The following is a 57,671-nucleotide window of genomic DNA, read 5'->3' on the forward strand; positions in this document are numbered from 1 at the left end:
CTAAAAATTTTTTTATAAAATTAACCATAAATGACCTCTCCATTTTTTATCACATTGACAACACTTCCTTGTAATATTTTGTTAGTATATAAAGATGGGACTGTTACTTTTGTTGTAGCTTCAGGATCAAAAATAATAAAATCTGCGCTATAACCCTCTTCTATTTTTCCTACTTTCTCATCCACAAAACATCCAGGATTTGTAGCTGTAAGTTCTACAAGTTTTGAAAAAGAGATTATATTTTGCTTCACCAATCTATCGTAAAGGAGAGGAAGATAATAGCCTAATGCATCTATACCAAAACTTGCATCATCAAAGCTTACGTCTTTATTAACAAAGGATTTTGGAGAATGCAAAGAGGTCAGAAGATCAATTTTGCCCTCTTGCAGTGCTTGAATGAGTTGTTGTCTTTGCTCTTCATTCCTAAGAGGTGGTGATAATTTTGCAAAAGTGTTATATTCTTCACAAGCTTCGTCACTAAAAAGAAGATGATGAATAGAGACCTCTGCATACGCATATCTACTTTTTGCTATAAGTTCTAGTCCTCTTGGAGTTGAAACACTTTTAAAAAGTACCGGCACTTTGTAAAAGTTGGCAAATTCCAAAACTTTAGCAATCTCACTTATCTCTTCAAGCTCACTTATTCCTCCAAGTCCTAGGCGAAATGAGACTTCAGATTCATTCATCACACCAACATCGCGAAATACACTATTTTTTGGCTCTATATGTAAAACGACACCTCGCATCTTTGCATATTCAAAAACTCTCGCTAGAAGGTACTCATTGATATCAGAAGGAGTAAAAATTGATAATGCCCCCTTTTTGAGCAGAATCGCCAATTCACTCAAACTATTCTCATCTCGCAATGCCATGACAAGAGGGTAGATAGTCACTTGAACATCTTGAGATTTTACAAACTCTAGTGTTATCTCATCACTAATAGGAGGCTGGAGATCTGCTATGAGGGCAATTGTTGTTACCCCTCCTTTTTTTGCATTGCAAGAAAGCCTTACAAAATTATCACTATTAATTTTATCATCAAGAGTACGTACATGCAGGTCAATTAATCCTGGTAAGAGATACTTTCCCTCAATATCCAAAATTTCATGCCCTACAATTTCAGTGTCAATGCGGGTAATAAGTCCATCTTCCACCAATACATCAGCCATAAAAATATTATCAAAATTGACAATTTTTGCATTCTTAATGACCATAATCTGCCTTTATCTCTTTGAGTTTGTCTAAAAAGACTTTTGCTGTTGCTCCTCCTACAAGAGGTGGCTCAAATGGTTTACCATTAGGACGTAAGAAATAAAAAGTAGGAGTCCCATAAGCTTTGAATCCAAGTTTTTTCGCTTCACTCAGATCGATTTTTACTGGAATAAAATTGTACTCTACAAAATCCACAAGTTCATCATTTTCAAATGCTACATCATCCATATATTCACAGGTTGGACATCCCTTTTGGCTTATCATAATCATAATAGGTTTATTGAGCTTTTTAGCCATTGCAAGGGCTTTATTATAAGTAACCCAATCAAAATCTGCTGCTACTGCCAAGAGCACAAAAGATATAAGCAGAACAATCTTTTTCATCTATTATCCTTTAAAGCTTGATCTAAAATCTGCAAAAACTCCTCTGGACTCTTATATCCAATTATACGCAAACCTCTTTTCTCTTTTCCATTGCTATCAAAAAAGAGTATTGCTGGAGGTCCATAGAGTCCAAATTTTTTCAAAAACTCTTTATCACTTGGAGAGTTATCAGTTACATCGAGGCGTAATGTCAAAAACTGCTCCATTTTTTGCTGTACTTTTGGATCGGAAAAAGTATTATGCTCAAGCTCTTTGCAACTGGCACACCACTTAGCCGTTATATCTAAAAGCACAGGTTTTTTTGCACTTTTTACAATCTTTTCAAACTCTTGATAATCTTTTACCTCTTCAAAGAGCTCTTTTTTTTCAATATTTTGTAAAGGAGCTTTACTAGCACTTAAGTTAGCAAGGGGCTTTATTAATGATGTTGCCCCGCTAAAAGCTCCAATCATGAGTATAACACCATAAATAAAAATAATTATACCAACACTCTTTTTGAAATAGATAAACCAGTGAGCACCTGGCTCAATTCCCTCTAACGCACGCAAATAGACAGCACTTCCAATAAATAGCGCTGCCCAAAGTAGCATCGTTACTTGTGCAGGGAGAATGCGATCTAGCATCCATATTGCAACTCCAAGCATTACGACACCAAATACTCTTGAGACAGCTTCCATCCAGCCACCAGGCTTTGGCATAAATTTCCCTGCACCTGTTCCAATTAATAGCAGAGGCATCCCCATCCCAAGGCTCATGGCAAAAAGTGCTAATCCGCCAAGCACCGCATCTCCAGTTTGTCCTATATAAATAAGCGCTCCAGCAAGTGGCGGTGCCACACAAGGCCCTACAATGAGAGCAGACAAAAATCCCATGATTGCTACGCCAATAATCCCACCTTTGCTCCCTGCTTCATCGCTCGTTTTAGTAAGTTTTGTCTGCCAAGAGGCTGGCAGGCCTATTTCATAAAACCCAAACATACTCATAGCAAGTGCCACAAAGATAAGTGCAAAGAGTGTAATGACCACAGGATTTTGCAGTGCACTTTGTAAATTTGCACCAAAGAGTCCTGCTAAAACTCCTGCAACTGTATAAGTCACACTCATTGCAAGAACATAGACGAAAGAATAGAAAAAGGCTTTTTTGGTATTCATATTTTTCGCACCAACAATCAAAGAAGAGAGAATAGGAATCATAGGAAAGACGCAAGGAGTCAACGCCAAAAGAAGTCCAAATCCAAAAAAGGTTAAAAGAACGATCCCTAGTGATTCGTGTTTAAGTGTAGCAGCAATTGACTCCTCTTCAGAGAGCTTGGGTTTGGAGGTCTTTTGCGCCCTCTTACTCTTTTGGACAAACTCATACACCTTTTTTTGAGGAGGATAGCAGATTCCTATCTCATTACACCCTTGATACTCTAAAACTACTTTTTGCTTCCCGCTTTTAGGGACATCTACTATAAAGTTCAGCTGCTTTTGATAGACCTCTTCACCATGGAGCTTTTGTGCAGGAGGAAGTTTAAGATCTACTTTTTTACCATTAATAAAAAGCTTTATCTCTTTTTTATAGAGATACGTTTTTGGAGCCATTGTAATATTTACTTCAAGTATACCATTGTGAAGTGCAACAGAAGGTTTATAAGCCTTTTCTACAGGAACTATATCCACAGAACCTTGCTGCACAAAACCAAATCCAAACAGATTGAAACAAAAAAACAAAATTGCTACTAACCAACGCATCCCATAACCTCCAAACTAATTAATAAAACTTGCCATATTTTAACGAAAAAGTGTTTATTATTTGTGCAAAAGCAAAAAAGGCAAACAGATGGCAAATAGATTAGAAAAAGAGCAATCACCCTACCTCCAGCAACACAAAAATAATCCTGTAGATTGGTATCCTTGGGGAGAGGAGGCTTTTAAAAAAGCAAAAGAGGAGAATAAACCGATATTTCTCTCAATTGGTTATAGCAGCTGCCACTGGTGTCATGTGATGGAAAAAGAGGTTTTCGAAAATGAAGAGGCAGCAAAATATCTCAATGAGCATTTTGTGAGTATCAAAGTTGATAGAGAGGAGCGTCCAGATATAGATAAATACTATCAAGAGGTACATCAACTGCTCAATCAACGTCCAGGAGGTTGGCCCCTCAGTATCTTTATGACACCAGACAAAGAGCCAATCTTTGCTGCTACCTATATTCCATTGGAGCCAAAATATGGAATGCCAGGTTTTATCCAGCTTCTCAAAAATATTGTCACTGCCTTGCAAAAAGATCCCCAAGAGATAAAAAAACAGGGACGCGAACTTCTCAGCTATCTCAAACCACAAAATCCTACAAAAGCTGTTAAATTTGATGAAAAAATAGCAGATATTTTTGTAGAGGCAACAAAAAAGTTTTTTGATCCTCAACATGGAGGTTTTGGACATAAACCAAAATTTCCTCATACCTCTACAATCAACACACTGCTTGATATCTATCGTTTAAATGAAAATAAAGATGCTTTACATATGGCAGAGGTCTCACTGCAAAATATGGCAAAGGGAGGCCTACGAGATCTTGTAGATGGAGGATTTTGCAGATATAGCGTAGATGAAAAATGGCTTGTACCTCATTTTGAAAAGATGGCTTATGATAATGCACTTTTGATGGAGAGTTATCTCAAAGCCTATACTACTACAAAAAATGAACTCTACAAAGACATAGCCTTTGAAATAGCCGATTTTATTAGCGAATATATGAGCCAAAAGGGACTCTTTTATAGTGCAAGTGATGCAGATAGTGAAGGAGAAGAGGGGAAATATTTCGTTTATGATTATGATGAAGTAGTCAAAAAACTCGAAATTGATGGCTTTAGCCCAGAAGAGATCCAAACAGTCTTGCAAAAACTTGGCATCACAAAAGCTGGTAATTTTGAGGGGAAAAATATCGTTCGCGTTGATGATCTTCAGCTCTGTGAAACAAGTAAAAAAGCCCTCAAATCCCTCAAAGATCTGCGAAAAAGCAGATGCTATCCATTTATCGATAAAAAAATAATCACTAGCTGGAACGCAATGATGATTAAATCTCTTTACATGGCTGCAAGAATTGAAAGTAGATATTTTGAAATTGCAGAAGAGTCACTCCAACAGCTTTTGCAAAAAATGTATATAGATGAGCATCTCTACCATGCTGCATTAATTAATAAAAAACCTACTATCAAAGCATTTTTAGAAGATTATGCATATCTGGCTACAGCCCTTCTAGAAGCTTATAAAACTACACTGAATGAAGAGTACCTTGCACGGGCAAATCTGCTTGTCAATGATGCTCTTACAGAGTTTTTTGATAATGGTAGGTGGTATTTTAGTAAAGGAGAGATCTGGACTGAAGCAGAGCATACTGATACATCCTATCCAAGCAGCGCAGCAGTAATGGTAGAAGCAATGCTTACATTAGGCAGCCTTCTTGATGAGAAATATATAAAATTTAGTTTTGATACAATTGAATTTTATAGTGAAAAGATCTACAAGTACGCTACATGGAGTGCAAAATTTATTGAAGATGTTTTGCGTTTTATCTATCAAGATAAAATCATAAAAGCAGATGCACAGAACCTGGCTGCATGCAACGAAATCGATTTTGCTAAATACCCTTTTACTCTTTTAAAAAGTGAAGAGATTGAAGGGTATATGCTCTGTAATCGTAGTGCTTGTTTTTTACATACAAATGACTGTCAAGAGATTATAAAGGCTTTGAATGCGTGAAATAGCTATTTTTGGTGGTGGATGCTTTTGGTGTATGGAAGCGGTATTTCAAAGAGTAATCGGCTTAGAAAAAGTCATTAGTGGCTATGCAGGCTGTAGGCGAAAAAATCCTACATATGAGCAGGTATGTACGGGAACTACCAAATGTGCAGAGGTAGTGAAAATCGAATTTGATCCCAAAAAAATCAGCTATGAAGAGCTTTTACATATTTTCTTCGCTGTACATGATCCAACACAGCTCAATCGCCAAGGAGCCGATGTAGGAACACAATATAGAAGCGTCATTTTTCCCCAAACCTCCGAGCAAGAAGCAACCGCAAAGGAGATTATTGAAAAACTTAATCCCCAATTTAATAACAATATCGTAACAACAATTGAACATGGAGAGTTTTACGAAGCTGAGGAGTATCATCAAAATTACTACAATACCCATCCTTATCAAGGGTATTGCCAAGTAGTCATTGCTCCAAAATTGGAAAAATTCAAAAAGATGTTTCAAAAGTATCTGAATGAGTAAGTTGGCATTCCTCCTCGTTCTTCTTTTTTTAGTAACTTTATATAAACTCTATAAAGATTACGAAGGAAATAAAGTCAAATTTGCCACAGATTTTTCTCTTTTGATTGCGCTTTTGATATTTACAGGATTTACCAAGTATATGCGGGTATACTTGCCTCTCTTGGTTATGCATACTATATTGGTATTGCTAGCATGGGGGAATTACTATTTATATCTTTTTGGCAAAATGCAAAAACTTTGGTTTATTTTTGCCCCGATACTCTCCATCGGGGCATTTTTTTTACTTGGGTATACTGTCAGTTCTTTTTAATAAGGAAACTCTTCTGCTACTGTAAAAGTACACTCTGGTGTAACTTCTTCATAGCCACTTTGGATACGATATGTCTGTCCTCCTTCTTCTACCTCCTCATAAGTCGGCTCTGGATAAATACACATTCTCACTTTACCATTGCCGTCTGTTTTTTGTATAACCATTCTCCCATAATCTGTAAAAGTTACACAAGGCAAAGAGAGAGGCGTAAAATAGTAATCTCTAATTTTATCCATTTTACATTTTACTGCAAATCTTGAATATTGCAGATGTTTGTTAATCTTTTCAAAATTTATCTGTACAATCTGTGAACATGGAGAGGTGCTACATTTGAGTAGTTGTGGTTGTGCTAATTTTATACCAGTCAAAGTCCTTTTAAAACTATTTCCCTCTCTTTTTATACCTTCTCCAACATAAACTCCTATAAAAATATCTTTACCAGCAAAAAAGGTTGGATAAAAGAGTTTTATCTGCACTTGTTGATTTTTTATGATATATTTTCCATATTTATGATCAAGGAAAATGGTAGCTATAGTATCTTTAACCGGATTGAATCTTTGTTCATTTCCTATAACAAAGGAAAGTCCACTCTCATGGAAATTGTAGTATTGTCGAAGATAGAGCTTTCCACCGATCGTGTCTATAATATCCCAATTGCCAAGATAAGTGGCACTATTTTTCTTAAAATTAGGAAGTATGAGCAATCTATCATCATTTGGCACAGCGACATCTAAATCATAGCGAGAGCTTTGAAAGAATGTGTATCCAAGACTCTGGTTACCTTCCAAAATTCCACTATTTGGCTCATTATCAAGCCCATCATAATAGATAAAGGGGTTTTCTTCATCAAAATCATAAGAGAAAAAGTTTTTATAGTAATATTCATTATCTATTTTGGGATTGATCGCTGTTACATGCAAGATTTGCCCTTCGTATGATGGATCTTTAATTTTTATGGTATATGTATCGATAAAAAAGCCTGTACTTTCATTATATTCAGTTCCAGCATATTCTAAGCCTATTTTATTGTCGTATGTATAATCTACATTAGTAGAAATGAATTTTGTCAATGTTTTTCCATTCTGCAAATTTACCGTAACTTTAAAAGTTGCTAATCCTCTTTTTTTACCCATCACAAAGAAAAAGCCGTGACTTTGTATATACGAAGTTGGAACAAAGTAACTTTTCACTTCACTTCCATTCATATCAATACATACTGCATTTGGCGATGTCGCATTTATTTCAATACTTTTAATCTCTTCAGGAAGAATATAGTCGTTAGTAGAGGGTGAAAGAATAGTATAATTGAGATAATCAGCTTTATTAATTATAAGATTATCATGATCAAAAGAGAGTAACAGTTCATAACTTACATTTGGCAATTGTGAAACATTAATAAAAAATTCTCTACTTATCTCTTGTGTCTTTTCTCCATTTTTTATTGCAACTTTTATTTTTATAGGGACATTATCAGACCTTTCAAAACTTCTCAAAACTATTTTTCCATCTGCTTGTGGAGAAGATATAGTATATTCATTGTGCAACGTGCCATTAGAATCTTCTATTTTAACAACTAACCCATTATATGATTTAATAAAGAGAGATTGAAGATACTGCTCCTCTATCTCGTTACCATATTTATCAACTATTTGATAAATAATCTCTTTTTTATCATTTGTTTTCAAAAGAAAATTTCTATCTTTTGTCAAAATCAATATTTTATATAGATTTGCTAATATTTCTTCTTTTTTTTGCTCTATATTAATAGTAAATACCTCTTTTATCTCTTGTACAATACCGCTGCTATTTTTTATTTTTGCATCTATCTCAATCTTTCCATCACCTGTTCGTTCAAATGCTTGTAGTACAATCTGGCCAAATGAGCTCTTTAGACCATCTATTTCGCTTACTGTCTTTCCATCTTTCTCTAATGCAAGTATTGTCCCATCTAGTGTCCTTACTACAACCTCTTCAATACTCCTATTAGATATCTGCCCATTTCTATTTTTGATCGTATATACAAAGCTCTTCTTACCCGCTGTCACAATCGTATTGTTTCCATCTCGTGAAACAAATGTTATACTGTAACTTTCTGTTGATACTGGCTTTTTATTGAGCAAGGTTATAGATTTAATTTTTTCTTCTTTCTTTCCACTATATGTTTTTCCATTGACTGTAACTATATTTTCTATAATTTTTTTTGCTGAAAAATTTATTTGATTAACTATACACTCATTTTGTAATGTAGCAGTAAAAGAGATATTTTCCATATCGTTTATAAGTGTATTATTTTGTAATGATATTTCTTGAATATTACAATTTGGTGCTACAAGCACTATATTAGAGATATAGAAATTCTTTTTCACACTATTTGTATTTATTGATTTATTTTGTCCGATATTCACACGACACTTAATATGTGTTGGATCAATGTAGTAAAAATAATTTGTATTAATCGCTATAGAAGTATTCTCTTTTATAACATCGATATTTTGTGACATACCTTGAGGAGTGCTAATAGAGAGAATAGTAGCAAAAAACATTGATAAAGTTGCAGCAATACTTTTAAACATTTTTTCCCTTTTATGAGGAATTTATTTATTTTAGCACTATTATCGTAAAAAATCTTTTAAAATTGACCAAGCTTGAACCTTTTGCTGTAATATCATTTTACGATATGCAGGGGATGGAGAAGGAAGGTAAAAAGTAGGGATTGAAAGATGTGAAAAATATTTTGAAAAAAGCTTCTGTGCCTTTTTCCCAGTAAAAAAAATTGCCTTGATATTGGGATATTGGTGTAAAAGTTTTTCAATATCATTAACTTCAATATCTTTTAAAGATGTATCTAGGGAGTTTTCTCGTTTGCAGCTGCGAACCATATCCCATAGTGCAATATGGTGCTTTTTAAGAAAAGATATTTTCTCTTCAATAGTCTGTGGAGTTTTTTCGTCAAAAAGCGTAGCTAAAATTTTCCAAAACTGATTTTGTGGATGACCATAATAAAAGGAGTTTTCAAAAGATTTAATGCTTGGGAATGATCCTAATATAAGTACTTTAGAATTTTTATCTATGATAGGTTCAAAAGGATGTTGTAGCATTAGTAGACTAAAATGGTGAGTAAACGAGCCTTGCTCGTTTACTCTACTTCTGCATCGATGACATCTTCATCTCCGCCGCTTTTTTTCTGTTCAGCACCACCCTGTTCAGTACCACCTGCTTGGCCTTGCTCTTTTTTATACATAGCCTCAGCAAGTTTGTGGCTTACTTGGGTAAGCGCTTGAACTTTTGCTTCAATTTGCTCTTTTGTAGCATTTTCATCTTTTAGAACAGCTTTGAGATCATTAAGAGCTGCTTCAATTTGAGCTCTTTCATCAGCACTTATTACATCGCCTGCCTCTTTGAGGCTCTTTTCTGTTTGATATGCCAAAGCATCTGCTTGGTTACGAGTTTCAATAAGTTCTCTTCGTTTTCTATCCTCTTCTTTATGCGCTTCAGCTTCTTGGATCATTTTTTGGATCTCTTCTTCGCTGAGTCCACTTGAACCAGTAATTTTAATTTGTTGCTCTTTACCTGTCGCTTTATCTTTTGCACTTACTGTCAAGATACCGTTTGCGTCGATATCAAAAGTTACCTCAATTTGTGGCACTCCTCTTGGAGCTGGTGGAATACCTTCGAGTGTAAATTGACCGAGAGATTTGTTATCTTTTGCCATTTCACGTTCACCCTGCAATACATGGATTGTTACTGCAGGTTGGTTATCTTCAGCTGTACTGAAGATTTGAGTTTTCTTCACAGGAATTGTTGTACCTTTTTCGATGATTTTTGTCATTACACCACCAAGAGTTTCAATTCCAAGGCTAAGTGGTGTAACATCAAGAAGTAATACATCTTTTACATCACCTTTAAGAACTGCTCCTTGAATTGCTGCACCAACAGCTACAACCTCATCTGGGTTAACTGATTTATTTGGCTCTTTACCAAAGAATTCTTGTACTTTTTTCTGTACTAAAGGAATTCTTGTTGAACCACCAACAAGAACCACTTCGTTTACTTCACTTTTGCTTAGACCAGAGTCTTTAAGCACATTCTCAGCAATTTGAATAGTTTTATCTACAAGATCTTCAATGAGACTTTCAAATTTTGCACGTGTGAGTTTTTTCACAAGGTGTTTTGGCCCAGTCTGATCTGCTGTGATAAATGGCAAGTTGATCTCAGTCTCCATTGCTGAACTGAGTTCTTTTTTCGCATTTTCTGCTGCTTCTTTGAGTCGTTGTAATGCCATAATATCGGATTTGAGATCAATTCCAGTCTCTTTTTTGAACTCATCTACAAGCCAGTCGATGATTCTGTTATCAAAGTCATCACCACCTAAGAATGCATCACCGCCAGTTGCGAGAACTTCTACAACATTATCACCAGTCTCGAGAATTGTCACGTCAAATGTACCACCACCAAGGTCATATACAACGATCTTTTCAGACTCTTTCTTATCAAGTCCGTAAGCAAGGGCTGCTGCTGTTGGCTCGTTGATAATTCTTAATACATTCAGACCTGCAATAGTACCTGCCTCTTTTGTCGCTTTTCTTTGTGCATCATTGAAATATGCTGGTACTGTAATAACAGCTTCAGTGATCTCTTGACCAAGATAAGCTTCAGCATCTTCTTTGAGTTTCATCAAAATTTTTGCACTTATCTCTTGTGGGGTATAGACTTTACCATCTACATCCACCGCACAAGCACCATTTCTATCAACTATAGTGTAAGGAAGTCGTTTTTTAGCCTCTTGCGCTTTCTCTTCATTACACATCATACCCATAATTCTTTTAACAGAATAAATTGTTCTTTTTGGGTTTGTGATCATCTGGCGCTTAGCAGGATCCCCTACAAGTACTTCACCTTTATCTGTAAAAGCTACAACTGATGGTGTAGTATTTTTTCCCTCTTTATTTGGAATAACTTTTGCTTCTTTTCCTTCATATATTGCCATACATGAGTTTGTTGTTCCTAAATCTATTCCTAATACTTTACTCATTTTCACTCCTTTATATACATTTTTCAAAATTTTACTTTATTGGACTAAATTTTTCTGCTACTTTTGTAGCACTTATTCTTCTTGCCCTTTTGCCACACTTACTTTTGCAGGGCGAAGGATTCTCTCTTTGTATTTATAACCTTTTTGAATTACCTGTACAATTTCACCTGCCTTTTTCTCGGCATCTTCTACCTGCAACAAAGCTTCATGGAGATGTGGATTAAACTCTCCCCCTTCTTCAATCTCAATTACTTCTATTCCATGTTTATTAAAAGCTTTGATAAATTGATCTATTGTAAGCTCAATTCCCTTTTTAAGCTCCTCTACTGCTTGGGCTGCATCAAGATTGTCTCTGCTCACTGCTGCCAAAGCCATATCAAGACTATCGAGTGCTGGGAGAAGATCTTGTGCAAATTTTTCTAGTGAATACTCAATTGCTTGAATTTTTTCTCTCTCCAAACGCTTTTTCGTATTTTCAAAATCTGCATGGACACGTAGATATTTCTCTTCACACTCTTGCAATTTCTCTTCTAACTCTTTACAATCATTTTGTGATTCTTTGTTTTCTTGTTGCTCTTGCATCTTTTGTTGAGCTTCTTTATTCTTTTTCTCTTTTTCACTCATCTTTTACTCCTTCATAAGATTTTTTATACATTTATGGTAATTTCTATAGAGCCTCCCCATTAAAAGCATTTCTCCCTTGAGATTTTTTGGAAGGTCTATATAAAATTTATAGCTCAAAAACATATGAGAAAAACGTAATCCTACATCTTCTTGCAACAATTTTTGCCCACTATAGATAGCATAGAGATTAGCTTTAGCCCAAGAACTATCCTGTTGAGCCATTGCTATGATTTCACTATCATTATAGATTTTAAAATCTTCTTGGATAAACTCCTTGAGCCTCTTTCCCACTGAAACATAACCTATATTGGTAAAAAAATTAGCAATATCAAAAGCTCCCAAGCCAATCATCTTTTGTAATTGTTGCTCTACTTTTTTATTATACGGTAAAAGAAACTCACTATCTTCAAAAAGGGCTATAATATATTTATTTTTATAGTTATCAATACTTTTTAATAATGGATTGTTATAGATTCCATATTCATAAAATATCTCTTCACACTCATCAATTTTTTGTAATCTTTGTGCATCATTCACTTTAACACTTTTCTTTTGCAGCTTTTTAATCCAATACATTTTGAGTGCCATTTCGCTTGGTATACGGCCACTACTCACATGCTGTTTTAGTAGATACCCTTTTTCAGTAAGTTTTTTAAAATAGTAACGAATAGTAGCACTAGAAAGCTCTGGAATACAATGCTCATGAAGATATTTTGAACTAATTGGAACAGGATTATCTATATACTCTTCAATCAATCCTTCTAAAACATATTGACTCTTGTTTATTTTTAGCACTCTATATCTAAATTTGCTGAGCAAATCATATCATATTGAGTGGAGTATTGTCAAGTTTATTGAGATTATATATTTATATAAAGATGCTGGCAAATCAAAATGGCAATATTAATCAATAATAGTTGATTATATACGGAAGTGGAAAATAATGAATTAAATAACAAAGAGAGTATAATAAATGCAGATTTGTGATTGTAAGCAGGAAGAGGAGTTATCCTCTAATTCCTAGCTCACCAATGAGTTTTGTATACTTTTCGTAATCTTTTCTTTTAAGATAACGAAGAAGTCTTTTTCTCTGTCCAACTAACTTCAAAAGTCCAAGTCTGGAAGAGTGATCTTTTTTATGTTCTTTCAAGTGATCTGTTAAATAGCTGATTCTTTCACTTAAAAGTGCTATTTGAACTGCCGGACTTCCGGTGTCACCTTCATGCTCTGCGAATTTAGAGATAATCTCTTGTTTCTTCGCCGAATCTAAAGCCATTGTAGCCTCCTGATTGGTCTAAATTTTTGTGGAGTGACATTATAGCTAAATTTATAAGATTTGCAAATTTTTTGTATAAGTCCAATACATATGGCACTCATAATGATTTTCAAGAAGGTATTGTACCGGAGATTTAAAATTAAGAGAAGAGTGTGGTATTTTGGTATTGTAATCGATGAGCCATTTTGCTAATTTTTTATTGAATTCATCCAAATCTGTAAAGAGTAAATCTTCATAGTATTGAATAAATTGTTCTTGAATTGTTCTATTAAATCTCTCATTGTGTGCATTCATTTTAGGGCTCCTTGGATATGTCCAGTAGTGTGTAAAGCCTTTTTGTTCAAGCAGAGCATCAAACTCTTTTTTAAATTCACTGCCATTATCTGAAAGAATTGCAAGTTTACGTTTTTGTTTGATGGAAGTTATTCCATCAATTAAAGCTTCAAGAGCATATGCAGTATGTCTTGCTCTTTTGGATGGAATCGCCACTGCGAATGCAATACGTGTGAGTGGGTCAATCATAGTAAGGATATATCGTTTTATACCGTTTGATACTATTTGGATGGTATCGACTGCCCAGAGTTCAAATGGTTTAGATTTGAGGTTTTTTGGTTTTCTGTTTTTTTGTGTCTTCTTTTTTGGTTTCACTTTTCCTTTTGTATCGATGCGGTAGGGAAAAAGTCTCATTGTATCTGGTGCTTTTGCGATTATTCTTCCTATTGTGGATTCCGAGGGAGTTTTAAGTTCTTTTTCTTCACAAAAAGGTTTAAGCAGGTGGTAGAGTTTTGCTTTGCCGATGTTGGGATATGCTTTTCTTAATCGTTTTATCTCTTTAATAACTTCTATTGGAACTTTTGACTCTCTTACTCTTTTTGGTCTTCGTGATTTTGGATTTAAGGCTTTTATATCGCCATCTGCATCATTGAAACTCTTTTTCCATCGAAAGAGTGTTCTTCTGCTTACTCCAAAAGCTTCAGTTGTTGCTGCTAGTCCATATTTTTCCCAAAACTCCAATATCTTTTTTCTTCTTTTTGCCTCTTCGCTTATCATAAGCGAATTGTAGTATATCCTCTCTAATCTTTTATATCCTTTGAGCCCTGGCAACGTGTATTTGATTTGCACTCCTCACTCTCCCTCTCGGAGTGCCATATGTGTTTGAACTTATGCAGAGTGTGGTATTTTGGTATTGTAATCGATGAGCCATTTTGCTAATTTTTTATTGAATTCATCCAAATCTGTAAAGAGTAAATCTTCATAGTATTGAATAAATTGTTCTTGAATTGTTCTATTGAATCTTTCATTGTGTGCATTCATTTTAGGGCTCCTTGGATATGTCCAGTAGTGTGTAAAGCCTTTTTGTTCAAGCAGAGCATCAAACTCTTTTTTAAATTCACTGCCATTATCTGAAAGAATTGCAAGTTTACGTTTTTGTTTGATGGAGGTTATTCCATCAATTAAAGCTTCAAGAGCATATGCAGTATGTTTTGCTCTTTTAGATGGAATTGCTACTGCGAATGCAATACGTGTGAGTGGGTCAATCATAGTAAGGATATATCGTTTTATACCGTTTGATACTATTTGGATGGTATCGACTGCCCAGAGTTCAAATGGTTTGGATTTGAGGTTTTTTGGTTTTCTGTTTTTTTGTGTCTTCTTTTTTGGTTTCACTTTTCCTTTTGTATCGATGCGGTAGGGAAAAAGTCTCATTGTATCTGGTGCTTTTGCGATTATTCTTCCTATTGTGGATTCCGAGGGAGTTTTAAGTTCTTTTTCTTCACAAAAAGGTTTAAGCAGGTGGTAGAGTTTTGCTTTGCCGATGTTGGGATATGCTTTTCTTAATCGTTTTATCTCTTTAATAACTTCTATTGGAACTTTTGACTCTCTTACTCTTTTTGGTCTTCGTGATTTTGGATTTAAGGCTTTTATATCGCCATCTGCATCATTGAAACTCTTTTTCCATCGAAAGAGTGTTCTTCTGCTTACTCCAAAAGCTTCAGTTGTTGCTGCTAGTCCATATTTTTCCCAAAACTCCAATATCTTTTTTCTTCTTTTTGCCTCTTCGCTTATCATAAGCGAATTGTAGTATATCCTCTCTAATCTTTTATATCCTTTGAGCCCTGGCAACGTGTATTTGATTTGCACTCCTCACTCTCCCTCTCAGAGTGCCATATGTGTTTGAACTTATGCATTTTTTATATAAACCTATACCATATAGTATGCACTCAAACTGCAAGTATAAAATCTTGTACTAATCCTCTTTAAAAAAATTAAGTTTTTATCCCAATTTTAATTAGGAGAAATTTAGTATAATTAATCAATTAAAAGTATGGAAGAAGGTAGATTATGCTGTTTACAAGGGCGACAGAATATGCTCTTTTGGCATTGGTGATAATTGCACGAGAAAACAAGCCATTAGGAACCGATTATCTCTCGAAAAGACTCAATATATCAAGAAGCTTCTTAGCAAAAATACTCCAAGCTCTTGCTAAAAAAGATATTTTAAAATCTTACAAAGGGGCAACAGGTGGATTTATGCTCGCAAAACCTGCTGAAAAACTCTCTATCAAAGAGATTAGCCAAGCAGCAGAAGGCAGAAGAATTAATATATTTGATTGTTCAAGTGCTCAAGAGCTTTGTCCAAGCAATCAAGGAGATTTTTGTACTCTCTGGCCATTTCTCAACAAACTTCAAATAAAAGTAGATACTTTTTTAGATAATCTAACTCTTAAAGATATAATGGAGCCTTAATGGATTTTTATCATCTCTCACACACAGATCTTGATGGCTATACCTGCCAATATATCACAAAACATATTTATCATGAAGGATTTTTTGTTAATGCTAATTATGGAGAAGAGGTAACCGTACGTATAGATGAGATACTTCACAGAATAGAACGCTCTATGAAAGAGAATGTCTTCTTTCTTATCACAGATCTTAATCTGAGTGAAGATGAAGCAGCTTATCTTGATAATGAAATAAAAAGATTTAAAGAGAAAAATATCAAACTACTACTTCTCGATCACCATGCAAGTGGTATAGAAACAGCAGAAAAATTTGATTGGTATCATCTCGATGTAACAAAATCTGCTTCAAAGATCACATATGATTATTTCAATAATGGTAATAACATCTCCCATCTTGAAAAGTTTATAGATGCAGTCAATGCAGTTGATATATGGTTGCAAGAGGATCCACTCTTTGAGTTTGGAAAAGTACTCATGCGCCTTGTAGATGAAGCAAAAGAGATCAATAGATTTACTTTTAATTCTGCACATATCCGTTATAAACATACAATGCTCTCAAAAGCACTTCCCTACATTGAAAAAGAGCATAACTACATCCTTTTAGATGATGATATATGCAAAATCAAGAAGAGTTTTTTCATAAAATCAAGCAACGATACATTGGATAATCTCGTAACCAATTACATTCTTGATCTCATTGAAGCAAAAAAAGAGGAGATGACAATATATTTCCAAGGCAATAAGGGTATCCTTACTTATGGAATTCAAAACAGCTCTATTGTCGGGAATGGCTTTTTACGCCTCAATCCAGATTACCACTTCTTTATGAATGTAAGTCCACGAGGAACTTTTAGCCTCAGAGCAGATAATAAAATGGACGTATCAAAAATGGCAGAGCTCATTGCAGGCGGTGGTGGGCATCCAAATGCTAGTGGCGGTAAGCTTAAAGAGTTTAAAGAGTTCTTTATCTACGATGAGCTAAAATCTTTCATAGAAGCACTCTTGAAGGATAAAGAATGAAAAGCGATAAAGAAAAACTCGACGAAGCGGAGTTTGAAATAGAAGAGCTAGCCATGCAATTAGCAGATATGCTTGGAGCAGCACTCCACTATGCAGGAGTTCCTGATAGTAAAATGGCTCAAGCGGTAGAGGCCTATCTCAATGGAATTGATGAAGTCTTTGGTGATGACTTAGAGGGAGAGATGGGCTACGAAGAGGTCATTAAAGTAATAGAACATCTTAAAAAAACAAGACCAGAGCTTTTTAGAAAATAGTTATTTCCTCGCAAAAAATGTAGCAAAGTTAGCCCAGCGAAATATGGGCTCTACAAAACGAAATCCAGTTTGTAAAAGCATCTCTTCGTTCTCTTTGAGAGTATAAGGAATAAGTACATTTTCTAGTGCTTCTCTCTTTTGTGCTATCTCATAATCACTATATCCCTGCTCTCTTTTAAAATCGTAGTAAATATCTATGAGCTGCTTGTTGAGTCTCTTATCTTCAGTAATAATTTTTTCACTAAAAATAAACACGCCTTCATCTTCCAATTTTTCATAGATTTTTTTTACAAATTTTTCTCTTTTAAGCGGTCGAATAAATTGCAATGTATAGTTGGCTATAAAGCAGTTAGCTAGTGAAAAATCGTACTCCAATATATCAGCATAAATAAATTCAATATCGACTCCAAAAGCTTTTGCCTTATTCTTTGCTCTTTGTAGCATTGCAGCAGAGTTATCAATACCTTTAAGGTAGAGATTTTTATCACTCTTTTTTGCAATCTCTATGAGAAGTGTTCCTGTTGAGCATCCAAGATCATAAATAGTAGCATCTTCTTGAAGATTTTTTATAACAAGATCCCGCACTAAGGCTAAATTCTCTTTGTAAAAAGGGACTGAGCGTCCGATCATATCATCAAATACAGTTGCAACCTCTTCATCAAACTCAAACTGCTTGGAAATTGGCTTTTTAAAAATCTCGTCTTTCACTTCAGAGCCTTTTTACTCCATTTTCCACTACTTTTTTGCTGGAGAAGTTTTTCAATCTTCTCTTTAATAACAGCAAAATTATCACTTTCAGCAAAACATGTATCTATTTTGCAAGCTAAAAATTTTTTATCCTTACTTTTCTTTGTTAAGATATAAGGATAGCGTATAAATGCGATCTCTTTGAGATAGTTTTGAATTTTTTGCGACTTTATTACTACATCACCTATTAAGATACGTAAAAATGCCCTTGTGGCTGTTGGGTAGTAACCAGGATCGTGATATATAAGTGCAGATTTTTCATACATACTCTTTTTTGCAAATTGATAGAGTTTAAGATCTTCACTAAGCATTGCAATATCAAGCATCGCATGATAGAGTGTTGCTAAAGCACTCGAGTAGTAGCTATCACTCAAATCTGCAGGCAATTCTATATCTTCTTGACTAAAATACCAAACCCCTTTTTTGAAAAACTTCTCTTTTGCTTTTTTGAGGAGCTCTTTTGCAGTTTCTAAATACCTCTTTTTGCCACTGAGCATATATGCATCATTCAAAGCTTTTATGAGATACGCATAGTCTTCAAGTAAAGCCTCTTTTGTAGGAGGATTAGAAGACAATTTTTGATGGTAGAGATTACCGTGAATATACATTTCTTGCAAAAGTCTATCTAAAGAGGCAAGAGCTTCATTTTTATATTTCTCATCAAATATAAATGTATGCATTTTTGCATCTATATACATCGCATTCCAAGCAGTAATTATCTTTTTATCAATAAAAGGATATTTTCGTTTTTTTCGCATTTTTTGTAAAAGTTGTACAATTTTTTCATCTCTTTTTCCAACTAATCTTGGATTTGAGAGCACAGAATCAAAATTTCCATCCTCTTCAATGCCAAGATTGCTTAGAGCCTTTTGCGCACGGTTCTTTGCCACTCCCTCTTTTAATAAATAGCGCAGTGTCTCATCATAATCATAGAGAAAATAGCCACCCTCTTTACCTTCACTATCTGCATCGCTGGCGCTAAAATAGAGGCCCTCATATCCAAAACGGCTGTCAAGCTCTTTGATCGTCTCTTGCACTACTCTAGCAAAAAGAGGCTCTTTTTTAATAGTATATGCCTTGGCATATACTCCAATGAGCTCTGCATTGGTATAGAGCATCTTTTCAAAATGGGGAATTTGCCACTTCCTATCTGTGGTATAGCGAAAAAACCCTCCCTCAATTTGATCATATATGCCACCCTTTGCCATAGACTCAAGGCTTTTTTTTGCCATTTGCCACGCTTTTTCTTCATGAGTTATCAAGTAAATATCCAAAAGCAGAGCAATGGTACTTGCTTGAGGAAATTTTACTCTTTGAGAAAAGCCTCCATAAATGGAGTCGAAACTTTTTTCTATTTGCTTGAGCGCTTTGTTTGCTAGCGAGAGATCTAACTGCACTGGAACGTACCTAGCATGCAGTACCTCATTAACAAGCTTTAAAACTGCTTCACCTCTTTTTTGCAGATACTCTCTTTTTTCTTTGTAGCCTTGCGCTAAAATTGGAAGAATTGTTTTAAGTCCTTTGACACCATAACCATCTTCTGGTGGAATATACGTTGCGCTAAAAAAGGGCTTTTTATCTTCACTCATAATGATTGTAAGAGGCCACCCACCACTTCTACGATGCATTACTTGGAAAACTGTTTGATAAAACTTATCAAGATCGGGGCGCTCCTCTTTATCTACTTTAATGGGAATAAAGTTTTCATTAATAAGTTTTGCAATCTCCTCATTTTCAAAGGACTCTTTCTCCATTACATGACACCAATGGCAAGTACTATAGCCAATAGAGAGAAATATTGGTTTGTGCTCTTTTTTTGCCTTTTCAAAAGCCTCTTTGCCCCAGGGACACCAATTAACAGGATTGTGGGCATGCTGACGCAAATAGGGAGACTCTTCATGAATGAGGGCATTAGTATACTTTGCACCAAAAAGAAAGAGTGTAGTAAAAATGATGCCTAAAAACTTTTTTAGCATTGTATATCCTTTAAAATCTCCTGCGCTTTTTTTATATCATCTTCTATCTGTTTTTTAAGCTCATGTAAAGAGTCAAATTTTTTATTTTTGCGTATAAAAGCAGCAAACATTATACCTATTTCATCACTCCCTTCTGTAAATTCTTCCAAAATATATGTCTCAACTGCAAAACTCCCATCAGTCACATAGCGATGCCCTATAAATGTAACACTTCTATATTTTTTTTGAGCTATTCTTGTATATGTAGCATAAACTCCCTCTTGTGGTAAAAGAAAGCGTTCTACTTTAAGATTCATAGTTGGTACCAACTCTTTACTCCCTATCCCCTGCCCTGCAACTCTTTTGCCAACGATTTCATAGCATCTGCCAAGAAGTCTATTTACCTGAGCAATTTCGCCTTTTTTTATATACTCTTTGATAATTCGAGAATGCACTGAAACTCCATCAATTTTTACTTCATCCACAATTTCCACTTCCCCATCAAAATAGTTATGAAGATCTTGTGCTTTATACTTCCTATTTTTTCCAAAGGCAAAATCGTATCCAACGACTATCTTTTTTAGATGAGGAAAATGTTTTTTCAGTAGAGCAATAAAACCTGCAGCATCTAGATGGCGAATCTGCTGCAGTTTTAAAAAGAGGCAAGGATAGTGAGTGTACTTACAGCGTAACTCTCCAGGCGTAAGCAATGCATCCTCTTTGTCTATAACTACAATTGCACCTTTATCTCCTAGCCTTTTAAAGAGTTCTTGATGGGCTCTATGCATGCCATCAAACGCACCTATGGCAATCGCTTCAGCACTTTTCAAAGAGATAGACCCACTCAATATTTCCCTCTTTTCCTGCAATTTTCGCCTGCTCTTTACGAAGCTCTCTCCACCCTAGCTTCTTGACAGCCTCTTCAAACTTCTCTATAGCCCTTTGCACCGCTTTTGCATCTTTTACCACACCTCTTTTATCACGTTTTACATCTTTACCTACTTCAAACTGCGGTTTAAAAAGGGTTATAATATATCTTTTTGCTAGTCGATCTAAATCTTTAAGAATATGATGTAAACTAATAAAACTCACATCACAAGTTACAAGTTCAAAAGGCTTAGCTGTAAATGAGCGGATATCTGTTTGGCTTTTATCTACTACTTTTGTATGGGTTTGCAAAGTAGGATGGAGTTGACCTTTTCCAACATCAAGCGCTACCACTTTTTCAGCCCCAAATTCGAGTAACACCTGCGTAAACCCTCCTGTAGAAGCTCCTACATCCAATACTTCCATTCCGGCAGGATTAAAGCCACTGCTTTGCAAAAAAGCTTTGAGCTTATATGCAGCTCTACTCACATATAAATTTTGTAAAAGCGTAATATTCTCATCCCCAGTTACTTGCATAGCTGGCTTTGTAGCTACCTTGCCATCGACTAAAACCTTTTTTGATCGAATGATCTCTGCTGCTTTATTTCTTGAATCAACTAAGTTTTGTTTCACTAAATAGCTATCAAGCCTCAAGACCTGCCTCTTTAAGAAGTTCCCACATCTTCTCTTCAGGCAAGAGTGGTACGCCCAGTTTTTGTGCTTTTTCATATTTGCTACCAGGGTGCTCACCATAAAAAACATAATCTGTATGATGTGAAACACTATTTGTCACATGTGCCCCTGCACGCTCTAGAAGCTCTTTTATTTTACTGCGCGGTAATCGCATCTCCCCTGTGAGAACTACAGTTTTATGTGCAAGTGGTGAGTTTTTTACCTCTTCCTCTTTTTGTGGCTCAGTTGGCTGAATATATTCGATAAGCTGCTCAATTTTATCTTTGTTAACCTCTACAAACTCTTTGATAGATTTAACCATCTCCGGCCCAAACCCTTCAATTTCATAAAACTTTTCAGGATCTACTTTGTACCAATTAAGTCCAAATTTCTCACATATTTTCTTACTTGCAACTTCACCAATATGCTCTATGCCAAGGGCATTGACAAATCTCCAGCACTCTACTCCTCTTACACTTTGAATTGCATCTATGAGATTTTGCGCCTTTTTTTCTGCAAAGCCTGGAAGTTTCAATAGATCCTCTTTTTTTAGCTTAAAGAGATCCACTACATCTTTTACTAATCCTTTTTCATATAAAAGCTTTACCGTCGCTTCTCCAAGACCTGGAATATCTAAGCACTGTTTGGAAGCAAAGTAGATGATAGAATTGACAACTCTTGCTGGGCAGCTGAGATTTTGACACTTAATCAAAAGTCCCTCATCCAATACTGGTTGTCCACATACAGGACACTTTGTTGGACGCTCTACCTTTTTCTCTTTTCCGGTACGATACTGCGTAAGAACCTTTGTTACTTCTGGAATTACATCACCACTGCGGATAACTATAACCATATCGCCAATGCGTATATCTTTGCGCTCAATCTCTGCATAGTTATGCAGTGTAGCTCGCTCCACCACTACACCTTCAATCTCTACTGGCTCTAAAATCGCTACAGGCGTAATAATGCCAGTACGCCCTACTTGTGGCACAATATCGATTATTCTCGTCATCTTCTCCACTGCTGGGAATTTATACGCAACCATCCAACGAGGATACTTGACGGTATAACCTAAAACCTCATGTAGCGCAATTTCATCAACTTTTATAACCATCCCATCAAGCATAACAGGAAGAGAGTCTCGCTCTTTAGAGAAATCTTCATAGAGCTTTTGTATTTCATCCTCATTTTCACAAATTGCACGCTTAAAAGGCTTGATAAAACCTTGCTCATACACAAAATCCATCTTTTCATGCTGATAGCGAAAATTGAGTGTATTGTAGCCGATATCCCAAGGATAGAAGTAGAGTTTTCTTTGTGCTGTTACTTTTGGATCAAGTTGACGCAAGCTTCCAGCTGCTGCATTGCGAGGATTTGCAAAAGTGGGCTCACCACGCATACTTCGCTCTTCATTGAGCTTTTCAAAATCATCTTTACGAATAACTACCTCTCCACGAATCTCAATGAGGCCTTTATACTCTATGCCAAGAGGAATGGAAGGTATAGTCTTTGCATTTGCTGTTACATCCTCTCCAACCTCTCCATCACCTCTTGTAGCAGCACTCTTTAAAATACCGTTTTCATAAATAATATTGAGACTTGCACCATCAAATTTTGGCTCTATATAGAAATTAATATCCTCTCTTCCACTATTTTTATAGACTCTTTGGATCCACTCTTTAAGCTCACTCTCACTAAACACATCCTCCATCGACCACATTTTAGTAAGATGGCGCACCTTTTTAAACTCTTTTGCTGGCTCTGCACCAATACGCTGTGTAGGAGATGTAGGATCGATTTGCTCAGGATGAGCTTTTTCATACTCCTCTACTTCTCTGTAGAGTTTATCATACACCTCATCAGGAACTTCGGGATTATCTAAAACATAATAGGCATAGGCCCAGCGCTTTAGCTGTTCTACTGCTTTTTTGTACTCTTCATAGTTTGTAATCATTTCTCTATCCTTAAACATCTAAAACTTTAAAAAGTATCCCTGTAAGATAGAGCGAAAATTCATTATTGAGTATATAGGGGTGATCTACATCTTGGAAAAGATACTCAACAATCTCTACAACTTTCTTATTATCAATGCTACTTTGCATGATAACTTGCTCTAGATCTTTAAGCCCCACATGATGCGAGCAAGAAAAGAGTGCAATATAACCCTCATTGCGGATTAATTTCATTGCATTTACAGTGATATCTTTAAAGCCTTTTAATGCAGAACTCTTTTTTGATCTGCTTTTGGCAAATGATGGGGGATCAAGGATAATAACATCAAATTTCTCCTTCTGTTTGCGTAGCTCTCGCAAATAATCGAACACATTTGCTACTACAAATTTTCCTTTAACATCATTCAACATAAAATTCTCTTTTGCCAGAGCAATTGCATCTTCTGAGATATCTACTAATCGTACATCTGCATCTTTTTTTACTTTTGCATAGAGACCAAATCCACCAGCATGGCAAAAACAGTCAAGGATCTTATCTTTTTGTTTAATGTAGCGAGAGACAATTTGGCGATTGCGTCTTTGATCAAGATAGAAACCTGTCTTTTGCGCATCTATGAGATTGACCTGAAATTTTATACCATTTTCTACAAAAAAGACGCGCTCTGGTATCTCACCTATTATTTCATTAAAAGGTTCAACCTTCTCTTTACGTAAAGAGTTTTTTTCTCCTTCAATATATACTCCTTTTGGCTCATAGAGATTAAGAAGAATATCTAATATCTCCTCTTTAAAGCGCAAAATCCCAGCTGTAAGAAACTGCACACTAAGATACTCTCCATACCTATCTACTATAAGACCAGGAAGGTAGTCTCCTTCAGAGTGTATAACCCTACAAGCATTATCAAAAAGCTTTACTCTCTTTGCTGCTGCACGCAATATACGTGATTTAAAAAAACGATAATTGATTGGCTCATCTTTTAATGAAAGTATGCGAATTGTAATAGTGCTCGCAGGATTAATATATCCTACTGCCAAAAATTGTTCATTTTCATCAAATATTTTTACGAGCTCACCAGCTTCATACTCCTCTAATGGACTTATAATATCACTCTTATAGACCCATGGGAAAAATTCATGAACCTTTTTTGCTGCCTTTTTATTGATAATACATCTTTTCATATCTACCTCTTCAATGCTTGTAATATTTCAATTGCCTGCTTATGCTCTTTTACATCGTGACAGCGTACAATATTTGCTCCCTCTTGCAACGCACGCATATGTAAAACCAATGTTCCAGGCAATCTCTCTTCCACTGGAGTTGGAATTATCATATCTATCATAGATTTTCTACTTGCTCCAATTAATACTTCATAACCAAATTTACGAAACTCGCTTAAATTCTCAATTAAAGCAATATTGTCTTCTAGACGTTTGCCAAAACCGATTCCCGGATCAAGTATTATAGCATTGATTCCATAATGCTGTGCTCTTTCGATTCTTTTAGCAAAAAAATCACTCACTTCTACCACTACATCTTCATAGTATGGGTTTTGTTGCATCGTTTTAGGATTACCCTTTTTATGCATCAATACAACTGTAGCTCCAAACTCTGCTGCAATTTTTGCATTCTCTTCATTTTCAAGTGCAGTTATATCATTGAGTATCGAAAAGCCACGCTCTAAAGCATAACGTGCAACCTTTGGCCTATAGGTATCTATACTCAGTTCCACTTTAAGATTTTCTTTTTGCAATGCATCCACCAAAGGCTTAATACGTGCAAGCTCCTCTTCTTCACTTACCTCTTCACTTCCAGGTCGTGTGCTCATGCCACCAATATCTATAATATCGGCTCCCTGCACTATCATATCTTTTATTACTTCGACTGCTTTTGCACCTTGAAATCTACTTCCTGGATAGAAGCTATCATCTGTTGCATTGACAATACCCATTATTTTCGTAGGATAATCTTTAAAAGAGAGATATTTGCGCAGCTCTTTGGCAAGCTCTTTGAGTCCATAAGGTTGTGCCATCTCCTTTTTTGCCAAAAGTGCTATGTGCTTTTTTGTACCAATTAAAAGTGCATCAACCCTTTTAAATTGGCAAGTAATAGTGCCATTTGGCACAGCAAGATCTGCACCAACACTCAAAGCATCTTGCTTTAAAATATTTGCTGCACCAACATGAAGATCTCGTAAATAAAAAAGCATCACCTCAGCTTTGCGAGCCATAATCTCTATTCCAGGATGATCAACTCCCAGATTTTGCATGATGGAACACACATTAGCCTCAGATGAAATCTTCTTTATTTTCATCGTTTCTTCTTTTTGTGTGTTAATAATATAAGTCCTGCTGTAATAATGACATTTGCTGGATTTGTATTGAGATCTATAAGCTTCATAGCATCTCCAAAATAGGCTAGTTCCCTCTTTGAAAGAGCAAACCCTGATTTTAGAGCAAATTGGAGCATATTTTTGATAATTGCTTTTGTCTCATTTTTAGTAGCTCTTTTGTACTTTGTAGCGAGTGAAACCAATGTTTCAAGATCAAATGAACGAAAAATCTCTATATTTTCCTCGCTCTTTTGCATCTGCACCACAGGGAGCCTTGATAAGATAGTAGGTAGAAGAAGCGTTTTTGAGCGTACAATTATGACAAAAACAGTATTGTGTGGCGGCTCTTCAAGGATTTTAAGGAGTGCATTTTGTGCATAAATATTGTAACGCTCTGCTGCAAGGAGCATTACTTTTGGCTCTTTGGATGCAACATAGGCTTTTGCAATCACCTCTTTGGCATCTTCAACTTTAAACTCCTCCCTAAAATAAGAGTGAAGATACTCTTCACTCAAAGAGAGTGCGAACTCTGCTTTTACTTCTTCCCACTCCTGTGCTACTATAATCTGGCTCTTTAATTCAAACATCAGGTAAATTCCACATCTCCAAAAATTGCTGCATCAAGACTCTTTTCAAAAAGTCTATAGAGTTGCAATAGCTTAATATCAAGAAGTTCATCATAGGATTTGAGTGTAAAATTGTTTTGGATATCTGTATCCATAATCCATAAAAAACTGTCATCGCGATATTTAGCGATATTGACATAATGAGAAGCACTCGATCTTCCTATATACCAAATAAAATAACTTTCAAAAGAGATATCAAGCATATCAAAAAGCATATCAAGCTCTTCTTTACCCATATTTTTTTTTGTAGCAGGAATGAGAGTTTTAAGATTATAGAGAGGAATAAAGGGGCGATTTTTTGTAGATTTGTTCAAAGAAGTAACAATATAGTGTGCGTACCAATCTCTTTCATCATCTGTTAGAAGCAAAACAGTATAACCATTAACAATTCGCTGCAGTGCATCAGCTGCTAGAGGAATCCACTCATAGCGGCGCTCCTCTAGCCAGTTCATCATACTTTTATCATAGCGAATTGTCTGCAGCGTCCACTGGTCAAAACTCTTACTCATTTATCCAACTCATACGCAGCATGCAAAGCACGCACCGCTAACTCTCCATATTTTTCATCAATAATCATAGAGATTTTAATCTCACTTGTACTAATCATCTCAATATTGATATTCTCTTTAGCCATTGTCTCAAAAGCTTTGCTCGCTACACCGCTATGCGACTTCATACCGACACCAACAATACTTACTTTTGCTACATCTGGATCATACTCTACCTTCTCATACTCATCTTTGAACTGCTCCATCACTTTTTTAACAAGCTCAAGCTCATTTTGTGGAACAGTAAAATCAAGATTTGTTTTACCATCTTCACCAATTGTTTGGACTATCATATCTACATTAATATTTTCATTCGCTAATGCTTTGAAAATTTCTGCTGCTATTCCAGGTCTATCTTTGACTCCGCGCAGACTTACTCTCGCTTGATTTTTATCCAACGCTATACCGCTAACAAGTGGCTTTTCCATAATATCCTCTTCCTTTGTGATGATTGTTCCAGGATTATCATTAAAACTGCTTCTAGCTTCAATTACTACACCAAGTTTTTTGGCAAGCTCGACACTGCGATTTTGCAGTACTTTCGCACCAAGACTTGCAAGTTCAAGCATCTCATCGTAGCTAATCTTATCCAGTTTCTTTGCTTTTGGCTCGATTCTTGGATCGGTTGTATAAACTCCATCTACATCGGAGTAGATCTCACACTTATCTGCACCAAGGGCACCTGCAATAGCAACAGCTGTCAAATCGCTTCCTCCACGTCCAAGCGTCGTTACTTGGCCATCTTCTGTAATTCCTTGAAATCCAGCAACGACAATAATTTTTCCCTCTTTCAAAGCATTTTGCATAGGCTCAGGATTAATCTTTTCAATGCGAGCAACAGTGTGGGATTTATCAGTTACAATCCCAGCTTGACGCCCAGTCATAGCTACGGTAGGAAAGCCCATCTCATTAAGTGCAATAGATAAAAGTGCTGCTGTAACCCTCTCACCACTGCTTAAAAGCAGATCCATATCTCTTCTACTTGGCGTTGGACTAAAATGTTTTGCATAATCAATGAGCTTATTTGTTTCTCCACTCATTGCTGAGACAACAACTACCACATCATTTCCAGCCTCTTTTGTTTTAGCAACACGTTTTGCAACATTTTCTATCCTCTCGAGGCTCCCAACACTAGTTCCCCCATATTTTTGCACAATTAGCATCAAAAATACCCCTCTTTTTTAAAATATTCTAATACCTGCTTATAAACCGGTCTTTTAAAAAAAGTGACATAATTAAAAAGATCCTCATAAGAGACAAATTTATATTTACTAAATTCTGGCTCCTTTGTATCAAGGTCAATTTTTGCACCAGGCTTGAGTTTGACTAAAAAATATTTTTGTCTTTGCCCATCAAAAGGATACATCTTCTTTGCAATTCTTTTGGGAAAATCGTAACTGACCCACTCAGGATATTCAGCAATTATTTCGATTTTATCTGTTCCGATTTCCTCTTTAAGCTCTCGCAAAAGTGCTTCTTTAGGGCTCTCTCCCTTGTCTATTCCTCCTTGAGGAAACTGCCAGGAGTCTTCATAATCGCTCCTTGCAGCAATGAAAAACTCTACCTTACGTGGATATTCACTTGAAAGCACAATCGCTGCTACATTAGGTCTATATCTCTTATTTGTCATCTACCCTCTTTTCAAAAAGCCAGACCTAAAACGAAACTATTTCATTTTAGGTCACACTTTTTTACTTGATATAATACTGACTTACTATTTAAAAAAGGATAAAAATTGCTGTTGTATCTCCATATACCATTTTGCGACAGCAAATGCAACTACTGCGCTTTCAACTCATTTACAACTAATCATCATTTAAAATCGGAGTATATGCAAGCCGCTTTACGGCAACTCGAACATGATTTAAACACCTTTAATGTCAAAAAACTCCAAAGTGTCTATATAGGTGGTGGAACACCTTCAACTATAAAACCTCAGCTTTATGAGCCTCTTTTTGAAAAAATTCTTCCACTGATCAGTCAAAATACTGAAATCACTGTAGAGGCCAACCCAAATAGCGCAACATTATCGTGGCTTAAGGGTATGAAATCTCTTGGAGCAATACGCATAAGTTTTGGCGCACAAAGCTTCGATGATAAAAAACTTAAACTTCTTGGGAGAGCCCACTCCCCTCAAGAAGCTATTGCAGCAGTAGAGAGAGCTTTTAAAGTTGGTTTTGAGCATATAAGTATCGATCTCATTTATGAAACAGCGCTTGATAGCAAAACCCTTTTAGAACAAGAGATTACTCAAGCCCTTAAACTCCCCATCGATCATATTTCAACCTATGCTTTGATTTTAGAACCAAACACACCTTTTGAAAATAAAACCGATGTAAAAGCTAAAGATGAGAATCAAGGATATTTTATAAAAGAACTCATACCTTTTGAGCAATATGAAGTCTCTAATTATGGTAAATACCGCTCTAAACACAATCTTGGATACTGGCAACTTAAAGAGTATATTGGTATAGGATGTGGAGCTGTCGGATTTGTACAAAATAGAAGATACTACCCAAAAACTGATCTTGCATCCTATATCAAAAATCCTCTTACATACAATATAGAACATCTAAGCAAAGAGGATATCCGTTTTGAAAAGATATTTTTAGGTCTTAGAAGTATCGTCGGAGTTCATTTGACACTGGTGGATAAAGAAAAAGTTGCCATTTTAGAAAATGAGGGAAAAGTGGAAGTAAAAAATAGTAAAATGTATAATAAAAATTTCTTTTTATCAGATGAGATAGCCCTGTTTTTACATGATTTTTAGTTTATTATAAGTATAACAATATTATTATAACTTAATATCGATAATTAAAATTAAATTTACCTACATGATAACTACATGGAGGAAATATGGAGAAGTTATCAACGGGAATCAAAGGATTAGATAAGGTTTTATTTGGGGGACTTTATAAACAAAGATTCTACTTAATATCTGGAGGTCCAGGAGCTGGAAAAACCACATTTTGTCTCCATTTTCTAGAAGAAGGAGGGAAAAAAGGTGAAAATTCTCTCTTTATAAGTTTAGGAGAAAAAGAGACTCAAATACGAGAAAGCGCAAAAAATTTAGGTCTTAATTTACAACACCTGTTTTTTTTAGATCTCTCTCCTTCATCAGATTATTTTATCAATACAGAAAGTTATGATATATTTTCTCCAGCAGAGGTTGAAAAAGAACCAATCACTACCGCAATCAAAGAGGCAGTTGAGAAATATAAACCCACAAGAGTTGTAATCGATTCTTTAACACAGTTTCGTTACTTATCTACTGATATTTTCCAATTTAGAAAAGAGGTTCTCTCTTTATTAAACTATCTCTCAGAAAATGGAGCTACAACTCTATTCACCTCTGAATCGAGTCATGAAACTCCTGATGATGATTTAAGGTTTTTAAGTGATGGTGTTATTGATCTCTTTGTTACAGAAGAGTATAGATACCTCATGGTAAAAAAATTCAGAGGTTCAGAATTTATATCTGGCACACATACTTATGAAATCAAAAACAACAAAGGAATCACTGTCTATCCACGCCTCTCTTTTAAAGGGATAAAATCAAATATAGAACATTTTAAACAATTCTCTTTCGGTGTTCCAGAAATTGATGAACTTCTTTTTGGAGGAATAGAACAATCGACTATTTCTGTAATAGCAGGACCTAGCGGAACTGGCAAAACAACATTAAGTATGCAATTTTTAAAAGAGTGTGCTGGAAGAGGAGAGCGAAGTATTGTTTACTCTTTTGAAGAGCAACCCGAAAAGATCATTGAAAGGTGTGAAAAAATAAATATTCCTATAAAAGCTATGATTGAACAAGGAACTTTGGAAATTAAATATATTCCACCTAATATATACACTAACGATGCCTTTGCTGAAATAGTAAAAAATGATATAGAAGAAAAGAGAACCAAAATAGTAATGATTGACTCTACTTCTGGATATATCGAAGCAATGATTGGTAAAAATAATTTAACTTATCTATTTAATCTTTGTAAATATCTCTCTTTACATAAAATCACCGTTTTACTTCCAACTGAGGTAAAAAATATAACAGGAGATTTTTTAGTATCCAACTATGATATAAGCTATATAGCTGATAATATTATATTTTTAAGGTATTTAGAAATAAAAGGCCAATTAAGAAGAGCCATTGGTATTTTAAAGAAAAGATTGAGTAATTTTGAAAAAACTTTAAGAGAATTTGAAATTACAAAGTATGGCATCAAAGTAGGAACACCGTTATATAATTTGGAAAATATCTTAACAGGCGTACCTAAATTAGTATCTGAAAAGGACTAATAGAATGAGTACAGTTTTACTATCTAATAAAAAACGAAAGAATATAGAACTGTTGTCATCTTCTTTACATAAATATAACTTTAAGTCATATCGAGCCTACAATCCCAATACTTTGAACGAATACATTGAAACAGGCTCTTTCGATATTGTTCTCGTACCAACGCGTGCTGGAATAGGATATGAAAAAAGAGAAAATTGCTATTTTTTTTCATAATAAAAATAATGAAAAATTATTGTATAAATATCTTAGCGACAAATATGACATTCTTTTTGATGCAAAACTAAATCAAGATGAAAAAATTGATCTTATTATCATAGATGGTGTCTGCCTCAAAAAATATCAACATCAAATTGAAAAATTGAAAGAGGAAGAAAAACCTGTCTTTTTACCTATACTTCTTGTAACCACTAAAAAAGATATTCATTTTAATAAAAATGAAATCTTTCAATTAGTAAACGATGTTATTATCGTTCCTATTATCTCTATAGAGTTGCATATGCGACTCTATAATCTTCTTTACATACGAGAACTCACTTTAATTTTAGAAAAAGAATCTTCTATCGACCCTCTTACTGGTGTTTTTAATAGAAGAGCAATGAATGAAATGCTAATTGCAGAAATAGAAAAAGCTAAAAGATATAAAAGGCCATTATCTGTTATATTTTTTGACATCGACCATTTTAAAAAGATAAACGACACATATGGACATGATGTTGGAGATCTTGTTTTACAAAAACTTGCTAGTATTATTCGAAATCATTTAAGGCAAACAGATACTCTAGCAAGATTTGGTGGGGAGGAATTTCTGATAGTCTTACCTGAAATGGATCTGCAAAATACAAAAATAGTCGCTGAAAAAATTAGAAAAAGAGTGGAAACAACAGATTTTGAAGAAGTAAAAAAAATAACAATAAGTCTTGGAGTAACGCAGTTAAAAGAAGATGACACAAGGCAAGAGCTTTTAAAAAGAGTAGATGAGGCCCTATATCAAGCAAAAAACAGTGGTAGAAATAAAGTTGTAACTGTTTTATAAAAATGGTTTTCATAAAAATCTGTCATAGTTCAAAATTATAGATATAATATAATGCAATTTTATTGGAGATAATTTGATTTTAAAGTTTTTTTCATACCCTATCAGCCTCCTTCTAGCTCACGGCTATCTTGCACTTTTTATCTGGAGCATTTTAGAAGGCGAAATCGGACTCATGCTAGCAGGATGGCTTGCACATCAAGGCAAAGTTTTTACTTTTGAAAATATTATTATAGTTGCATTTATTGGCGCTCTTATAGGAGATACTTTCACTTTTAGTGTTGGAAGATTTTTTAGAAAAAGAGCTTTGGCTTGGCTTAATGCACATCCTCAAAAAAAGGATATTGCGCAGAAACTTATTAAAAAATATGGTTCATTAATTATTATTTTTGAGCGCTTTATCTATGGAACGCATATTCCAGTTATGTTGACATTAGGAATGTCAGGATATAGCTACGTAAAATTTTATATCTACGAAGTTATCGGTGTCTTTCTCTGGGCAGTAACATTTACCTCAATAGGGTTCTATTTAGGTGATACTGCAATCCAAATAGTTGTATTACTACAAAAAAAATTACTAGCTCTACTCGTTTTTATATTGTTTGTTCTATGGATTTTTAAATTGCAAAAAGAATAATTTTTCTTAATAATATAAGGAGTATTTTGTAAAATATAAAAGTGTAATTCTCATCCCCTATATTATTGCTTCTTTTATAGCAAAGTACAATAGAACGCACAAGGATTCTATGCAAATGAAAATTATTAGCGAGCAAAATACTTAAATTCTCCAAAAGACTTTTTAAAAGAGTTAGATGAGCAAAAAGAATCCAAAATTTCGCCCTTATAAAGAGGTCCTTTTCAAAAGAGGGCTATATGATGAGATTTTTGCTCTCGAAAATGAGGGAGCATAAATGGAGATAATATGCTAAATACTACTGCCCCAGCAAAACTATCACTCAAAGAGCGCATACGCAAAGATATTGAAAAGAATCGCGAGCGTATAAAAGAGCTTGGCCCAGGATTCATTACCGGCGGAGCTGGCGATGATCCAGCAGGAATTGTTACATATACGTTAGTAGGAGCTACGACTGGATTTAGTCAACTTTGGCTCTTGCTCTTAAGCACTCCTATGATGATCTCCATTCAAAATATGGTGGCACGTATTGCAATAGTCACAGGTAAAAGTCTGCCAGAGATCACAACAGCCTTTTACTCTAAAAAACTGACTATTTTTATGATCATGGTACTTGCTATAGCAAACATTCTCACTATTGGCGCTGATCTCAATGCGATTGCTGCAATATTACACATTGTAACTGGATATCCCACAATATATTTTCTCATACCTGTAACTGCCCTTATCGCTTATCTCATCACTTTTGGGCGATATAAGACAATAAAACATGTATTAGTAACTCTTACAATTATTTTAGTTGTCTATATAATCTCAGCAATAATGGCTAAACCGCCCCTTTTACAAATACTTCAAAATACATTTATACCTCATATAGAATTCTCCTCTACATGGATCTTAGCCGCTCTTGGCCTACTTGGCACTACAATCTCTCCCTATCTGCTTTTTTGGCAGGCTTCAGAAGAGAAAGAGGAGAAAAAAAGTGTGGTACAAGCAGATGAAGTGAGCTTTGATACATTAGTGGGTATGATATGGTCAAATCTTCTGTCTTATGCAATGATTATCACAGGAGCTGTAATGCTCTATGGACAGAGTGAAGCAATTGAGGATATAGGTACATTAGCTGTTGCCCTCAAACCTGCAGTAGGAGATTTTGCCTTTGCTCTTTTTGCCATTGGTGTTATTATCTCAGGCTTTTTAGCTATTCCTGTTCTTGCAGGCTCAACTGCATATGCAGTAGCCGATACCTTTGGATGGAGAGAGGGGATGGATAATAAAGTGAGTGACGCAAAGGGATTCTATTTCGTTTTTGTCGGCGCTTTGGTAATAGCAGATCTTATAGATATGATTCCAGATATTTCTGCAGTCGATGCACTCTATTACTCACAAGTGCTTGATGGTATGCTTATTCCTATACTTATAGCAATTACGCTGCTCATAGCTAATGACAAACGTATTATGGGCGAGTATCTCCCTAGCCGTTGGGGAAATCTATTTGCTATTTTTGCACTTATTGTCACTATTAGTTTAGTATGTATAACGTTTTGGCAATGGTTGCAATAAAAGATTTGAGTCCTTGAAGCAATTTCATTTAAAAAAATTTTCCTCCATATCACTTACACAGCGAAAATAGAAATGTTCACTTTTTGGCGCAGTGGCAACACTTCCTACGGCAAATCCTACCACATAGACTTCATTTTCCCCAAACTCATCATCACTAACATAGTATTTATGGCGCATGTGACCAAATATTTTTTTATTTACAGCAGGTTTTACATAGTTGTAATTTACAATAGCATAGAGCTCATCAAGACTTGGGAGTCTCCACTCTCTACCAAAGAGTTTAAGATTTTCACAATAGTGCTGTGCTTCTTCGTATGTGAGCTTCTTTTTATCGCGCCGTTTCTCAAAAGGCTCCCAATAGATGCTATTTTTATAATCTGCTACTAGGCCGTTAGAGAGTTTTTTGAAATCCTTATCAAGTTGATGTAATTTTGGATTGTTGGTACATATTACATGCGCTTTGATATTTTTAGGAGTTGGCGTAATATCTCCATCTTGCAGATAAAAGGCAAATGCTGGTATATCTTTATTTAATACAAATATCTCACTCTCATGGCGAATATTTTTCTCAATTCTTGCCTCTCCCAAAGTATTACCGCTCCAATAGAGCTTATCTTTTCCAAACCGATCCGTTTGCCCTCGTAAAGGAAAAAGCTCCCAGATTTCAGTAATACGCCACTCTTTTCCAAACTTTTGTTTACACACCTTTAAAGCCTCTAAATAGGTATATTTTCCTTCTATTTCTTTCATCTGTGCAAAGAGTAGCAGTGGTAGGAAAATAAGTATAATTCGCATTTTATTCCTTTTAAAATCTTTCGGATATGCTACTTTATCAAATTATAATATCTTTTGATGTACAATTTTTCAAATTTCCAATAAGGGACTCTTAATGTTTGGAATGGGTTTTACCGAAATTTTAATGATTGCTGTTGTTGCTATCATCTTTTTAGGACCAGAAAAACTTCCTCAGTTTCTCATAGATATTGCCAAATTTTTTAAAAGCATCAAACGTGCAGTCAATGATGCCAAAGTACAATTAGAGCAAGAGGTAAAAATTACTGAGTTAAAAGAAGAGGCAGATGAGTACAAGAAGAAATTTAAATCAGTTGCTGAAGAGATGGGAACAATTACTGCTGAGCTTGAAGAAGATCCATTAGCAGAAGTAGAAGAGATTAAAAGTGTGATGAAAGAGCAACCAAAAAGAGAGGTAGTCAAGTTTAAAAAAAAGATAGATGAAGATAAGGATAAAGTAGATGTTTGAAGAGCTTAAACCACATTTAGCAGAGCTTCGCAAAAGGCTCCTTATCAGTATAGCTACAATATTTGTGATGTTTGTAATCAGTTTTGGTTTTTGGGAGCATATACTTGATTGGATGATCATGCCTCTTAAAGAGGCACTGCCCCCTGGCAGCAATGTAATTTTCACCAAAGTAGGAGAAGCCTTCTTTACTGCGCTCAAAGTCTCTTTCTTTGCTGCACTCATATTTAGTCTGCCAGTCATCTTTTGGCAACTTTGGCTCTTTATTGCTCCAGGGCTCTATGAGCATGAGAAAAAATTTGTACTTCCATTTGTAATATCTGCTACTACTATGTTCGTACTTGGAGCACTCTTTGCTTACTATGTAGTATTTCCATTTGGTTTTAGCTACCTCATCAATTTTGGCTCACAACTCTTTACAGCTCTTCCAAGTATTGGCGAATATGTAGGATTTTTTACAAAATTGATGTTTGGATTTGGATTAGCGTTTGAGCTTCCAGTTATCACTTTTTTCCTTGCATCTTTGGGGCTTGTTACAGATGAGAGTCTCAAAAGCTTTTTTAAATATGCCATCATTATCATTTTTGCAGTTGCTGCACTGCTCACACCACCTGATGTCTTGAGCCAGCTTCTCATGGCAGGACCGCTTGTTATCCTTTATGGCGTTTCAATCATTATTGCTCGTATCATAAATCCTGCATCAAAAAATGAAGAAGAGATAGAAGAGGCAGATGAAGAGGAAGCTTGATCCTACACTCGTAAGCAGTTATGATTACGAGCTTCCTTCATCAGCCATTGCCAAATATCCAGCCAATCCACCAGATAGTGCAAAGCTTTTGGTATATGAGAGAGAAACACAAAAAATAACTCATGCTATTTTTCGCGATCTTCCACAATTTTTGCCAAAAGATGTAGCCCTTGTTTTTAACGATACAAAAGTGATTAAAGCCAGAATTTTTGGGAAAAAAGAGAGTGGCGGAAAAATAGAACTCCTTCTCAATCGCCCAGTAGCAGATAAAAGATTTAGTGTCTTTATCAAAGGACGCGTCAAAAAGGGCACAAAGCTGTTTTTTGATGAAGAGCTTGAAGCACAAGTAGTAGAACTCTTACTAGATGGATCTAGAATAGTAATTTTTTATAAAGATGGTAAGGTACTTACATTTGAAGAGTTATTGCCCATTTTAGAAAAAATAGGCCATGTCCCTCTCCCACCCTATATCGATAGAGCTGATTCAAAAGAGGATGAGATTTTCTATCAACCCCTCTTTGCTCAAAAGCCTGGAGCCGTCGCTGCACCAACTGCATCGCTTCATTTTACAAAAGAACTTTTAGCAAAGCTTCAAAAAGAACATCCTTTCTTTTCTGTTACTCTACATGTAGGAGCTGGAACTTTTAAACCTGTTGAGAGTGAAAAAATTACAGAGCATAGTATGCATAGTGAATATTATGAGATTCCCCCTGCTACTTGTGCAATGCTCGACTCCAAACAGCCTATTTTAGCAGTTGGCACTACAGTAACCCGTACAATAGAGTATTATGCTCGTACTAAAAGATGTTTTGGGGAGTGTGATCTTTTTTTACATCCAAAAAATCCCCCCATTCGCGTCAATCATCTCCTGACCAATTTTCATTTGCCAAAATCGACGCTCATCATGCTTGTAGCATCTTTTATTGGGCTGGAAAAGACACTAGAACTCTACGAAATTGCAATAAAAGAGAAGTACCGCTTTTTTAGCTATGGCGATGCAATGCTCATTATCTAACTTGATAAATTCCTTGAAATTTTCGATAATAGAAAAAAGTATCAAAAGGATTACTTATGCGTATTCTCCTTATCCGTCATGCAAAAGCATTGAGCCGCCAAGAGTGGGATGAAGATGATATATTACGCCCATTAAGTGAAGATGGAATCAAAAAAGCAAGAGAATTTTTTGCAAAGCTCCCCAAAATCTATCCCATAGAAGTAATTATAACTTCAAAAGCAATGCGCGCCATACAGACTGCCAAACTTCTCCAAGAATTCTATCCAAATAGTAAATATTTTGAAACTGCAAGACTCAATCCAGGAGCATCACCCTTGCGCTATGAAGAGGTAATTGAGAAGTTTCATTGCTATGAGAATATTGCCCTTGTAGGGCATGAGCCTGATATCTCATATGCAGTGTCACACTTTAGTGGATGTGATATGATGCAAATACATATTAAAAAGGCGAGTGTTACAGAACTCGTAGGAGAGGAGTCTTATACTCTTACTGGTCTCATTTATCCAAAAATGTTGAGAAAGTTGCACTAATGGAACTCAAAGCGGGAGATCTAAGTAAAATTTTGATTTTTGCTTTTATTCTGCTTGTAGGCCTTGTTGGTACCTATTTGGAGTTTCGCAAACCAAAAGAGAGTGAAGATAAATTTGAAGTCGATCAAAAAAGAATAAACAAAGAGATTTTAGAGGAGCTTGAAAAAAATGAAAATAGCAACATTTAATGTCAATTCTATCAATGCCAGACTTGAACTCATAAAACGCTGGCTTACAGAAAAAAATACCATAGATATTTTATGTTTTCAAGAGATAAAATGTGAAGAGAATAGATTTCCTTTCAAAGATTTTGAAGAGCTAGGATATCAGTGTGCTGTATTTGGCCAAAAAGCCTACAATGGCGTCGCAATATGCTCCAAATTCGATTTTGAAGAGATACAAAAAGGTTTTGGAGATCCTTTTTGGGATGAGCAAAAACGCTTCATGCGAGCAAAAATTAAAGGTATTCATATTTGCAATGTCTATGCACCCCATGGGGATCTCGATGGTGAAAAGCATATCTATAAACTGCAGTTTTTCAAAAATCTCAAAGAATATCTACGGCAGTTTGATCTAAAAAAAGAGGATATCATAGTAGTTGGTGATATGAATGTTGCAAGAGAGGATATTGATGTATGGGATGCTGATCTACTTCGCGGAACAATTGGCTTTATGGATGATGAGCGAGAAGCTTTTGAGGATTTTTTACATATAGGACTCATTGATCTTTTTAGGGAATGCCATCCAGATATTAAGCAGTTTACATGGTGGGATTATAAGAATGCAGCTGTTTGGAGAGACGAGGGAATGCGTATCGATTATATATTAACTTCAAATCCAGTTAAAGATAAATGTGAATCAATAGAAGTAGATATGTGGCCGAGAAGGCGAAGAAGCCCTACTCCAAGCGATCATGCGCCTGTTGTAGCAATTTTTGCAGATTAATGACACTTTGGACAGATGCCACTAAGCATTAAAGAGGTCTCTTTTGGTTTAAATCCTTCAGGGAGCTCTATATCGATAGATTTTGGCTGCTCAACATCATACACATTACCACACTTTTCGCAGACAAAGTGGCTGTGCTTATGTTTTTTTAATTCAAATTTACTCTTTTTATGCGGTACTTTAATCTCTTGAATAATACCTGCTTCAAGAAGTGTATTGATATTTTTATAGACAGTAGCTAGTGATATAGAGACAAACTCTTTTTTTATCTCACTATAGATATCCTCAATATCCGCATGGCCTTTTTGCTCTAAAATACCCAGCATCGCTACACGCTGCGGTGTTGATTTAAGCTCTTTTTCTTTGAGCATATTTGTATACTCTACATATCTCTTTTCCAATTTTTCCCCCTTTTTATCTTTTGCATTTATACACCATAACCAAAAAATTGTCAAACTTTTTTGAAAATAGTTATCAGTTTAAGTTTACTTCAAGCAAACTTAATGATTTACATTGCAATCATCAATTTTATCCCTCATAACACTTTATAGTTTCGTTTCAATTTAATATCATTAAGCTAGCATAAAGTTGAAACTGATACAATATATTAAAAGAAAAAATTTTTCTAAAAGGAGAAATTATGGCACGAAAAGGTATAAGCATCCTCAAAGGGATAGAAGCTGATGAGGTCATAGCACTTTTAAATAAAGCATACGCTGATGAGTGGCTTGCCTACTACCAATACTTTATCGAAGCAAAAGTTGTCAAAGGGATTATGAAAGATGGCGTTGTAGCAGAGCTTGAGCAACATGCAGCAGATGAGTTGAGACATGCCACAATGGTGGCGGATCGCATTTTACAGCTAGGCGGTGAACCACTCTTGCATCCAAAAGATTGGTTTAGTTATGCAAATTGTGCTTACGAAGCTCCATCAAATCCAGATGTGCTCAAAGTACTTGAGCAAGCTATCAAAGGTGAACAGTGCGCTATAGATGTATACAGTCGCTTAGCTGAAATCACACAAGGAAAAGATATAGTTACATATGATATTGTAAGCCAAATTTTAGCAGATGAAGTAGAGCATGAAGAGGATCTGCAAGCTCTCTATGAAGATATACAAGAATTTATCGATCAAATAAAAGGAAATATCCAGTGAAAAAGTTGCTTCTTTTTAGTCTCGCCATTGCACTTTTCGCTGCCGAACCCTTTATTTCGGCCAAGTGGCTAAAACAGCATTTAAACGACAAAAATCTCATCATTCTCGACGTCTCAAAGCCAAGTCTTTATAAAAAAGAGCACATCCCAGGTGCCATCAGTGCTCCTATTGAACTGTGGCGAAAAAAAGTAGAACACTATGCGCTTTTAAAAGATCCTCAAGAGCTTGAAAAAGTGATGCGTTCTCTTGGTATCAAACCAGATAGCCATGTGGTTTTGTATAGCCATAGATTTGGCAAAGACAAACTTAAAACCAGCTATATCGCTTTTGCAATGGAGGTGATGGGATTTTCAAACAGCTCCATCCTCGATGGAACCATGGAAGAGTATAGAAAAATCGGCTCTCTTACTAAAAAGATTCCCACCCATCCCTCTTCACATTTTAAAGCCTCTTTTCATCCGCAATTCATAGTCGATAAATCGATTGTCCTCACTCATATCGGCAAAACGAGAATGATTGATGCGAGAAATCCAATCTTCTATTTTGGGGCAGAAAAACAAAAGGTACTCAAACGCGCTGGTCATATACCAAAAGCAACTAACTATTTTTGGATCTTTAGCTTTCACAATGAAAAGCTTAAAGATAAAGATACTTTAAAAGCAATACTCATTGATGGATTGGGATTAAAACCAAATAAAGATGTAATAACCTATTGCACTGGCGGACTGGAGACAAGTATGAACTGGTATATACTTCATCGTCTCCTTGACTTCAAAAAAGCTAGACTCTATGATGCAAGTATGAAAGAGTGGGCAAATGAGAGTGATACACCTTTGACAAAATATTTATGGGAGTAGTAAAAAAAGCCCATGTTTTGATAAATATCTGGAAAAACTTGGAGCTATATAGTATTAAAATTTAATATCAACTCTATGATATAAAGAGGAGTTTTAAAAAGGCGGCGGCAAACAAAATAACGCCTACGCCTTGCCATACTCCTCCTAGTTCCACCAGCATAATCGCCAACAGCATCACTGCAAAACTCAGCACTATAGGGCGCAGATACTCTTTTGTCTCTTTTTTGAGCCACTCAATTTGCAATGGCGACATTTCAACTTGTAAATTTCCTTCACTAGCCTTCTTGATAGTAGTTTTAAAATCCTTCGCCACATAGGGACTCTCTTTAATCTCTTCAAGTATCATCTCAAAAAGTGAATCTTTATATCCAAGAGCCCTTGGGATATTTTTTTGCAAAATTGGTAAGATATCTTTTACGCCATTGAAGTTCTCGATATAAGTAGTACCAAGTCCTTCTATAATTGCGCTAGCACGCAAAATATAAATAGCCTCTTGAGGCAACTTAAACGGAAGATCTCGCATCGATTCTAAAAGCTCAAAGGCTAGACGCTGCATATTAATTGCACTCAAATGCTCATCACTAAAAATCTCAAACATATTCTCAACAAGCTCTGCCATTGCAGCTTTTGGAGCCTCATAAGCAATAACCCCTAGCCTCTTGGCACTAGTAATATAGAGATCATAATTTTTTTCATAGGCTGACTTTATCATCTCAATTATGGCTATACGCGTCTCATTATCTATGCGTTTGACCATACCAAAATCGAGCAGAATAAGATTCTCTTTTTTATCAACAAGGAGATTGCCAGGATGAGGATCAGCATGAAAGAGACCTACAACGAGCATCTGCTCTGCATAAAAATTGATAAGGCGCTCCAAAATGGGATGAAAATCGATACCAAGCTCTTTTAGTGCTTTTTTATCATCAAAGCGTACTCCATCCATATAGCTCATAACTAAAGCATCTTCGCTGCAATTCTCCTCATAAGGTGTTGGAAAAAGAATATTACAGTGAGCGTATGTTTTTGAAAATTTTTTTAAATTATAAAGCTCTCGTGAGAGATCTACTTCTTGGACAATCATATCTGCAAACTCATTGATAACAGCCTCAATGGAGTTTTTGGTATATTCACTAAAAAGTGGTCGAAAAATAAAATTAATAGAGCGAAGAATTTTAATATCACTTCTAATGCGTTTTTCTATGCCAAAACGGCGCAGCTTTACAGCTACCTCTTTTCCATTTTTCAGTACCGCTCTATGCACTTGCCCAATTGAGGCACTTGCGATTGGAGTTTTATCAAAATAAGCAAAAGGATTTTTCTTAAACGCTTGTGTAAAAACAGATTCAAACTCTTTCTCCTCCATGGGAGGTAACTCATCGTGAAGTCTTTTAAGCTCTTCGAGATACTCTTCATCAAAAAAATCTGCCCTTGTTGCTAAAACTTGTGCAAGTTTTATAAAACTCGCACCCAATACAATAATACTCTTTCTCATCTCTTTGGGAGGCAATGGACGAAACCATAAAAATGAGGGCTTCTTTTTAATAAGCAAAAAAAAGGATAACAGGAGAATAAAGATCTTATAGATACGCAGCAGTGAATAGTTATTTTTCAAGAAGTTTCTTTAACTCTTCAATATCCTTTTTTGTAGCAATACCACTCTCTCGTATTGCTTCTTTTATAATTTTTTTCAATTCTCTCATAACACGTTTCTCTTCCTCTTCTCCTTTTTGTTTTGCGGCCTCAACAATTTTTTTAACCTCATCTTTTGAGACTTTGCTTTTATCTACAAGCTTTTGCAACTCCTCTTCTACTTTCTCTTTTGCTAAAAGTGCACTCCCGATACCAAGATACACAAGATCTTTTAGCATTTTTTCTCCTTTTTAATTATTCTAAAGTAATTTCTATATTTATCTCTCTATTATCGCGCAAAAGTGTTAATGTAACTTCATCACCATGATTATGCTCTTGCAAGATCTCTTGCAACTCTTTAAAACTATTTACTCGTTTTCCATCTACTGCCACAATGATATCCCCAAAAATAATTCTTCCATCGGGATAGATAATAGTTGGCTTTAATCCTGCCGTTGCAGCTGGTGATTGAGGCTCTACTGCCAAGACAACTACACCATTAACGCCAAAACGTCTATGCAACAGATGATTGATGCGATCATCGCTCTCTATTCCAATACGAGGTGGAACATATTTTCCATAGGCTATCAAGGAGCTTACAACTCTATTGACAAGATTGATAGGTATTGCAAAACCTATCCCAGCATTTGCTCCACTTGGGCTATAGATTGCTGTATTGACACCAATAACACGCCCTGCACTATCAAGGAGTGGTCCTCCCGAATTGCCTGGATTAATTGCTGCGTCTGTTTGAATTGCACCTTTGATTTTAGCACCGCTATCTTCATTAATCACACGCCCTAAAGCTGAAATAATTCCCATTGTCATTGTCCAGTCAAGACCAAAAGGATTACCTATTGCATAGACTATTTGTCCCACATGCAATTTATCGCTATCACCTATTGCAACAGGTTTCATCACACCAGGAATTGGTTTAATTTTTAAAACTGCTAAATCGTGTGAGGGATCTGCTCCTACTAAGATAGCTTTATATCCTAACCCATTACTCAGTGTCACTACAGCTTCGCTTGCACCTTCAATCACATGATAATTAGTGACAATATGGCCAAATTCATCCCACACAAAACCACTTCCTGTCCCTCTTGGAACATCAAGCACACTCATATTCCAGTAATCAATTACTTTTTGCAGTGTAGATATATATACAACACTCGGCTTTGCTTGCTCAAAAATTTTTATATTGCTCTTTTCAAGAGCCATCAAATCCCCACGAGGTGTGATAGGCTTTGGCTTAGAAGAGATAAGCACTTCAAAAAATGGAAACATCTGCCATAGTAAAAACAGAACTAAACCAGTTATTATTCCAGTTAATAGCGACCTTCTCACTGCATACCTTTACATATATTTACTGTTGTAATTATACCGCTCTGCTTATCTACTATTAAAAGAGTCTCTTCAAATACTAAATAAAAAGCATTACTTCCCTCAAAACATTTTTGCATCTGTGAAATATCTGCAACACGACTCACAAGAGCTTCTAAAGGTGAAGGTAAAAGCCTCTTTTGCGTATCGCTTGGCACAACTACATCACTCTCTTCGATGATATAGCGTACTTTGTTGCCATTTTCTATAACCTCTTCTGCTTGGAGTTGACCGCGTGTTATCATCTGAATCACCTGCGCACGGCTCATTTTTTTCATTTTGGCATATTTTCCAAGAGGAATACGCTTCATTACTCCCCCTTATACACTATTTTGAAATTTTCTATCGCAATCAATCCATCTATTTCTGCTTCGTAAATACGCTCTCCCCATTTTTGCAATGCCTCTTCATAACTTGGAGATGTTTTGAGATATTCAATAAAAGGATCACTTTTTTCTACACCACAAAATGCATCTATATCCCAAATCACTTCTGCAAGTCCCTGCTTCACAAGATCATTTGTTCCCTCACTCTCTCCCATTCTATGAGGCAAAACATAGATTTTCTTACCCATTTTTAACGCAATCTCAGCACTACGCATACTGCCGCTCTTTCTATCGGCTTGTGTGATGATAAGATACTCTCCTAATGCCACAACACTTTTATTACGCACAACAAAGCTCCATTTTGTGGGACGAAAATCTGGCTCAAATTGACTAAGTAGGAGTCCCTCTTTTGCAATTGTTTGCAATAATTCTCGATTTATAGCTGGATAGAGTACATCTATTCCACTTCCAAGCACTACAATTGTGTTTGCTGCTCCAGCTCCACGGTGTGCTAGGGCATCTACGCCCATAGCTCCACCACTCACAATCACTTTGCCACTTTTTGCAAGTGCAGTAGCAAGTCTGAGTGTTACTGTCTTGGTGTAGCTATTAGGCCTTCTTGTACCCACAATAGATACTTTGGGTCGATCCAGCAAGGCAAGGTTACCTTGAAAATGAAACTGCTCTCCTCCAATTTTAACCAATAAAATATCTCCAAAATAGTATTGCTGTAGCACTTACTATAAAAACACCTATAAGATTGATAAAAAATCCTATTTTAGCCATCTCTTTGATTTTAATGACGCGGCTACTCATAATAATAGCATTTGGTGGTGTAGCAATTGGAAGCATAAATGCATAACTTGCAGCAATTGTAGCAGTAAAGAGAATAATCTCAACTGGGAGATTATTGCGATGCGCAAATTCATAAAAGACAGGTAAAGATATTGATGTAAGAGCGGTATTGCTCGTAATTTCTGTAGCAAAAGAGACAAAAAGTGCTACTAAAAAGAGAAGTACAAAAAGCGGTAAAGAGGCAAAATTTGTAAAATATCCTGCAAGGGTACTTGCTAGCCCAGTTGCAATAAAAGCTTTAGCTATTGCAAATCCTGCTCCAAAGAGAAAAACAATCTCATAAGGCATATCTTTGGTATCTTCCCATTGCAAAATCTGTATATTTGGCAAAAAGAGTAAAAGACCAAATCCTAAGAGCAAAAGCTTTTCATTGAGAGCGAATGAAGGAAAGAGGGGTTTAATAAGTGCATTGAGTAAAAGTAAAAAAACTAAAAGCCCCAAAATCTTTGCAAGGAGATGCTGTTCATAAGTTAATGTTTGTATCTCACTACTTTTACAAGCCAATGGCTCATCTTGTAACCCCAAAGAGAGTAACCAAGGAACAACCACTATCATGGTAAATACAATAGGCGCTGTCAAAAACATCCACTCTAAAAAGGTTGGGGCAGCAATATTGATATCATCTAAAAAACCTAAAAGGATTAAATTGGGAGGAGTCCCGATTGGTGTAAAAATTCCTCCAATACTTGCTCCATAAGCTGTAGCAATGAGGTAGCGTACACGAAGCCTTATATTGCTTGTCATAAACATAGCAATTGGCATAAGCATAATTGTTACAGTCGTATTGGATAAAAATGCACTGAGAGTTGCAGAAGTAATAGCTAAAGCATAGATAATACCTTTTGCGCTTTTTGGAAAAAAAGAGAGCAGTTTTGCAGCAGTAATCTCATGCAGTCTTGTTTTTTGCATTGCAATGGCAAGTAAAAATCCACCTATAAAAAGAAAAATAATGTCTTTAGAATAATTGGGAGCAGTAGCTTTTAAATCTATAATACCCAGTAAAGGGAAAAGTATCAAAGGGAGCAAAGAAGTTACTCCCAAAGGCAAAGCTTCACTACTCCATAAATAGACCAAAAAAACCACAGCCCCTATAAGTTTTGCTTGCACCATATCCATAGCATAAGAGCTGAGAGCAAAACTTAATAGACCCAAACCCACTCCAATAGAGAGTTTTTGCATTACTTTGCCTTTGTATAGAGATCATCTATATATATTAATTGAACATCTTTTAAAATATCTTTAGAACGAGCTAGAGCTTGGAGAGTTTTTTGATGAGGATGACCAATAGCTATAGCATAGCCATTACGTTTTGCTATATGAACGGCCTTTTTGAGTTGATTACGAATATAAGAGACATTTTGCTCATTATCTAAAAATATATTTCGCGCAATATAGGGATAACCATATTTTTCTACAACACTTTTCACTACAGTATTTGGCGTTGTACGACTATCTACAAAAATAAATCCATATTTATTTAACAGGGGTATTAAGCGATTCATTGCTGCAGCATCTGCAGTAAATTTACTTCCAGTATGGTTATTGATAAATTTGGCATGAGGAAAACGTTCACGTAAAGAAGCAACAACCCTTTCAATAAACTCTTTTGATGAATTAGTATGCAGTGTATTATACTCTTCGTGAGGAAAATTGGTAGCTTCCATAGGTAAATGGATCATATAATGCCTAAACTCTTTTGCATATTTCCATGTATTTGGATGTCTTGGTGTAGGTGGAAAAAAAGATGGAGTGATTTTGAGTCCTAGTCTCTTAATAGCATTTACCTGATAACGATAAGCCACATCATCTAAAATAAGTACAAGCTTAGGCCTTTGACCTTTATGGAGGAGGTATGTAGCATGTTTTCTTTTTTTATACTCTTTATGTTTTAAAACTCTTTTTGCGCTACTACTCGATTCACTCATTGATGAAGCTGCACTTGCAGCTGTTTTATGAGCATTTTTTTCGAAATCTTCTATTTCAGAGAGTTTAGTATCAGTGAGATGTTTTAGCGCATCCTTCTCTTTTTTCTTAATAGCAGCAATACTACTTTGGCTTTTATGCAATGCTTCAGTGTATCCGGTTGAAAACCCCAGTTTATAGAGATATACTCCCAAAACCCCTAAGATAAATAAAATTATAAAAATAAGAAGAGAGAGAATAAGATATTTTTTAGATGAAAAGAAGCTGTCTTTTTTTGTTCTTTTTCGTCTTTTGCGTGCCATTTAATAGCCAAAGCATAGGAGAGCCCTATGCTTAGTTTTTCTCTTGATCGACGATTTTATTTGCAGTGATCCAAGGCATCATAGCACGAAGTCTCTTACCTACCTGCTCAATTGGATGTGCTTCGCAGTTTCTTCGCTCAGCTGTCATTCTAGGATATCCCGTCATTCCTTCAAGGATAAAATCTTTTGCAAATTTTCCATTTTGAATCTCTTTTAAGATCTCTTTCATAGCTTTTCTCGAAGCCTCATTAATTACTCTTGGACCACTTACGTAATCTCCATACTCAGCAGTATTGCTAATAGAGTAGCGCATATTTGCTAACCCACCCTCATAGATAAGATCAACGATAAGTTTAAGCTCATGCAAACACTCAAAGTACGCCATCTCTTCTGGATATCCAGCTTCAGTGAGTGTCTCAAAACCTGCTTGAATAAGCGCACTCACACCACCACAAAGGACTGCTTGCTCACCAAAAAGATCCGTTTCAGTCTCATCTTTAAAAGTAGTATGAATAATTCCTGTACGTCCTCCACCAATAGCACTTGCATAGCTTTTCGCAAGTTCTAACGTATTGCCACTTGGATCTTGATCTACTGCAATCAAATCTGGAATACCGCCACCTTTTACAAATTCACTTCTCACAGTATGACCAGGTGCTTTAGGCGCTACCATCATTACATTAATATCTGCTCTTGGTTTAATACGTCCATAATGGATATTAAATCCATGTCCAAAAGCGATTGTATCACCAGCATTAAGATTTGGCTCAATGTCTCTATAGTAAACATCACTTTGAATCTCATCAGGAATCAATATCATTACTACATCTGCCCACTCAGCAGCATCAGCTACCTCTAAAACGTCAAATCCCTTCGCTTCAGCCTTCTTCCAACTTCTCCCACCTGGATACAAACCAATTTTTACCTCAACACCGCTATCTCTTAAGTTTTCAGCGTGTGCATGTCCTTGACTACCAAAACCGATAATCGCTACTTTTTTACTTTTAATCAAATTTATATCACAATCTTTGTCATAATAGATTGGTAATGCCATACTACGTCCTTTGGAAAATTTTGGCTAATTTTACTTAAAACTTCTTTAGTTTTGGATAAATTTATAACGCAATAGAGTCAGTTTTGTATGTTATAATTTCTTAAAAAAATTTAAGGAAATATATTTTGAAAGAGTTTATCTTAAAATTACTTCGTGGTATCGAAAAAAAAGATATCCCAAGAGAGTATTTAGCTCTTGTTGATGATCTTTTACGCCACAAAATTATTAAAATAGATGGAAAAATCTATAAAATTAGCTCAAAATATCGTGTAGGAAAAATTGATATTGCAAGAAATGGTACGGGCTTTTTAGAAGTTTTTGGAATCAAAGCAAAAGATCTTCTCATAGAGCCTGAGCATCTCAATGGTGCCACAAGAGGAGATCTCGTAGTAGCTAAAAGGATATTTAAAGGTGGAGGACGTCCAAAAGCAAAAGTTGTCTATATTTTAGAAAAAGCTTTTCGTTTTAGTGTTGCCTATTTTGATAAAGATAATGGCATCTTTTTTAATATCAAAAATGAGGTGCCACTTGCAGTCAAAGCGAGTAAAAAATCTCTACGAGATTTACCAGATGGTACGGTAGTAAAAGTGGATAACGAAGCACAAATCATTGTTGAAGTACTTGGTATACTCGATGATCCGAGCGTAGATGAAAAGATCTCATTGGCTCTATACAATAAACATGAAGAGTTTAGTAAAGAGGCTGAGCTTGAAGCAAGTGCATATCCAGATGAGATTTATGTAGACCTCTATCCCCAAAGAGTTGATTTAACACATCTGCCATTTTGCACCATTGATCCTGTCACTGCAAAAGATCACGATGATGCAATATATTTTGATAAAGAGAGTAATACACTCTATGTAGCTATTGCGGATGTAAGTGAATATGTTCCTCCAATGGGCCCAATAGATAAAGAAGCAAAAGAGAGAGGATTTAGTATCTATTTGCCCCATAAATCGATTCCAATGCTACCAAGAAAACTGAGTGAAGGAATTTGCTCTTTAAAAGAAAATGTAGAAAGACTCGCATTTGTGAGCAAAATCACTCTTGATAAAAACCTCCAACCTCTCAAAGAGGAGCTTATTGAAGGAATTATTAAGAGTCGAAGAAAGTATAGTTATGACCGGGTAGATGAGTTTTTGGCTGGCAGATTTGAAAATATTGATGATACAGACAAAAAGCTTCTTGAGTGGATGCTGCCTTTATATGAAATAACAAAAAAACTGCGTAAAGAGCGACTCCAAAAGGGTTTTGAGTTTTCCAATCCAGAAATTAGGCTTGTCCTAGATAAAAATGGAGAGCTTGTTAAAACAGAGATTGAGAGAGAAACGCCAAGCCATGCTCTCATTGAAGACTGTATGCTTCTTGCAAATAAAGCTACAGCAAAGATGTTTGATTACGGAATTTTTAGAACACATGAAGAGCCAGCCGGAGAAAAGATTGAAGAGCTTCTCAACGAGCTAGCAAATGTAGGTATCTTTACAAAAGAGTACAACACATTGCATGAGCTCTTTTTACATATTCAAAATGAGGCTGAAAGACTTGGAATCAAAGAGCATGTGGACAAACTTCTCATCCGCACGCAAAAGCAGGCTGGCTATACCGCGGAAAATATCGGGCATTTTGGACTAGGATTTGAAAAATATACACACTTTACAAGTCCTATTAGAAGATATAGCGATCTTACATTGCATCGCCTTCTCAAAGCTATCATCAAAAACAATAAAAAGCAGCTCGATTTCATTTTAAAAAATATAGAGCCTCTTGCTGTGCGCATCAGTGAACTTGAACGAGAGGCAGCAAAAGTAGAATGGGATTTTATGGATAGAAAGTTTGCAAGATGGGCAGCAAAAAATATAGGGAAGCGTTTCAAGGCAATCGTCACAGATCCTGAATCTACTCCTATAGCGCAACTTGATGATGAGATCAAAGGTGCCAGGATATTTTTACCAAGAGCTGAAGTGGAGCTTTTTGACAAAGTCGTTATAGAGATTATCGATGTAAATATAGCTACAACAAAAATCTATGCTAAAGTGGTAGAGAAAATAGATGTACAAAGCTGAATTCGATAAAACACCCAAAAATTTTGATGCATATCTCTTTTGGGGAGAGGAGCCATACTTCATAGAAAAGTACACACAAGAGATAGCACAAAAAATTGGCAAAGAGAATGCAATGCAACTCTATTTTGATGAATATGATTTTGAGATAGCCAAAAACTACCTCTCCCAATCTTCACTCTTTGGTGATATAAACCTCCTTGTTATCAAACATGATAAGGCTCTGTCTAAAAAGGAGCTATCACAACTCATAGCAATTTGTAATAAAAATGCTAATAGTTTTTTTATCTATGCGCTTTTCTCTACTGATGGTAAAAAAATAGCTTCACTTTTTGATAAGAAGCATAACGCTGTGAATGTACGCTTTTTCAAAGCAGCTTTACATGAAGCCAAAAAAGAGCTGCAAGAGTTTTGTAAGCAAAACAATATAGAGATTGATACATACGCACTAGAGCATCTTTTAATTATGTTGGAAAATAATATCGAACTTGCCAAAAGCGAGCTTCTCAAACTTAGCATTTACAATAGAGCAATTGAGACAAAAGATATTGACAATCTCGTCTATCCCATTACGCCTCTCAATCTTGAAAAGCTCTACATAGCTATTATCAAAAAAGAGCCTATCGAGGAACTCTTTGCTCAAATAATAGAAGAGGAGCAGAATGAAATGAAAATACTGCTCGGTTTTGAGAATTTTATGCAGCAGCTCTTTTTATTTTACAGCTATATTCGCCTCCACGGAAACCTTGATTCTTCTCAAATACTTGGATACAGACTTCCACGCCATATTGAAGAGCAGCGTGCAGCACTTGCAATGAGGATTAAAAACTACCCAAAAATATTTTTGGAGATGCAAACCTGTGAGTTAGAGCTCAAAACAAAAACAAACATCGACAAAAGCGCCCTATTACTTTCTTATTTAATAAAAATTCAAGGATTGTTTTGATAAAATAGCTGCGCTTTTTATACACAAATGAAAGCCTTGCCGAGAAGTTCTCGGATATATAGCCAAAAGGAGAAAAAATGAGACATTACGAGACACTGTTCGTGCTCAAACCAACGCTTACAGACGAAGAGAAGAAAGCGAAGTTTGACTTCATCAAAGAGGTCATAGAAAACAATGGTGGTGAAATAGTAGCCACAGAAGATGTAGGAGTAAGAAAACTTGCATATCCAATTCAAAAGTTTGAACGTGGTCACTACTATATCATCTACTTCAAAGCTCCATCAGAGACTGTAAGAGAGCTTGAGAGAATCTATAGAATTACAGAAGATGTTATTAGATTTCTCACTATAAAATATGAAACAAACAAAGATATCAGAGCTTGGGAAAAAATGGTTGAAAGAGCTAAAAAATTAAGCGGTCAAGCGAGCGAAGAAAAAGCAGAGGCATAAAATGTACAACAAAGTCATATTGGTAGGCAATCTCACAAGAGACATAGAACTCAAATATACAGGTACCGGAATGGCTATTGCAAAAACAGCAATTGCCACAAATAGAAGATTCAAAACACAAGCAGGAGAGCAAAAAGAAGAGGTCTGTTTCATAGACATTACTCTTTTTGGAAGAGCTGCAGAGATTGCCAACCAATATTTGAGCAAAGGAAGCAAGGTTTTAGTAGAGGGAAGGCTGATTTTTGAGCAATGGACTGATCAAAGCGGCAACAAGAGATCCAAACACTCTGTAGCTGTTGATAATATGCAGATGCTAGGGCGAAGTGAAGATCGCTCTTCAAGCACCTCTTATGAAAAGCCAGCCTCATACGCTCAACCAGCACAAGCCAAAGAGGCTCCTGCAAAAGAGCCTGAAATACCAGAAATCGATATCGATGAAGATGAAATTCCATTTTAGAAAGGACTAAAAAGTGGCAGAAAAAAGAAGATTCAAAAAAAGAACATGTAAATACTGTGAACAAAAAGTTGAATATATTGACTATAAAGATATAGAACTCATCAAGCATACTCTCAGCGAGCGTTATAAAATCATGCCAAGACGCCTCACTGGAAACTGCAAAAAGCACCAAGAGATGGTCGAAGAGGCAATCAAGAGAGCAAGACATGCTGCACTTGTTCCATATATTGTAGATAGAAAAAGAGTTGTACCTAACCCTTGGGAAGAACTGCAGCCAATCTACAAATAAGCTTCAGGGGCTTATCGCCCCTTTAAACATATTTTGCATGCATTCCACATAGACAAATTTCTGATCTCCAATATCTTCTTTAAAATCAGCTATATCGCAATACTCTTTACCAAAAAAACGATTTATACTATTTGTAGTATATGAGAGCATCTTCATATGTAAAGTAGGAGACTGCGAATAACTTGGAAAATCTACAATGCTTTTTTGTATAATCTGATAAAGTTTTTCATTTGTAAAATCGATCATGCTCTCTTTACTATATGTTACAATAATTTTACCTTCGAAATCTTCCCATATTTTCCTAAAATCTTCAAAAAGCTCTGCAGGAAGCTTATCAATATTTTTGAAAACCATAATATCAAAAATGTCAAATTGGCTGAGACTCATATCTTCATCTGCTAAATTTTCACATGGAACCACACAAAAAGGCAAAGTGCGAAAGGAGTACTCATCACTATTTAAAAATCGTTCCAAAACCAGATGCGTATAATAGGCATCTTCATATCGTACTGCTAAACGTTGAGCCTCTTTGTCAAAAATATTCAGTGAACGAGTAAAATATTCAGCATATATATTTTTGCCTAAAAAGTTTTCTATTGTATAAGCTAATGTTGGATATTCACAATGTTTAATCTGTTTTTGAGAACCCATTTTATGGAGCTTACTATTTACACTATCTACAATACCATCGAGAAACTCTTTTGCCTCTTTGAGATTAAATCCAAAACGTCGCAAACGACTTAAAAGAATATAGCCGCTAGATTGATCTTTTGCAAGTATAAACTTTTGTGTCAAGATAGCCAGATATGCTACATATGCAAATTTAAGTTTTCTCTCACTTAGTGTTACAGGAAAGTTGATTTCTAGCTGTGGATAGAGCATGAGATTTGCAAAAACAAATCCATCATAAATATACTGGAATAATTCAAGTGTATCTACAAAATAGAGCTTGCATACTTCCAATATATCTGTAGCCACCCGACTCCGCTCTAATATTCTCATTTCAAACTCAAAAAGCTCTTTTGCACTTGTATAACTAGCTCCTAAATCGCTATCCATTTTCGCCATCAATACTGCACCTATATAGGACATTGCTAGGAGCGATTCACCCTCTCCTTTAATATCATTAAAAGGAAGAAGAGGAGCCAGTCTTTTGAAAATATTACTGAGCAAAATATTATATATTTCAAAATCAGCAAAATTGATAAGGTATTTATTTGTAAGATTGATATCATAGTGTACATATTCATACACAAGCTCTTTAACCTCTTCAAAACCTAAGCGAGCAATTGCTACTTTTACATCACTCACCTGTGCAGCGCGTGCTCGCTCAATAGAATTAGCACGTTTGAGAATCATCTCTTGGAGTTTTGGTATCGATGCAATATGGCGCTGAAATTTTTCAATAGTCGCATTAGGATCATCAAGATCAAGCATTAATGAAATAACGGCCTTGTTTGTTTCAATATCTTTATCTCTAACGACGAGCTCTTTATCAAAAATTGTTTTTGATACAAATTCACTAGTTTTTGGCATAAAAAGATGGTTTTGAATCAACTCTTGAGATACATCACATTGCAGACAAAAACCAATTTTTTTACTTTGTGGAGCACAAACTTCAGCATCACATGTAAGTTCAGCAAACTTAAGATCTACAAAATCCCCATATCCCAAATTTGCCTCTTTTACATAAATCCCAACACTTTTTTTAGATATATCTGTTATTTCCCCATACTGCGTGGATAGATTTTGGACTATATACCTCTCTTCTCCTCTTTGATTAAGTATTTTTTCTTCAGTAACCTCAACTTCTTCTTTTTTCTCTTTCTTTTTTCCAAAACCAAATAGCGCCATACTATTTTCCCTTCCATGTCATCAAAACTTTATCCGCTTCTTCACCATATAAAGATATAAAGTCTATATCTATAAGTTCCAATCCCAACTTCTTCAAAAAACCCATTTCATGATAATACTGTACAATTTCTTCTGCCTCTTTTTTATAGCAGCTATCTCTTTTTTCAAAAAGATAGATTTTAGTTATCAATCTATTATCGGCAAATTCAGCATCTATCGCAACAAATTGTTCATCATTATCAATAATTAAAGATCCTTGTGCAATCTCTTCAAATCCATAAAGGGTATTCATATCACATATAAAATAACCACCCTTTTTCAAAAGATTCTTCACACAAACGAAAAATTTTGCAAGCTCCTCTTTATCAAGATAATTGATAACATCAAAAACTGCTGTGGCTGCTTCATACTTTCTATCCAACTGGCATATGTCACCATGATATACCTGCAATCCTGCTTTCTTTGCACGCTCTACCATTACTCTACTAACATCGATGCCTTCAGGCTCAAAACCTGCATTTTTTGCCAATTGCATAAATGCCCCGCTCCCACACCCAATATCAAGAAAATTTTTTATACCAAGCTCTGAAAGCTTATCTAAAAAGACCTCATAGAGTTTTTGTTTTTCCTCTTCAAATCCTAAAAGCGGCTCAATTTTCCCATAGAGATCAAGCCCCACCCAAAGCCTCCTGCAACTGCTGGCGTAGCGCTAAAATTTTCTCTTTCTTATCATAGAAACTATTTTTATTAGCAATAAAATAGGCACTGCTTTGCATAATAGTTAAAGCTGGTTTAAGACCATTTTGTTTCATTGTCTCGCCAGTTTCGACAATATCTACAATCATATCAGCTAGTCCCACCAAAGGAGCAAGCTCAATAGAGCCGTAGAGTTTAATAATCTCCACTGGAATCGCTTTTTTGCTAAAAAACTCTCTTGTAATGTTCTCCATCTTCGTAGCAACTCTATAACTTGGCTTATTAAATGTAAGCTCTTCATCTTCTTTGATACCAATACTTACACTGCAAGCACCAAAACCAAGATCCAGAAGTCTTACGAGATCGAGCCCTTTTTCTTCAAGCACATCAAGTCCCACAACACCAAGGTCTGCTGCTTGATGATAAACATAGGTTGGAACATCTTGATTGCGTACACGTAAAAAACGAAAATCATCTATCTCTAAAATAAGTTTTCTCTCTCCAAATCGAAACTCTTTTGCAAATATTTTTTCAAAAAGAGCCAATGAGTCATCACCAATACGCCCTTTAGGCAGTGCGATCGTTAACATAAACCTTTCCTTTGTACCAGTTTTTCTAAATGTTTAAAAAGTAGTAATGGATCATATAGCGCTTCAGGAATATAGTGATGGAGCAACTCCCCATCACCACCTGTTATATAGATCCTCATATCAAACTGCTTTATTGCAAGAATAATTGGCTTTATAATTCCATAACTTATAGCTGTAAGTGTATTTTGCGGTAAATGTGTTAAATCTACTTGTTGTAATGTATTAATCGCTAGTCTACTTGAAATCTCTGCAAAATCTCTTTGCAAAAAGCGAATTCCCGGTATTATAAAACCACCTTTATGTCTGCCTTTTTCCATCACATCTACTGTTATTGCACTTCCAGCATCTACAATCACACCTTCTTCAACTCCCCAACACAAAGCTTTACGGTCAACACCTAAACCTCTATAAGATGTATCAAGAGTAATATATTGCTCCAAGTTAATCCAGTTTTCAAACTCTTCTAAAAGCTTTTCTACTTTGGGGTTGACATTGATAAAGCAAACTTTTTGCCTCCTATACTGCTCAATTTGCGTAATAGGTATACGCTTAAGTTCTTTTCCATCATAAAATTTTGCAAAACTATTGCCTATATCACACAATAGCATCTACTCTCCAACCAACCTCTTGCAAATACTCTTTTGCTTTGGAGCAAAGGGGAGCATGATAGAGGAGGTATTTGTAGCGAAATCCATGCTTAACAGGAAGGCTTTGCACTAATTCCTCATAACTTTTTGCATCTTTAAACAAAATTCTGCTTTTACGATCTACATATACTATTACATAGTACTTTTTATGAGTATCTAAACCTATATAGATTTCTAAACGCTTTTTAATGCCAAGTTTTTTTAAATCAAGCTTTGTAAATTTTTCAAAAACAATACCCTTTTTGCGAAAAAAATCTACCAATTCTCTCATAGTTTTTTGAGTTCGAAATAGTTATTGTCATAGAATATTTTATCTTTGGATGTAAAGATATACTCCTCTATACCACTTGGAAATCCAAAGATATTAGAAACACGCAGATCTTTATCAACAGCAATAATATAGCCCTCTTTTTCCACTACATAGATATACTCTCCATATACTGCACCTGTAAAATGTGCAAAAGGATATTTTCTTCTCTTCATGATATTTAGTTGCGGATCAGTGAGAATTATCTCTCCATCTTTTGTGAGAAGATATACTCTTCCTTTTGCATAAAGCACATCACTAAGAGACAAATCCAATGTATTTGAAAATGTTGGGCTTACCGAAATAATTTTATTGGGTGTGGCTGCAATGAGCTTTTCATCTATTACATCGAGAAAAATCACATTATTAAAATGTTTTTTTGTACCAACTATGAGAGTGCGAAGCTCTTTGCCTGTAGGATCTACAACAACAAGTTTTCCATCAAGTGTTGGAAAAACTGTAAGTTGTCCAAGAAAAAAAGGATTAGCTATTTTTGTATCCACAGCTATGCTCTTGCCTTGCTCTGTTGCATAAATAACATGTTTGCCTACAATATCGTAAAGCATCAAAGAGTTATCATCAAATACAAGTGCAACTCTTTTATCTTTTGTAATATTTGCTGCAATAGGTGATCGCATTGTAAAGTGTTTTTGCAATACTTTTTTATGAGATTTGCTATCAATGATAAGTAGATCACCACACTTATTTGCAGCTATATAGTAACCATTACTCTTATTTATAAAAAGATACCCCTTTGGTAATCTATAATTTTCTAAACCATCTTTGGAAATAAACTCTCCATCTTCAAGAGTTGCTCCATCACGCAAAACATCCACTATAGGTGCTGGCAATTTCCCATCAAAATCCACATACCCCGCTATCTCTTTTGGCTCAAAATATCTTTTGCTGCTACATCCTACAAAAAGAAGCAACGAAAGAGCAAAAAGTATCAACTTTCTCATTTTTTTACCTTTGCACCGTAGTGTCCAAGAAGCAGAGCATAAGGATATGCAGTAGAAGATTTATCAATATTTTCGATTTTCTTGCGTCCTAC

General features: G+C 35.6%; 61 protein-coding genes and 1 pseudogene (1 of these 62 cut by a window edge). 23 read left to right on the plus strand and 39 right to left on the minus strand.

Annotated features, from left to right (window positions below; translation table 11 throughout):
- Positions 1 to 20: 20 nt before the first annotated feature.
- Genes NITER_RS04600 through dsbD form a run of 3 tightly spaced genes read right to left on the minus strand, consistent with a single transcriptional unit; the run spans position 21 to position 3,329 of the window.
- Positions 21 to 1,214 (minus strand): amidohydrolase family protein, encoded by a 1,194-nt coding sequence (locus NITER_RS04600; RefSeq protein ID WP_084275655.1) that lies wholly within the window; start codon positions 1,212 to 1,214, stop codon positions 21 to 23.
- On the minus strand, positions 1,204 to 1,596 hold the full coding sequence (locus NITER_RS04605; RefSeq protein ID WP_084275654.1) for a thioredoxin family protein: 393 nt from the start codon (positions 1,594 to 1,596) through the stop codon (positions 1,204 to 1,206). Before NITER_RS04605 ends, NITER_RS04600 begins: the two co-directional genes overlap by 11 nt.
- Positions 1,593 to 3,329, minus strand: a complete 1,737-nt coding sequence (dsbD, locus tag NITER_RS04610; RefSeq protein WP_084275653.1) for a protein-disulfide reductase DsbD — start codon at positions 3,327 to 3,329, stop codon at positions 1,593 to 1,595. Before dsbD ends, NITER_RS04605 begins: the two co-directional genes overlap by 4 nt.
- 88 nt (positions 3,330 to 3,417) lie before the next feature.
- Between dsbD and NITER_RS04615 the strand changes: the two genes are divergently transcribed.
- Positions 3,418 to 5,334 (plus strand): thioredoxin domain-containing protein, encoded by a 1,917-nt coding sequence (locus NITER_RS04615; protein WP_084275652.1) that lies wholly within the window; start codon positions 3,418 to 3,420, stop codon positions 5,332 to 5,334.
- Positions 5,327 to 5,851 carry a peptide-methionine (S)-S-oxide reductase MsrA gene (msrA, locus tag NITER_RS04620; RefSeq protein WP_084275651.1) on the plus strand — a complete coding sequence of 175 codons (525 nt, stop codon included), beginning with the start codon at positions 5,327 to 5,329 and terminating at the stop codon, positions 5,849 to 5,851. The genes NITER_RS04615 and msrA overlap by 8 nt, the downstream gene beginning before the upstream one ends.
- Before the next feature lie 306 nt (positions 5,852 to 6,157).
- Here the strand turns inward: msrA and NITER_RS04625 are convergent, their stop codons facing one another.
- The 8 genes and pseudogenes from NITER_RS04625 to NITER_RS04660 all read right to left on the minus strand — a co-directional run.
- Positions 6,158 to 8,734 (minus strand): hypothetical protein, encoded by a 2,577-nt coding sequence (locus tag NITER_RS04625; protein WP_084275649.1) that lies wholly within the window; start codon positions 8,732 to 8,734, stop codon positions 6,158 to 6,160.
- 39 nt (positions 8,735 to 8,773) lie between these two features.
- Positions 8,774 to 9,259 carry a DNA-deoxyinosine glycosylase gene (locus NITER_RS04630; protein WP_084275648.1) on the minus strand — a complete coding sequence of 162 codons (486 nt, stop codon included), beginning with the start codon at positions 9,257 to 9,259 and terminating at the stop codon, positions 8,774 to 8,776.
- Positions 9,260 to 9,297: 38 nt separating this feature from the next.
- Complete coding sequence (gene dnaK, locus NITER_RS04635) at positions 9,298 to 11,193, minus strand: molecular chaperone DnaK (RefSeq protein WP_084275647.1); 1,896 nt, start codon at positions 11,191 to 11,193, stop codon at positions 9,298 to 9,300.
- Positions 11,194 to 11,265: 72 nt separating this feature from the next.
- Complete coding sequence (gene grpE, locus NITER_RS04640; RefSeq protein ID WP_084275646.1) at positions 11,266 to 11,817, minus strand: nucleotide exchange factor GrpE; 552 nt, start codon at positions 11,815 to 11,817, stop codon at positions 11,266 to 11,268.
- A gap of 3 nt (positions 11,818 to 11,820) precedes the next feature.
- Complete coding sequence (locus NITER_RS04645) at positions 11,821 to 12,612, minus strand: hypothetical protein (RefSeq protein WP_143779638.1); 792 nt, start codon at positions 12,610 to 12,612, stop codon at positions 11,821 to 11,823.
- 211 nt (positions 12,613 to 12,823) lie between these two features.
- Positions 12,824 to 13,093: a 30S ribosomal protein S15 gene (rpsO, locus tag NITER_RS04650; RefSeq protein ID WP_084275644.1), complete on the minus strand. Its 270-nt coding sequence runs from the start codon at positions 13,091 to 13,093 to the stop codon at positions 12,824 to 12,826.
- 51 nt (positions 13,094 to 13,144) lie between these two features.
- Entirely contained in the window at positions 13,145 to 14,215 is a 1,071-nt protein-coding gene (locus NITER_RS04655) for an integrase core domain-containing protein (protein ID WP_281848077.1), read from the minus strand.
- A gap of 48 nt (positions 14,216 to 14,263) precedes the next feature.
- Positions 14,264 to 15,235: pseudogene (locus NITER_RS04660) on the minus strand (DDE-type integrase/transposase/recombinase); the annotation flags it as partial.
- Positions 15,236 to 15,436: 201 nt separating this feature from the next.
- Here NITER_RS04660 and NITER_RS04665 point away from each other — a divergent pair.
- From NITER_RS04665 to NITER_RS04675, 3 genes are read left to right on the plus strand one after another with little or no spacing between them, the layout of a single operon-like run.
- Entirely contained in the window at positions 15,437 to 15,841 is a 405-nt protein-coding gene (locus tag NITER_RS04665) for an RrF2 family transcriptional regulator (protein ID WP_084275643.1), read from the plus strand.
- Complete coding sequence (locus NITER_RS04670) at positions 15,841 to 16,860, plus strand: DHH family phosphoesterase (RefSeq protein ID WP_084275642.1); 1,020 nt, start codon at positions 15,841 to 15,843, stop codon at positions 16,858 to 16,860. Before NITER_RS04665 ends, NITER_RS04670 begins: the two co-directional genes overlap by 1 nt.
- Complete coding sequence (locus NITER_RS04675; RefSeq protein ID WP_084275641.1) at positions 16,857 to 17,114, plus strand: hypothetical protein; 258 nt, start codon at positions 16,857 to 16,859, stop codon at positions 17,112 to 17,114. The genes NITER_RS04670 and NITER_RS04675 overlap by 4 nt, the downstream gene beginning before the upstream one ends.
- Here NITER_RS04675 and cmoA read toward each other — a convergent pair whose 3' ends face one another.
- Genes cmoA through NITER_RS04730 form a run of 11 tightly spaced genes read right to left on the minus strand, consistent with a single transcriptional unit; the run spans position 17,115 to position 28,441 of the window.
- On the minus strand, positions 17,115 to 17,822 hold the full coding sequence (cmoA, locus tag NITER_RS04680) for a carboxy-S-adenosyl-L-methionine synthase CmoA (RefSeq protein WP_084275640.1): 708 nt from the start codon (positions 17,820 to 17,822) through the stop codon (positions 17,115 to 17,117).
- A complete protein-coding gene (locus NITER_RS04685; protein ID WP_084275639.1) occupies positions 17,819 to 19,837 on the minus strand; it encodes a thioredoxin domain-containing protein in 2,019 nt (672 codons plus the stop codon). The genes cmoA and NITER_RS04685 overlap by 4 nt, the downstream gene beginning before the upstream one ends.
- Positions 19,831 to 20,667 (minus strand): bifunctional riboflavin kinase/FAD synthetase, encoded by an 837-nt coding sequence (locus NITER_RS04690; protein WP_084276586.1) that lies wholly within the window; start codon positions 20,665 to 20,667, stop codon positions 19,831 to 19,833. Before NITER_RS04690 ends, NITER_RS04685 begins: the two co-directional genes overlap by 7 nt.
- Entirely contained in the window at positions 20,633 to 21,316 is a 684-nt protein-coding gene (tlyA, locus tag NITER_RS04695) for a 23S rRNA (cytidine-2'-O)-methyltransferase TlyA (RefSeq protein ID WP_231988941.1), read from the minus strand. Before tlyA ends, NITER_RS04690 begins: the two co-directional genes overlap by 35 nt.
- Before the next feature lie 10 nt (positions 21,317 to 21,326).
- Entirely contained in the window at positions 21,327 to 23,309 is a 1,983-nt protein-coding gene (gene ligA / locus NITER_RS04700) for an NAD-dependent DNA ligase LigA (RefSeq protein WP_084275637.1), read from the minus strand.
- A gap of 10 nt (positions 23,310 to 23,319) precedes the next feature.
- Positions 23,320 to 24,486: a class I SAM-dependent rRNA methyltransferase gene (locus NITER_RS04705; protein WP_084275636.1), complete on the minus strand. Its 1,167-nt coding sequence runs from the start codon at positions 24,484 to 24,486 to the stop codon at positions 23,320 to 23,322.
- Positions 24,487 to 24,488: 2 nt separating this feature from the next.
- Positions 24,489 to 25,619, minus strand: coding sequence for a dihydropteroate synthase (folP, locus tag NITER_RS04710; protein ID WP_084275635.1), 1,131 nt, complete (start codon positions 25,617 to 25,619; stop codon positions 24,489 to 24,491).
- Entirely contained in the window at positions 25,616 to 26,224 is a 609-nt protein-coding gene (locus NITER_RS04715; RefSeq protein ID WP_084275634.1) for a DNA polymerase III subunit delta', read from the minus strand. Before NITER_RS04715 ends, folP begins: the two co-directional genes overlap by 4 nt.
- Positions 26,224 to 26,772 (minus strand): HobA family DNA replication regulator, encoded by a 549-nt coding sequence (locus NITER_RS04720; protein ID WP_084275633.1) that lies wholly within the window; start codon positions 26,770 to 26,772, stop codon positions 26,224 to 26,226. The genes NITER_RS04715 and NITER_RS04720 overlap by 1 nt, the downstream gene beginning before the upstream one ends.
- A complete protein-coding gene (locus NITER_RS04725) occupies positions 26,769 to 27,974 on the minus strand; it encodes an aspartate kinase (protein ID WP_084276585.1) in 1,206 nt (401 codons plus the stop codon). The genes NITER_RS04720 and NITER_RS04725 overlap by 4 nt, the downstream gene beginning before the upstream one ends.
- Positions 27,974 to 28,441 carry an RNA pyrophosphohydrolase gene (locus NITER_RS04730; RefSeq protein ID WP_084275632.1) on the minus strand — a complete coding sequence of 156 codons (468 nt, stop codon included), beginning with the start codon at positions 28,439 to 28,441 and terminating at the stop codon, positions 27,974 to 27,976. The genes NITER_RS04725 and NITER_RS04730 overlap by 1 nt, the downstream gene beginning before the upstream one ends.
- A gap of 105 nt (positions 28,442 to 28,546) precedes the next feature.
- Between NITER_RS04730 and hemW the strand changes: the two genes are divergently transcribed.
- The 5 genes from hemW to NITER_RS04755 all read left to right on the plus strand — a co-directional run bounded on the left by hemW (position 28,547) and on the right by NITER_RS04755 (position 34,338).
- Positions 28,547 to 29,581, plus strand: a complete 1,035-nt coding sequence (gene hemW / locus NITER_RS04735; RefSeq protein ID WP_084275631.1) for a radical SAM family heme chaperone HemW — start codon at positions 28,547 to 28,549, stop codon at positions 29,579 to 29,581.
- Positions 29,582 to 29,667: 86 nt separating this feature from the next.
- Positions 29,668 to 31,110, plus strand: coding sequence for an ATPase domain-containing protein (locus tag NITER_RS04740; protein ID WP_084275630.1), 1,443 nt, complete (start codon positions 29,668 to 29,670; stop codon positions 31,108 to 31,110).
- A 179-nt stretch (positions 31,111 to 31,289) separates the two neighbouring features.
- Positions 31,290 to 32,144: a GGDEF domain-containing protein gene (locus NITER_RS04745; protein WP_084275629.1), complete on the plus strand. Its 855-nt coding sequence runs from the start codon at positions 31,290 to 31,292 to the stop codon at positions 32,142 to 32,144.
- Between the two features lie 73 nt (positions 32,145 to 32,217).
- Positions 32,218 to 32,778: a DedA family protein gene (locus NITER_RS04750; protein WP_084275628.1), complete on the plus strand. Its 561-nt coding sequence runs from the start codon at positions 32,218 to 32,220 to the stop codon at positions 32,776 to 32,778.
- A gap of 285 nt (positions 32,779 to 33,063) precedes the next feature.
- Positions 33,064 to 34,338 (plus strand): Nramp family divalent metal transporter, encoded by a 1,275-nt coding sequence (locus NITER_RS04755; protein WP_084275627.1) that lies wholly within the window; start codon positions 33,064 to 33,066, stop codon positions 34,336 to 34,338.
- 24 nt (positions 34,339 to 34,362) lie between these two features.
- Here NITER_RS04755 and NITER_RS04760 read toward each other — a convergent pair whose 3' ends face one another.
- Positions 34,363 to 35,133, minus strand: coding sequence for an Lcl C-terminal domain-containing protein (locus NITER_RS04760; RefSeq protein ID WP_084275626.1), 771 nt, complete (start codon positions 35,131 to 35,133; stop codon positions 34,363 to 34,365).
- 94 nt (positions 35,134 to 35,227) lie between these two features.
- Here NITER_RS04760 and tatB point away from each other — a divergent pair, with 94 nt between their 5' ends.
- The 6 genes from tatB to xth are packed head-to-tail and all read left to right on the plus strand — an operon-like array spanning position 35,228 to position 38,834.
- Positions 35,228 to 35,599: a Sec-independent protein translocase protein TatB gene (gene tatB / locus NITER_RS04765; RefSeq protein WP_084275625.1), complete on the plus strand. Its 372-nt coding sequence runs from the start codon at positions 35,228 to 35,230 to the stop codon at positions 35,597 to 35,599.
- Positions 35,592 to 36,344, plus strand: coding sequence for a twin-arginine translocase subunit TatC (tatC, locus tag NITER_RS04770; RefSeq protein WP_084275624.1), 753 nt, complete (start codon positions 35,592 to 35,594; stop codon positions 36,342 to 36,344). The genes tatB and tatC overlap by 8 nt, the downstream gene beginning before the upstream one ends.
- The gene (queA, locus tag NITER_RS04775) at positions 36,328 to 37,359 is read left to right on the plus strand and encodes a tRNA preQ1(34) S-adenosylmethionine ribosyltransferase-isomerase QueA (protein WP_084275623.1); all 1,032 of its coding nucleotides are present in this window, start codon (positions 36,328 to 36,330) and stop codon (positions 37,357 to 37,359) included. The genes tatC and queA overlap by 17 nt, the downstream gene beginning before the upstream one ends.
- A gap of 56 nt (positions 37,360 to 37,415) precedes the next feature.
- Complete coding sequence (locus NITER_RS04780) at positions 37,416 to 37,889, plus strand: SixA phosphatase family protein (protein WP_084275622.1); 474 nt, start codon at positions 37,416 to 37,418, stop codon at positions 37,887 to 37,889.
- Positions 37,889 to 38,077 (plus strand): hypothetical protein, encoded by a 189-nt coding sequence (locus NITER_RS04785; RefSeq protein ID WP_084275621.1) that lies wholly within the window; start codon positions 37,889 to 37,891, stop codon positions 38,075 to 38,077. The genes NITER_RS04780 and NITER_RS04785 overlap by 1 nt, the downstream gene beginning before the upstream one ends.
- Positions 38,058 to 38,834 carry an exodeoxyribonuclease III gene (gene xth, locus NITER_RS04790; protein ID WP_084275620.1) on the plus strand — a complete coding sequence of 259 codons (777 nt, stop codon included), beginning with the start codon at positions 38,058 to 38,060 and terminating at the stop codon, positions 38,832 to 38,834. The genes NITER_RS04785 and xth overlap by 20 nt, the downstream gene beginning before the upstream one ends.
- Here xth and NITER_RS04795 read toward each other — a convergent pair.
- Positions 38,831 to 39,235 carry a Fur family transcriptional regulator gene (locus NITER_RS04795; protein ID WP_084275619.1) on the minus strand — a complete coding sequence of 135 codons (405 nt, stop codon included), beginning with the start codon at positions 39,233 to 39,235 and terminating at the stop codon, positions 38,831 to 38,833. The genes xth and NITER_RS04795 overlap by 4 nt on opposite strands.
- Before the next feature lie 239 nt (positions 39,236 to 39,474).
- On the opposite strand from NITER_RS04795, the gene NITER_RS04800 reads away from it, so the two are divergent.
- A complete protein-coding gene (locus tag NITER_RS04800; RefSeq protein WP_084275618.1) occupies positions 39,475 to 39,990 on the plus strand; it encodes a ferritin-like domain-containing protein in 516 nt (171 codons plus the stop codon).
- The gene (locus tag NITER_RS04805; RefSeq protein WP_084275617.1) at positions 39,987 to 40,847 is read left to right on the plus strand and encodes a sulfurtransferase; all 861 of its coding nucleotides are present in this window, start codon (positions 39,987 to 39,989) and stop codon (positions 40,845 to 40,847) included. The genes NITER_RS04800 and NITER_RS04805 overlap by 4 nt, the downstream gene beginning before the upstream one ends.
- Before the next feature lie 73 nt (positions 40,848 to 40,920).
- On the opposite strand, the gene NITER_RS04810 is transcribed toward NITER_RS04805, so the two are convergent.
- From NITER_RS04810 to ilvC, 8 genes are all read right to left on the minus strand, one after another.
- Positions 40,921 to 42,342 carry an ABC1 kinase family protein gene (locus tag NITER_RS04810; RefSeq protein WP_281848086.1) on the minus strand — a complete coding sequence of 474 codons (1,422 nt, stop codon included), beginning with the start codon at positions 42,340 to 42,342 and terminating at the stop codon, positions 40,921 to 40,923.
- Positions 42,343 to 42,451: 109 nt separating this feature from the next.
- Positions 42,452 to 42,718: a hypothetical protein gene (locus NITER_RS04815; RefSeq protein WP_084275615.1), complete on the minus strand. Its 267-nt coding sequence runs from the start codon at positions 42,716 to 42,718 to the stop codon at positions 42,452 to 42,454.
- Between the two features lie 16 nt (positions 42,719 to 42,734).
- Entirely contained in the window at positions 42,735 to 43,826 is a 1,092-nt protein-coding gene (locus NITER_RS04820) for a S1C family serine protease (RefSeq protein WP_231988939.1), read from the minus strand.
- Positions 43,823 to 44,173: a hypothetical protein gene (locus NITER_RS04825; RefSeq protein WP_084275613.1), complete on the minus strand. Its 351-nt coding sequence runs from the start codon at positions 44,171 to 44,173 to the stop codon at positions 43,823 to 43,825. Before NITER_RS04825 ends, NITER_RS04820 begins: the two co-directional genes overlap by 4 nt.
- Positions 44,173 to 44,892 carry a DNA-processing protein DprA gene (locus NITER_RS04830; RefSeq protein WP_084276584.1) on the minus strand — a complete coding sequence of 240 codons (720 nt, stop codon included), beginning with the start codon at positions 44,890 to 44,892 and terminating at the stop codon, positions 44,173 to 44,175. Before NITER_RS04830 ends, NITER_RS04825 begins: the two co-directional genes overlap by 1 nt.
- Positions 44,885 to 46,222, minus strand: a complete 1,338-nt coding sequence (locus tag NITER_RS04835; RefSeq protein ID WP_084275612.1) for an SLC13 family permease — start codon at positions 46,220 to 46,222, stop codon at positions 44,885 to 44,887. Before NITER_RS04835 ends, NITER_RS04830 begins: the two co-directional genes overlap by 8 nt.
- On the minus strand, positions 46,222 to 47,268 hold the full coding sequence (locus NITER_RS04840) for a divergent polysaccharide deacetylase family protein (RefSeq protein ID WP_084275611.1): 1,047 nt from the start codon (positions 47,266 to 47,268) through the stop codon (positions 46,222 to 46,224). Before NITER_RS04840 ends, NITER_RS04835 begins: the two co-directional genes overlap by 1 nt.
- A 31-nt stretch (positions 47,269 to 47,299) precedes the next feature.
- A complete protein-coding gene (gene ilvC / locus NITER_RS04845; RefSeq protein WP_084275610.1) occupies positions 47,300 to 48,322 on the minus strand; it encodes a ketol-acid reductoisomerase in 1,023 nt (340 codons plus the stop codon).
- A 125-nt stretch (positions 48,323 to 48,447) separates the two neighbouring features.
- On the opposite strand from ilvC, the gene NITER_RS04850 reads away from it, so the two are divergent.
- The 5 genes from NITER_RS04850 (at position 48,448) to rpsR (ending at position 52,523) form a co-directional block, all read left to right on the plus strand.
- Positions 48,448 to 50,385 (plus strand): ribonuclease R family protein, encoded by a 1,938-nt coding sequence (locus tag NITER_RS04850; protein ID WP_084275609.1) that lies wholly within the window; start codon positions 48,448 to 48,450, stop codon positions 50,383 to 50,385.
- A complete protein-coding gene (gene holA / locus NITER_RS04855; protein ID WP_084275608.1) occupies positions 50,372 to 51,328 on the plus strand; it encodes a DNA polymerase III subunit delta in 957 nt (318 codons plus the stop codon). The genes NITER_RS04850 and holA overlap by 14 nt, the downstream gene beginning before the upstream one ends.
- A gap of 77 nt (positions 51,329 to 51,405) precedes the next feature.
- Entirely contained in the window at positions 51,406 to 51,777 is a 372-nt protein-coding gene (rpsF, locus tag NITER_RS04860) for a 30S ribosomal protein S6 (protein WP_084275607.1), read from the plus strand.
- A gap of 1 nt (position 51,778) precedes the next feature.
- Positions 51,779 to 52,234: a single-stranded DNA-binding protein gene (gene ssb / locus NITER_RS04865; RefSeq protein ID WP_084275606.1), complete on the plus strand. Its 456-nt coding sequence runs from the start codon at positions 51,779 to 51,781 to the stop codon at positions 52,232 to 52,234.
- 13 nt (positions 52,235 to 52,247) lie between these two features.
- Positions 52,248 to 52,523 (plus strand): 30S ribosomal protein S18, encoded by a 276-nt coding sequence (rpsR, locus tag NITER_RS04870; RefSeq protein ID WP_084275605.1) that lies wholly within the window; start codon positions 52,248 to 52,250, stop codon positions 52,521 to 52,523.
- Between the two features lie 3 nt (positions 52,524 to 52,526).
- Here the strand turns inward: rpsR and NITER_RS04875 are convergent, their stop codons facing one another.
- The 7 genes in view from NITER_RS04875 to NITER_RS04905 are tightly spaced (at most 5 nt apart) and all read right to left on the minus strand, a layout consistent with a single transcriptional unit that may run on beyond the window.
- Positions 52,527 to 54,377 (minus strand): HDOD domain-containing protein, encoded by a 1,851-nt coding sequence (locus NITER_RS04875; protein ID WP_084275604.1) that lies wholly within the window; start codon positions 54,375 to 54,377, stop codon positions 52,527 to 52,529.
- Position 54,378: 1 nt separating this feature from the next.
- Positions 54,379 to 55,056, minus strand: a complete 678-nt coding sequence (locus NITER_RS04880) for a class I SAM-dependent DNA methyltransferase (RefSeq protein ID WP_084275603.1) — start codon at positions 55,054 to 55,056, stop codon at positions 54,379 to 54,381.
- Positions 55,046 to 55,663, minus strand: coding sequence for an ATP phosphoribosyltransferase (gene hisG, locus NITER_RS04885; RefSeq protein WP_084275602.1), 618 nt, complete (start codon positions 55,661 to 55,663; stop codon positions 55,046 to 55,048). Before hisG ends, NITER_RS04880 begins: the two co-directional genes overlap by 11 nt.
- Complete coding sequence (locus NITER_RS04890) at positions 55,657 to 56,271, minus strand: type III pantothenate kinase (RefSeq protein WP_084275601.1); 615 nt, start codon at positions 56,269 to 56,271, stop codon at positions 55,657 to 55,659. The genes hisG and NITER_RS04890 overlap by 7 nt, the downstream gene beginning before the upstream one ends.
- Positions 56,258 to 56,572: a hypothetical protein gene (locus NITER_RS04895; RefSeq protein ID WP_143779636.1), complete on the minus strand. Its 315-nt coding sequence runs from the start codon at positions 56,570 to 56,572 to the stop codon at positions 56,258 to 56,260. Before NITER_RS04895 ends, NITER_RS04890 begins: the two co-directional genes overlap by 14 nt.
- Before the next feature lie 5 nt (positions 56,573 to 56,577).
- Complete coding sequence (locus NITER_RS04900) at positions 56,578 to 57,579, minus strand: hypothetical protein (RefSeq protein WP_084275599.1); 1,002 nt, start codon at positions 57,577 to 57,579, stop codon at positions 56,578 to 56,580.
- Positions 57,576 to 57,671: the final stretch of a tetratricopeptide repeat protein gene (locus NITER_RS04905; RefSeq protein WP_159445319.1), read on the minus strand. Its footprint extends 510 nt past the window's final position; only the last 96 of its 606 coding nucleotides appear in the window; its start codon lies off the right edge, out of view — the gene reads right to left on this strand; its stop codon occupies positions 57,576 to 57,578. The genes NITER_RS04900 and NITER_RS04905 overlap by 4 nt, the downstream gene beginning before the upstream one ends.

It is taken from the genome of Nitratiruptor tergarcus DSM 16512 (assembly GCF_027946175.1).
Lineage (GTDB): Bacteria > Campylobacterota > Campylobacteria > Campylobacterales > Nitratiruptoraceae > Nitratiruptor > Nitratiruptor tergarcus.

Excerpts from the sequence above, each read along its gene's own strand:
- rpsF (WP_084275607.1), top strand. The coding sequence starts at position 51,406 with ATGAGACATTACGAGACACTGTTCGTGCTCAAACCAACGCTTACAGAC.
- dsbD (WP_084275653.1), bottom strand. The coding sequence starts at position 3,329 with ATGCGTTGGTTAGTAGCAATTTTGTTTTTTTGTTTCAATCTGTTTGGA.
- NITER_RS04890 (WP_084275601.1), bottom strand. The coding sequence starts at position 56,271 with ATGCTATTGTGTGATATAGGCAATAGTTTTGCAAAATTTTATGATGGA.
- NITER_RS04605 (WP_084275654.1), bottom strand. The coding sequence starts at position 1,596 with ATGAAAAAGATTGTTCTGCTTATATCTTTTGTGCTCTTGGCAGTAGCA.
- NITER_RS04705 (WP_084275636.1), bottom strand. The coding sequence starts at position 24,486 with ATGAAAAGATGTATTATCAATAAAAAGGCAGCAAAAAAGGTTCATGAA.
- rpsO (WP_084275644.1), bottom strand. The coding sequence starts at position 13,093 with ATGGCTTTAGATTCGGCGAAGAAACAAGAGATTATCTCTAAATTCGCA.
- NITER_RS04665 (WP_084275643.1), top strand. The coding sequence starts at position 15,437 with ATGCTGTTTACAAGGGCGACAGAATATGCTCTTTTGGCATTGGTGATA.
- hisG (WP_084275602.1), bottom strand. The coding sequence starts at position 55,663 with ATGTTAACGATCGCACTGCCTAAAGGGCGTATTGGTGATGACTCATTG.
- NITER_RS04615 (WP_084275652.1), top strand. The coding sequence starts at position 3,418 with ATGGCAAATAGATTAGAAAAAGAGCAATCACCCTACCTCCAGCAACAC.
- NITER_RS04835 (WP_084275612.1), bottom strand. The coding sequence starts at position 46,222 with ATGCAAAAACTCTCTATTGGAGTGGGTTTGGGTCTATTAAGTTTTGCT.
- NITER_RS04755 (WP_084275627.1), top strand. The coding sequence starts at position 33,064 with ATGCTAAATACTACTGCCCCAGCAAAACTATCACTCAAAGAGCGCATA.
- grpE (WP_084275646.1), bottom strand. The coding sequence starts at position 11,817 with ATGAGTGAAAAAGAGAAAAAGAATAAAGAAGCTCAACAAAAGATGCAA.
- NITER_RS04600 (WP_084275655.1), bottom strand. The coding sequence starts at position 1,214 with ATGGTCATTAAGAATGCAAAAATTGTCAATTTTGATAATATTTTTATG.
- ligA (WP_084275637.1), bottom strand. The coding sequence starts at position 23,309 with ATGATTACAAACTATGAAGAGTACAAAAAAGCAGTAGAACAGCTAAAG.
- holA (WP_084275608.1), top strand. The coding sequence starts at position 50,372 with ATGTACAAAGCTGAATTCGATAAAACACCCAAAAATTTTGATGCATAT.
- ilvC (WP_084275610.1), bottom strand. The coding sequence starts at position 48,322 with ATGGCATTACCAATCTATTATGACAAAGATTGTGATATAAATTTGATT.
- dnaK (WP_084275647.1), bottom strand. The coding sequence starts at position 11,193 with ATGAGTAAAGTATTAGGAATAGATTTAGGAACAACAAACTCATGTATG.
- NITER_RS04745 (WP_084275629.1), top strand. The coding sequence starts at position 31,290 with ATGAAAAAAGAGAAAATTGCTATTTTTTTTCATAATAAAAATAATGAA.
- msrA (WP_084275651.1), top strand. The coding sequence starts at position 5,327 with ATGCGTGAAATAGCTATTTTTGGTGGTGGATGCTTTTGGTGTATGGAA.
- NITER_RS04780 (WP_084275622.1), top strand. The coding sequence starts at position 37,416 with ATGCGTATTCTCCTTATCCGTCATGCAAAAGCATTGAGCCGCCAAGAG.
- NITER_RS04825 (WP_084275613.1), bottom strand. The coding sequence starts at position 44,173 with ATGAAGCGTATTCCTCTTGGAAAATATGCCAAAATGAAAAAAATGAGC.
- NITER_RS04715 (WP_084275634.1), bottom strand. The coding sequence starts at position 26,224 with ATGTTTGAATTAAAGAGCCAGATTATAGTAGCACAGGAGTGGGAAGAA.
- NITER_RS04900 (WP_084275599.1), bottom strand. The coding sequence starts at position 57,579 with ATGAGAAAGTTGATACTTTTTGCTCTTTCGTTGCTTCTTTTTGTAGGA.
- NITER_RS04685 (WP_084275639.1), bottom strand. The coding sequence starts at position 19,837 with ATGCTAAAAAAGTTTTTAGGCATCATTTTTACTACACTCTTTCTTTTT.
- ssb (WP_084275606.1), top strand. The coding sequence starts at position 51,779 with ATGTACAACAAAGTCATATTGGTAGGCAATCTCACAAGAGACATAGAA.
- xth (WP_084275620.1), top strand. The coding sequence starts at position 38,058 with ATGAAAATAGCAACATTTAATGTCAATTCTATCAATGCCAGACTTGAA.
- queA (WP_084275623.1), top strand. The coding sequence starts at position 36,328 with ATGAAGAGGAAGCTTGATCCTACACTCGTAAGCAGTTATGATTACGAG.
- tatC (WP_084275624.1), top strand. The coding sequence starts at position 35,592 with ATGTTTGAAGAGCTTAAACCACATTTAGCAGAGCTTCGCAAAAGGCTC.
- tatB (WP_084275625.1), top strand. The coding sequence starts at position 35,228 with ATGTTTGGAATGGGTTTTACCGAAATTTTAATGATTGCTGTTGTTGCT.
- folP (WP_084275635.1), bottom strand. The coding sequence starts at position 25,619 with ATGAAAATAAAGAAGATTTCATCTGAGGCTAATGTGTGTTCCATCATG.
- NITER_RS04730 (WP_084275632.1), bottom strand. The coding sequence starts at position 28,441 with ATGACAAATAAGAGATATAGACCTAATGTAGCAGCGATTGTGCTTTCA.
- NITER_RS04720 (WP_084275633.1), bottom strand. The coding sequence starts at position 26,772 with ATGAGTAAGAGTTTTGACCAGTGGACGCTGCAGACAATTCGCTATGAT.
- NITER_RS04725 (WP_084276585.1), bottom strand. The coding sequence starts at position 27,974 with ATGCTAATTGTGCAAAAATATGGGGGAACTAGTGTTGGGAGCCTCGAG.
- NITER_RS04840 (WP_084275611.1), bottom strand. The coding sequence starts at position 47,268 with ATGGCACGCAAAAGACGAAAAAGAACAAAAAAAGACAGCTTCTTTTCA.
- NITER_RS04810 (WP_281848086.1), bottom strand. The coding sequence starts at position 42,342 with ATGAGAAAGAGTATTATTGTATTGGGTGCGAGTTTTATAAAACTTGCA.
- NITER_RS04760 (WP_084275626.1), bottom strand. The coding sequence starts at position 35,133 with ATGCGAATTATACTTATTTTCCTACCACTGCTACTCTTTGCACAGATG.
- NITER_RS04800 (WP_084275618.1), top strand. The coding sequence starts at position 39,475 with ATGGCACGAAAAGGTATAAGCATCCTCAAAGGGATAGAAGCTGATGAG.
- NITER_RS04740 (WP_084275630.1), top strand. The coding sequence starts at position 29,668 with ATGGAGAAGTTATCAACGGGAATCAAAGGATTAGATAAGGTTTTATTT.
- NITER_RS04785 (WP_084275621.1), top strand. The coding sequence starts at position 37,889 with ATGGAACTCAAAGCGGGAGATCTAAGTAAAATTTTGATTTTTGCTTTT.
- NITER_RS04675 (WP_084275641.1), top strand. The coding sequence starts at position 16,857 with ATGAAAAGCGATAAAGAAAAACTCGACGAAGCGGAGTTTGAAATAGAA.
- NITER_RS04815 (WP_084275615.1), bottom strand. The coding sequence starts at position 42,718 with ATGCTAAAAGATCTTGTGTATCTTGGTATCGGGAGTGCACTTTTAGCA.
- NITER_RS04875 (WP_084275604.1), bottom strand. The coding sequence starts at position 54,377 with ATGGCGCTATTTGGTTTTGGAAAAAAGAAAGAGAAAAAAGAAGAAGTT.
- NITER_RS04625 (WP_084275649.1), bottom strand. The coding sequence starts at position 8,734 with ATGTTTAAAAGTATTGCTGCAACTTTATCAATGTTTTTTGCTACTATT.
- NITER_RS04670 (WP_084275642.1), top strand. The coding sequence starts at position 15,841 with ATGGATTTTTATCATCTCTCACACACAGATCTTGATGGCTATACCTGC.
- NITER_RS04630 (WP_084275648.1), bottom strand. The coding sequence starts at position 9,259 with ATGCTACAACATCCTTTTGAACCTATCATAGATAAAAATTCTAAAGTA.